The 55,403-nt window shown below is 71.2% G+C and carries 54 protein-coding genes, 1 tRNA gene and 1 pseudogene (2 of these 56 only partly in view); 28 read left to right on the top strand and 28 right to left on the bottom strand.

Translation table 11 applies throughout. The annotated features are described in order from the left end of the window. The 3 genes from mshA to AC068B_RS18610 form a co-directional block, all read left to right on the top strand. A protein-coding gene (gene mshA, locus AC068B_RS18620) for a D-inositol-3-phosphate glycosyltransferase (protein ID WP_478672740.1) crosses the window boundary here: on the top strand, positions 1–634 show its 3' portion. The gene continues 731 nt to the left of window position 1, outside the view; the window shows 634 of its 1,365 coding nt (coding positions 732–1,365); its start codon lies off the left edge, out of view; its stop codon occupies positions 632–634. Beyond that, on the top strand, positions 627–1,178 hold the full coding sequence (locus AC068B_RS18615; protein ID WP_478672626.1) for a type III secretion system chaperone family protein: 552 nt from the start codon (positions 627–629) through the stop codon (positions 1,176–1,178). Before mshA ends, AC068B_RS18615 begins: the two co-directional genes overlap by 8 nt. A gap of 161 nt (positions 1,179–1,339) precedes the next feature. Further along, complete coding sequence (locus AC068B_RS18610) at positions 1,340–3,103, top strand: glycosyl hydrolase family 28-related protein (protein WP_478672624.1); 1,764 nt, start codon at positions 1,340–1,342, stop codon at positions 3,101–3,103. Here AC068B_RS18610 and AC068B_RS18605 read toward each other — a convergent pair. Beyond that, on the bottom strand, positions 3,045–4,361 hold the full coding sequence (locus AC068B_RS18605; RefSeq protein WP_478672623.1) for an MDR family MFS transporter: 1,317 nt from the start codon (positions 4,359–4,361) through the stop codon (positions 3,045–3,047). The two genes, AC068B_RS18610 and AC068B_RS18605, sit on opposite strands and share 59 nt — an antisense overlap. 175 nt (positions 4,362–4,536) lie before the next feature. Between AC068B_RS18605 and AC068B_RS18600 the strand changes: the two genes are divergently transcribed. Beyond that, complete coding sequence (locus tag AC068B_RS18600; protein ID WP_478672622.1) at positions 4,537–5,298, top strand: phosphoglyceromutase; 762 nt, start codon at positions 4,537–4,539, stop codon at positions 5,296–5,298. A 103-nt stretch (positions 5,299–5,401) separates the two neighbouring features. Here the strand turns inward: AC068B_RS18600 and AC068B_RS18595 are convergent. Further along, positions 5,402–5,730: pseudogene (locus tag AC068B_RS18595) on the bottom strand (ATP-binding protein). 146 nt (positions 5,731–5,876) lie between these two features. Between AC068B_RS18595 and AC068B_RS18590 the strand changes: the two are divergent. Further along, complete coding sequence (locus tag AC068B_RS18590; RefSeq protein ID WP_478672621.1) at positions 5,877–6,635, top strand: GntR family transcriptional regulator; 759 nt, start codon at positions 5,877–5,879, stop codon at positions 6,633–6,635. Between the two features lie 40 nt (positions 6,636–6,675). Here the strand turns inward: AC068B_RS18590 and AC068B_RS18585 are convergent, their stop codons facing one another. From AC068B_RS18585 to phoU, 3 genes are all read right to left on the bottom strand, one after another. Beyond that, positions 6,676–6,891, bottom strand: a complete 216-nt coding sequence (locus tag AC068B_RS18585) for a hypothetical protein (RefSeq protein WP_478672620.1) — start codon at positions 6,889–6,891, stop codon at positions 6,676–6,678. A gap of 193 nt (positions 6,892–7,084) precedes the next feature. Next, positions 7,085–8,140, bottom strand: a complete 1,056-nt coding sequence (locus AC068B_RS18580) for an HNH endonuclease signature motif containing protein (protein ID WP_478672619.1) — start codon at positions 8,138–8,140, stop codon at positions 7,085–7,087. Positions 8,141–8,492: 352 nt separating this feature from the next. Then, positions 8,493–9,176, bottom strand: a complete 684-nt coding sequence (gene phoU, locus AC068B_RS18575; RefSeq protein WP_471297765.1) for a phosphate signaling complex protein PhoU — start codon at positions 9,174–9,176, stop codon at positions 8,493–8,495. Between the two features lie 273 nt (positions 9,177–9,449). Between phoU and phoR the strand changes: the two genes are divergently transcribed. Both phoR and phoP read left to right on the top strand, forming a co-directional pair. Beyond that, the gene (gene phoR, locus AC068B_RS18570) at positions 9,450–10,712 is read left to right on the top strand and encodes a two-component system sensor histidine kinase PhoR (RefSeq protein ID WP_356266758.1); all 1,263 of its coding nucleotides are present in this window, start codon (positions 9,450–9,452) and stop codon (positions 10,710–10,712) included. 5 nt (positions 10,713–10,717) lie between these two features. Then, the gene (gene phoP, locus AC068B_RS18565) at positions 10,718–11,389 is read left to right on the top strand and encodes a two-component system response regulator PhoP (RefSeq protein ID WP_466139850.1); all 672 of its coding nucleotides are present in this window, start codon (positions 10,718–10,720) and stop codon (positions 11,387–11,389) included. A gap of 69 nt (positions 11,390–11,458) precedes the next feature. On the opposite strand, the gene AC068B_RS18560 is transcribed toward phoP, so the two are convergent. Next, complete coding sequence (locus AC068B_RS18560) at positions 11,459–12,205, bottom strand: copper chaperone PCu(A)C domain-containing protein (RefSeq protein ID WP_478672617.1); 747 nt, start codon at positions 12,203–12,205, stop codon at positions 11,459–11,461. 671 nt (positions 12,206–12,876) lie between these two features. Here AC068B_RS18560 and AC068B_RS18555 point away from each other — a divergent pair. The 7 genes from AC068B_RS18555 to AC068B_RS18525 all read left to right on the top strand — a co-directional run bounded on the left by AC068B_RS18555 (position 12,877) and on the right by AC068B_RS18525 (position 19,698). Further along, positions 12,877–13,359, top strand: a complete 483-nt coding sequence (locus AC068B_RS18555; RefSeq protein WP_003953493.1) for a CarD family transcriptional regulator — start codon at positions 12,877–12,879, stop codon at positions 13,357–13,359. Positions 13,360–13,670: 311 nt separating this feature from the next. Beyond that, positions 13,671–14,402, top strand: a complete 732-nt coding sequence (ispD, locus tag AC068B_RS18550) for a 2-C-methyl-D-erythritol 4-phosphate cytidylyltransferase (protein ID WP_468564053.1) — start codon at positions 13,671–13,673, stop codon at positions 14,400–14,402. Further along, on the top strand, positions 14,392–14,901 hold the full coding sequence (gene ispF, locus AC068B_RS18545; protein ID WP_478672615.1) for a 2-C-methyl-D-erythritol 2,4-cyclodiphosphate synthase: 510 nt from the start codon (positions 14,392–14,394) through the stop codon (positions 14,899–14,901). Before ispD ends, ispF begins: the two co-directional genes overlap by 11 nt. Positions 14,902–14,976: 75 nt before the next feature. After that, positions 14,977–15,381 carry a PPOX class F420-dependent oxidoreductase gene (locus AC068B_RS18540; RefSeq protein ID WP_478672614.1) on the top strand — a complete coding sequence of 135 codons (405 nt, stop codon included), beginning with the start codon at positions 14,977–14,979 and terminating at the stop codon, positions 15,379–15,381. Positions 15,382–15,474: 93 nt separating this feature from the next. Then, on the top strand, positions 15,475–16,878 hold the full coding sequence (gene cysS / locus AC068B_RS18535) for a cysteine--tRNA ligase (protein WP_478672612.1): 1,404 nt from the start codon (positions 15,475–15,477) through the stop codon (positions 16,876–16,878). 106 nt (positions 16,879–16,984) lie between these two features. Beyond that, a complete protein-coding gene (gene rlmB / locus AC068B_RS18530) occupies positions 16,985–17,941 on the top strand; it encodes a 23S rRNA (guanosine(2251)-2'-O)-methyltransferase RlmB (protein WP_356266746.1) in 957 nt (318 codons plus the stop codon). A 113-nt stretch (positions 17,942–18,054) separates the two neighbouring features. Further along, positions 18,055–19,698, top strand: coding sequence for a DoxX family membrane protein (locus tag AC068B_RS18525; RefSeq protein WP_478672738.1), 1,644 nt, complete (start codon positions 18,055–18,057; stop codon positions 19,696–19,698). Positions 19,699–19,801: 103 nt separating this feature from the next. Here AC068B_RS18525 and AC068B_RS18520 read toward each other — a convergent pair whose 3' ends face one another. From AC068B_RS18520 to AC068B_RS18510, 3 genes are all read right to left on the bottom strand, one after another. Further along, on the bottom strand, positions 19,802–20,521 hold the full coding sequence (locus AC068B_RS18520) for a nucleotidyltransferase family protein (protein ID WP_356266742.1): 720 nt from the start codon (positions 20,519–20,521) through the stop codon (positions 19,802–19,804). A gap of 36 nt (positions 20,522–20,557) precedes the next feature. After that, entirely contained in the window at positions 20,558–21,019 is a 462-nt protein-coding gene (locus AC068B_RS18515; RefSeq protein WP_468564041.1) for a hypothetical protein, read from the bottom strand. Positions 21,020–21,265: 246 nt separating this feature from the next. Continuing rightward, positions 21,266–22,402, bottom strand: a complete 1,137-nt coding sequence (locus AC068B_RS18510; RefSeq protein ID WP_478672611.1) for an ABC transporter ATP-binding protein — start codon at positions 22,400–22,402, stop codon at positions 21,266–21,268. A 211-nt stretch (positions 22,403–22,613) separates the two neighbouring features. On the opposite strand from AC068B_RS18510, the gene AC068B_RS18505 reads away from it, so the two are divergent. Next, positions 22,614–22,687: transfer RNA gene (locus tag AC068B_RS18505), tRNA-Thr, on the top strand. Positions 22,688–22,749: 62 nt separating this feature from the next. Here the strand turns inward: AC068B_RS18505 and AC068B_RS18500 are convergent. Then, positions 22,750–26,037 (bottom strand): Tat pathway signal protein, encoded by a 3,288-nt coding sequence (locus tag AC068B_RS18500; protein ID WP_478672609.1) that lies wholly within the window; start codon positions 26,035–26,037, stop codon positions 22,750–22,752. A gap of 85 nt (positions 26,038–26,122) precedes the next feature. Next, on the bottom strand, positions 26,123–27,544 hold the full coding sequence (locus tag AC068B_RS18495) for an NAD(P)/FAD-dependent oxidoreductase (RefSeq protein WP_356266707.1): 1,422 nt from the start codon (positions 27,542–27,544) through the stop codon (positions 26,123–26,125). 163 nt (positions 27,545–27,707) lie between these two features. Between AC068B_RS18495 and AC068B_RS18490 the strand changes: the two genes are divergently transcribed. From AC068B_RS18490 to AC068B_RS18480, 3 genes are all read left to right on the top strand, one after another. Beyond that, on the top strand, positions 27,708–28,520 hold the full coding sequence (locus AC068B_RS18490) for a DsbA family protein (protein WP_478672607.1): 813 nt from the start codon (positions 27,708–27,710) through the stop codon (positions 28,518–28,520). Positions 28,521–28,635: 115 nt separating this feature from the next. After that, positions 28,636–29,523 (top strand): aminoglycoside phosphotransferase family protein, encoded by an 888-nt coding sequence (locus tag AC068B_RS18485; protein WP_478672605.1) that lies wholly within the window; start codon positions 28,636–28,638, stop codon positions 29,521–29,523. 42 nt (positions 29,524–29,565) lie between these two features. Beyond that, the gene (locus tag AC068B_RS18480) at positions 29,566–30,039 is read left to right on the top strand and encodes an N-acetyltransferase family protein (RefSeq protein ID WP_478672604.1); all 474 of its coding nucleotides are present in this window, start codon (positions 29,566–29,568) and stop codon (positions 30,037–30,039) included. A 25-nt stretch (positions 30,040–30,064) separates the two neighbouring features. Here AC068B_RS18480 and AC068B_RS18475 read toward each other — a convergent pair whose 3' ends face one another. The 3 genes from AC068B_RS18475 to AC068B_RS18465 all read right to left on the bottom strand — a co-directional run bounded on the left by AC068B_RS18475 (position 30,065) and on the right by AC068B_RS18465 (position 33,768). Next, positions 30,065–31,303, bottom strand: a complete 1,239-nt coding sequence (locus tag AC068B_RS18475; RefSeq protein ID WP_478672603.1) for a GNAT family N-acetyltransferase — start codon at positions 31,301–31,303, stop codon at positions 30,065–30,067. A gap of 111 nt (positions 31,304–31,414) precedes the next feature. Continuing rightward, positions 31,415–32,440: a zinc-binding dehydrogenase gene (locus AC068B_RS18470; RefSeq protein WP_478672737.1), complete on the bottom strand. Its 1,026-nt coding sequence runs from the start codon at positions 32,438–32,440 to the stop codon at positions 31,415–31,417. A gap of 140 nt (positions 32,441–32,580) precedes the next feature. Next, positions 32,581–33,768: an NAD(P)-binding protein gene (locus AC068B_RS18465; RefSeq protein ID WP_478672601.1), complete on the bottom strand. Its 1,188-nt coding sequence runs from the start codon at positions 33,766–33,768 to the stop codon at positions 32,581–32,583. A gap of 126 nt (positions 33,769–33,894) precedes the next feature. Between AC068B_RS18465 and AC068B_RS18460 the strand changes: the two genes are divergently transcribed. Beyond that, positions 33,895–34,581, top strand: coding sequence for a pentapeptide repeat-containing protein (locus AC068B_RS18460; RefSeq protein ID WP_478672599.1), 687 nt, complete (start codon positions 33,895–33,897; stop codon positions 34,579–34,581). 19 nt (positions 34,582–34,600) lie between these two features. Here AC068B_RS18460 and AC068B_RS18455 read toward each other — a convergent pair whose 3' ends face one another. Beyond that, positions 34,601–35,101, bottom strand: a complete 501-nt coding sequence (locus tag AC068B_RS18455; protein WP_478672597.1) for a hypothetical protein — start codon at positions 35,099–35,101, stop codon at positions 34,601–34,603. Positions 35,102–35,257: 156 nt separating this feature from the next. On the opposite strand from AC068B_RS18455, the gene AC068B_RS18450 reads away from it, so the two are divergent. After that, entirely contained in the window at positions 35,258–35,881 is a 624-nt protein-coding gene (locus tag AC068B_RS18450; protein WP_478672596.1) for a Uma2 family endonuclease, read from the top strand. A gap of 45 nt (positions 35,882–35,926) precedes the next feature. Here AC068B_RS18450 and AC068B_RS18445 read toward each other — a convergent pair whose 3' ends face one another. Both AC068B_RS18445 and AC068B_RS18440 read right to left on the bottom strand, forming a co-directional pair. Beyond that, a complete protein-coding gene (locus AC068B_RS18445) occupies positions 35,927–36,565 on the bottom strand; it encodes a response regulator (protein WP_478672595.1) in 639 nt (212 codons plus the stop codon). Beyond that, positions 36,562–37,848: a sensor histidine kinase gene (locus tag AC068B_RS18440; RefSeq protein WP_478672594.1), complete on the bottom strand. Its 1,287-nt coding sequence runs from the start codon at positions 37,846–37,848 to the stop codon at positions 36,562–36,564. The genes AC068B_RS18445 and AC068B_RS18440 overlap by 4 nt, the downstream gene beginning before the upstream one ends. Before the next feature lie 214 nt (positions 37,849–38,062). Between AC068B_RS18440 and AC068B_RS18435 the strand changes: the two genes are divergently transcribed. The 4 genes from AC068B_RS18435 (at position 38,063) to AC068B_RS18420 (ending at position 42,003) form a co-directional block, all read left to right on the top strand. Further along, the gene (locus AC068B_RS18435; RefSeq protein ID WP_478672592.1) at positions 38,063–38,620 is read left to right on the top strand and encodes a GlcG/HbpS family heme-binding protein; all 558 of its coding nucleotides are present in this window, start codon (positions 38,063–38,065) and stop codon (positions 38,618–38,620) included. A 106-nt stretch (positions 38,621–38,726) separates the two neighbouring features. After that, entirely contained in the window at positions 38,727–39,329 is a 603-nt protein-coding gene (locus AC068B_RS18430; RefSeq protein ID WP_478672591.1) for an ankyrin repeat domain-containing protein, read from the top strand. Continuing rightward, complete coding sequence (locus tag AC068B_RS18425) at positions 39,326–40,462, top strand: YncE family protein (RefSeq protein ID WP_478672590.1); 1,137 nt, start codon at positions 39,326–39,328, stop codon at positions 40,460–40,462. The genes AC068B_RS18430 and AC068B_RS18425 overlap by 4 nt, the downstream gene beginning before the upstream one ends. 107 nt (positions 40,463–40,569) lie before the next feature. After that, a complete protein-coding gene (locus AC068B_RS18420; RefSeq protein ID WP_478672588.1) occupies positions 40,570–42,003 on the top strand; it encodes a M1 family metallopeptidase in 1,434 nt (477 codons plus the stop codon). A 13-nt stretch (positions 42,004–42,016) separates the two neighbouring features. On the opposite strand, the gene AC068B_RS18415 is transcribed toward AC068B_RS18420, so the two are convergent. The 5 genes from AC068B_RS18415 to AC068B_RS18395 all read right to left on the bottom strand — a co-directional run bounded on the left by AC068B_RS18415 (position 42,017) and on the right by AC068B_RS18395 (position 45,183). Next, positions 42,017–42,529: a GNAT family N-acetyltransferase gene (locus AC068B_RS18415; protein ID WP_356266684.1), complete on the bottom strand. Its 513-nt coding sequence runs from the start codon at positions 42,527–42,529 to the stop codon at positions 42,017–42,019. A 10-nt stretch (positions 42,530–42,539) separates the two neighbouring features. Further along, the gene (locus AC068B_RS18410) at positions 42,540–43,610 is read right to left on the bottom strand and encodes a hypothetical protein (protein ID WP_478672587.1); all 1,071 of its coding nucleotides are present in this window, start codon (positions 43,608–43,610) and stop codon (positions 42,540–42,542) included. Beyond that, positions 43,588–43,944: a PadR family transcriptional regulator gene (locus AC068B_RS18405; protein ID WP_478672585.1), complete on the bottom strand. Its 357-nt coding sequence runs from the start codon at positions 43,942–43,944 to the stop codon at positions 43,588–43,590. Before AC068B_RS18405 ends, AC068B_RS18410 begins: the two co-directional genes overlap by 23 nt. Positions 43,945–44,078: 134 nt before the next feature. Further along, the gene (locus AC068B_RS18400) at positions 44,079–44,456 is read right to left on the bottom strand and encodes a VOC family protein (protein WP_478672583.1); all 378 of its coding nucleotides are present in this window, start codon (positions 44,454–44,456) and stop codon (positions 44,079–44,081) included. A gap of 151 nt (positions 44,457–44,607) precedes the next feature. After that, entirely contained in the window at positions 44,608–45,183 is a 576-nt protein-coding gene (locus AC068B_RS18395) for a TerD family protein (protein WP_055567315.1), read from the bottom strand. Positions 45,184–45,354: 171 nt separating this feature from the next. On the opposite strand from AC068B_RS18395, the gene arfB reads away from it, so the two are divergent. Continuing rightward, entirely contained in the window at positions 45,355–45,783 is a 429-nt protein-coding gene (arfB, locus tag AC068B_RS18390; RefSeq protein ID WP_478672582.1) for an alternative ribosome rescue aminoacyl-tRNA hydrolase ArfB, read from the top strand. A gap of 21 nt (positions 45,784–45,804) precedes the next feature. Here the strand turns inward: arfB and AC068B_RS18385 are convergent, their stop codons facing one another. After that, positions 45,805–46,296, bottom strand: a complete 492-nt coding sequence (locus AC068B_RS18385; RefSeq protein WP_478672735.1) for a flavin reductase family protein — start codon at positions 46,294–46,296, stop codon at positions 45,805–45,807. A 515-nt stretch (positions 46,297–46,811) separates the two neighbouring features. Here AC068B_RS18385 and cdgB point away from each other — a divergent pair. Then, positions 46,812–48,449: a diguanylate cyclase CdgB gene (gene cdgB / locus AC068B_RS18380; RefSeq protein ID WP_478672581.1), complete on the top strand. Its 1,638-nt coding sequence runs from the start codon at positions 46,812–46,814 to the stop codon at positions 48,447–48,449. A gap of 87 nt (positions 48,450–48,536) precedes the next feature. After that, positions 48,537–49,514 carry a carbohydrate-binding protein gene (locus tag AC068B_RS18375; protein WP_478672580.1) on the top strand — a complete coding sequence of 326 codons (978 nt, stop codon included), beginning with the start codon at positions 48,537–48,539 and terminating at the stop codon, positions 49,512–49,514. A gap of 21 nt (positions 49,515–49,535) precedes the next feature. Here the strand turns inward: AC068B_RS18375 and AC068B_RS18370 are convergent, their stop codons facing one another. The 5 genes from AC068B_RS18370 to AC068B_RS18350 all read right to left on the bottom strand — a co-directional run bounded on the left by AC068B_RS18370 (position 49,536) and on the right by AC068B_RS18350 (position 54,711). Then, positions 49,536–50,384, bottom strand: coding sequence for a class II fructose-bisphosphate aldolase (locus tag AC068B_RS18370; protein ID WP_478672579.1), 849 nt, complete (start codon positions 50,382–50,384; stop codon positions 49,536–49,538). A 34-nt stretch (positions 50,385–50,418) separates the two neighbouring features. Further along, positions 50,419–51,354 (bottom strand): 1-phosphofructokinase family hexose kinase, encoded by a 936-nt coding sequence (locus AC068B_RS18365; protein ID WP_478672578.1) that lies wholly within the window; start codon positions 51,352–51,354, stop codon positions 50,419–50,421. 125 nt (positions 51,355–51,479) lie between these two features. Further along, positions 51,480–52,658, bottom strand: a complete 1,179-nt coding sequence (gene nagA / locus AC068B_RS18360) for an N-acetylglucosamine-6-phosphate deacetylase (protein WP_478672577.1) — start codon at positions 52,656–52,658, stop codon at positions 51,480–51,482. Next, positions 52,658–53,650, bottom strand: a complete 993-nt coding sequence (locus AC068B_RS18355; RefSeq protein WP_478672575.1) for an ROK family protein — start codon at positions 53,648–53,650, stop codon at positions 52,658–52,660. Before AC068B_RS18355 ends, nagA begins: the two co-directional genes overlap by 1 nt. 167 nt (positions 53,651–53,817) lie before the next feature. Beyond that, positions 53,818–54,711, bottom strand: a complete 894-nt coding sequence (locus AC068B_RS18350; protein WP_356266664.1) for an SIS domain-containing protein — start codon at positions 54,709–54,711, stop codon at positions 53,818–53,820. A gap of 314 nt (positions 54,712–55,025) precedes the next feature. Here AC068B_RS18350 and AC068B_RS18345 point away from each other — a divergent pair, with 314 nt between their 5' ends. Continuing rightward, positions 55,026–55,403, top strand: partial view of an ABC transporter substrate-binding protein gene (locus AC068B_RS18345; protein WP_478672574.1) — the beginning only. Its footprint extends 888 nt past the window's final position; only the first 378 of its 1,266 coding nucleotides appear in the window; it begins with the start codon at positions 55,026–55,028; the stop codon falls past the right edge of the window.

The raw sequence follows: 55,403 nt of genomic DNA, 5'->3' as shown, positions 1-55,403 counted from the left end.
GCACCGCCTCGGCCTGCCGCAGGACGCCCTCGTGCCGCTCTTCGCGGGCCGCATCCAGCCCCTGAAGGCCCCTGACCTGCTGCTCCGCGCCGTCGCCGTCCTGCTGGACGAGCGTCCCGCGCTGCGCTCGAACATCGTCGTCCCCATAGTCGGCGGCCCGAGCGGCAGCGGCCTCGCGAAGCCCGAAGGGCTGCAGAAGCTGGCCGCGAAGCTGGGGATCGCGGACGTCGTCCGCTTCCAGCCGCCGGTCGGCCAGGAGCAGCTGGCGGACTGGTTCAGGGCGGCTTCGGTCCTGGTGATGCCCTCCTACAGCGAGTCCTTCGGCCTCGTCGCCATCGAGGCGCAGGCCGCGGGCACGCCGGTCCTGGCCGCCGCGGTGGGCGGCCTGCCCGTCGCGGTGCGCGACGAGGTCACCGGATTCCTGATCCCTGGCCACGAACCGGCCCACTACGCGCGCGTGCTGCGCGATTTCGCCGATCATCCACAGCTTGTGGACCGCATGGGGGCGGCCGCCGCCCGGCACGCGCAGTCCTTCGGCTGGGACACGGCGGCGTCCGCCACGGCCGACGTCTACACCGCGGCGATGCACGACTTCCGCGCTTCTCGCCGTCACGTACGCTCGCACCATGGTTGAGCGGGCTGAGCAGACGGGGACGACGGATACGGATCTGAATACGGATGCGGATACGGATACGGATGCCGCGTCGGTCATCGAAGGGACGCTGGACGACGCCGAGCTCGAATGGGAGACCCCCGAGCCCGGTTCGTACGTGGTGAAGCTGCCGGGCACCCGGAAGCTCTCCACGACGCTCTCGCTGCGCGTCGGCAACCACTCCCTCTCCCTGAACGCCTTCGTGATCCGCCACCCCGACGAGAACCACGAGGCGGTGCACCGCTGGCTCCTGGAGCGGAACCTCCGCCTCTACGGCGTGAGTTACGCGATCGACTCGCTCGGCGACGTCTACCTCGCGGGCAAGCTGCCGCTCTCCGCGGTCACCCCCGCCGAACTGGACCGCCTCCTCGGCTCGGTCCTCTCCGCCTCGGACGACTCCTTCAACACGCTCCTGGAGCTGGGCTTCGCGTCGGCGATCCGCAAGGAGTACGAGTGGCGGCTCTCCCGGGGCGAGTCGACGCGGAACCTTGATGCGTTCACGCACCTGACTCAGCCACGCGGCTGAGCACACGCACCTCGGCCCTCTTCTTCCACTCCTCTCACTCCTCCCACCCCTTTCTTTCCTTGCCGCCGCCCCTTCCGCCCGGGGCGGCTTCGTGGCATGCTCCCCGCCATCTCAGACATGAACTCCTTTCATATCCATGAACGATGGAGGGTGGCGGGCGCATGGAGCACGAGTCCGGGTACGGGCATGCACACGGGTACGGGTACGAGCTCGCGCACCCCACCCGGCGAGGCCTGCTGGGCGGCGCGATAGCCGTCGCGGCGGCAGCAGCCACCGCGGCCACCGCCGCCACCGGGGGCGGCACGGCACATGCGACCCCCGCCCGACATGGCCAAACCCCGCCCATCTGGCCGGAGTTCACGGCCGCCCCGTACACCCACCCCCAGATCCCCTACATCGGCCGAGCCGGATTCCGTACGGGACGACACCCGCTCCCTACCCGCCGCCCCGTCGACGCCCGCCCCGTCGACGCCCGCCCCATTGACGCCCGCCACTTCGGCGCCCACCCGGACGGCACGTCGGACGCCGCCCCCGCGATCAACCGCGCCCTCGCGGAGGCCGGTCGACGAGGAGGCGGCACCGTGGTGCTCCGCCCCGGCACCTACCGGCTCGACGGCCTCATCCACATCGCCCACGACAACGTCACCCTCCGCGGCGCGGGCAGCACCCGCACCACCCTCCTCGCCACGAAGAGCCTCACCGAGCTGATCGGCCCCTACGGCTCCCGCTACGGCGGCGACAAGTCCAGCTGGTCCTGGGCGGGCGGCCTCATCTGGCTCTGCCCGCAGTCCCGTTGGGCGTCCCTCACCGACGCCATCAAGGCCAAGAAGTGGCCCTTCGAAGGCTGGACCGGCAACGAGCGCGGCACATGGCAAACCCTCACCACTGTCCGCCCCGCCCACCGCGGATCCTGGTCCGTGACCGTCGCCGACGCCTCCTGCGTCCACAAGGGCGACCTCGTGCTCCTCCGCCTCTCGGACGACCCCGACCACACCCTCCTGGAGCACATGGCGGGCGGCGGCTCGGGCCCCGAGACGTACACCTGGGACGACAAGACGAAGCTCACCTCGTACGTCCCCTACGAGTGGCCCGTACGGATCGCCGCCGTCGACCCCGGAAAGCGCCGGGTCACCTTCGAGCGGCCGCTCCCCCTCGACGTACGCCCTGAGTGGGATCCCCGTCTGACCACCCACGTCACGGCGCTGACCGGCTCCGGTGTCGAGGGCCTCACCCTGGAGGCCGTCGAGACGGCGCAGTCCCCGCACCTCCTCGACAAGGGCTACAACGGCGTCACGTTCCAGTGCGCGTACGACTGTTGGGCCGACGACGTCGTCGTGCGCCACGTCGACAACGGCTTCGGGCTCGTCGCCGCCTCCGCCTGCACCCTGCGCCGCACGCGCGTGGCGGGCCGCGGGTCCCACCACCCGTACTTCTGCCGCGAGGGTTCGCACGACAACCTCATCGACGACTTCCGCATCGACGCCCGTACGGTCCCCGCGCCGCCCGGCACCCAACTGCACGGCATCAACGTCGAGGGGCTGTCCTCCTACAACGTCTGGTCGCGCGGCCACATGGAGATGGGCACGTTCGACAGCCACCGCGGGATGCCCTTCGCGAACGTACGTACGGACATCACCGTCGAGAACAACGGCAGGCACGGCGGCGACGCGAGCGCGGGCCCCCTCTTCGGAGCCCGCTTCACGCACTGGAACATCCGCGTCACCAACGACCGCGCGGGCCTGATGAAGATCGACGGACTCGCGCCCTACAGTGCGACGGTCGGCCTCAACACGGTCCGCGAGTTCGACCAGACCGACGTCCCGGACTTCACCGGCGACCTGCACACGCGCCTGGAGCTGTACGGCACTACGGGAGAGGTGCGGCCACGGAATCTGTACGAGGCGCAACGGGCGCTGCGGCGCTGACCTCGACGACGGCGCCGACCTCCCCGGACGCCTCCCCGGACGCCTCCGCGGACGCCTCCGCGGGCAGCCCCCGCATCAGCCCCCAGTACCCGAGCGCAGCCACCGTCCCGAGCACCGCGCACGTCCCCCACAGCCACTCCGCCCCGAACCGGTCGATCATGAAGCCGGACATCAGCGGGGCGACCAGCGCGGCCACGGACCAGGACATCGTGTACATGCCCTGGTACCGCCCGCGTCCATGAACAGGGGACAGGCGTACGACGAGACCCGTCTGGGTCGGCGCGTTGACGATCTCGGCGAGCGTCCACACGCACACCGTCAGCGCGAAGATCCCGATCGACCCGGCGAACGCGGTGAGCCCGAAGCCGTACCCGGCGACGACCGAGGAGATCACGAGCAGCCGCCGCGGGTCGCGGTGCTCGATGAAGCGGGTGACGGGGATCTGCATGACGACGATGAGCACGCCGTTCACGGCGATGGCGAGCCCGTAGTCGGCCGGTGTGAACCCCGCCTCGCCCATCGCGACGGGGAGCCCCACGGACCCTTGCATGAAGATCAGCGCGACGAGGAAGGAGAGCCCGACGACACCCATGAACCGCCCGTCCCGCAGCACGGTCCCGAGCCCCACCTCCGGCTCGGCGGCCTTCTCCACCTCCGTCCGCACGGGCCGCGACTCCGGCAGCTTCGCGAAGACGACGATCGCGCAGACCATCGTCATGGCGGCCTCGATGAGGAACCCGGCCCGATAGCTGTACGAGGCGATGAACCCGGCACCCGCGGACGAGATCGCGAACCCGAGATTGATCGCCCAGTAGTTCAGCGAGAAGGCGCGCACCCGGTCCTCGGGGCGCACGATGTCGGCCATCATCGCCTGCACGGCGGGCCGGGACGCGTTGCTCGCCATGCCGACCACGAAGGCGACGCCCGCGATGGCGACGGGGTGCTCCATGAACCCGAGGACCGCCACCGACACGGCTGTCGAGGCCTGCGCGATCAGCAGCGTCGGCCGCCGCCCGAGCCGGTCGGTCATCACGCCCGCACCGAGCGAAGAGACGACCCCGCCGAGCCCGTGCAGCGCGGCCACCAGCCCCGCGTACGAGGCCGAATAGCCCCGCTCCAGCGTCAGGTACAGCGCCATGAAGGTGGCGACGAAGGCCCCGAGCCGGTTGACCAGGGTGCTCGTCCACAGCCACCAGAAGGCACGGGGCAGACCGGAGACGCTCTCGCTCACGGCGCGTCTCATGGCGGTGTACGGCATGACGGTCCCCCGGATGTGTAAGTGGCTGGTGCGGCAGGCACAAATTACGAGCCCCGGCTCCGGAACCGCCACTCAATTGACGACGCCCGTCAACTGTCCGCCCCTTCGCCCGCCCTTTTGTCCGCCCCTTGTCCGCGCGCGCGGGGCGCCCTGAGGTTCGATTACGCTCAGAGGCATGGCCGACGCACCGTACAAGCTGATCCTCCTCCGCCACGGCGAGAGCGAATGGAACGCGAAGAACCTGTTCACCGGCTGGGTGGACGTCAACCTCAACGAGAAGGGCGAGAAGGAGGCGGTCCGCGGCGGTGAGCTGCTCAAGGACGCCGGTCTGCTCCCCGACGTGGTCCACACGTCGCTCCAGAAGCGCGCGATCCGCACCGCCCAGCTCGCCCTGGAGTCCGCCGACCGCCACTGGATCCCGGTCCACCGCTCCTGGCGCCTGAACGAGCGCCACTACGGCGCCCTCCAGGGCAAGGACAAGGCCCAGACGCTCGCCGAGTTCGGCGAGGAGCAGTTCATGCTGTGGCGCCGCTCGTACGACACCCCGCCCCCGGCGCTCGACCGCGACGCGGAGTACTCCCAGTTCTCCGACCCGCGCTACGCCACGCTCCCCCCGGAGCTGCGCCCCCAGACGGAGTGCCTGAAGGACGTCGTCGTCCGCATGCTCCCGTACTGGTTCGACGGCATCGTCCCCGACCTCCTGACCGGCAGGACGGTCCTGGTCGCGGCCCACGGCAACTCGCTCCGCGCCCTGGTCAAGCACCTCGACGGCATCTCGGACGAGGACATCGCGGGCCTGAACATCCCGACGGGCATCCCGCTCTCGTACGAGCTGGACGCCGCCTTCAAGCCCCTGAACCCGGGCGGCACCTACCTCGACCCGGACGCCGCGAAGGCAGCGATCGAGGCGGTCAAGAACCAGGGCAAGAAGAAGTAGCCCTGACGCGTTAAGCCCCCTGCCTTTGCTCTGTCTCTAGGCCGGGGGCTTACGTATGGGCGCTGGCCGCCCTATGGGCCGTAGCTCCCGGATCAGTGCGTGCTCAGGACGGCCAGGCGTCGGCCATCCGGAAGGAGACCACGGTTCCGCCGAAGCGGCTGGGTCCGGCGTGCCATGAGTCGGCGACGGAGTCGACGACCACTCCATCCGTACGACCCAGGGCTCGTCCGACCTGCCGTGGATCACGGCGTTGGTCACAAGCTCCGAGATCATCAGGACGCAGTCGTCGATGGAGCAGGCGGGGTCGTACGGAGTGATGAACCTCCGGAACCAGCGCCGCGCCCGAGGTACGGACTCCGCGACGGGGTGCAAGGTCATCGCACCGAGACGCGGCGACTCTTCGCAGGGATTGCGGTCGAACGTGCAGGTCATCGGCGTCCTGCACCTCTCGCTCCCGAGGCCCCGGTCTCGACCTCTCTATACATCTCACTCTGGCTGTCCCGGTGACCACTCGCAGCGAACGAACGTCCAACCTGCGGCCTAAGGTGTCTAGAGATGAGCGGAAGGAGCCCTACGGGATGGCCCACACCGAAGACGGCCCTCGGCCCAAGTACCAGCGAATCGCCGACACTTTGCGCGAGGCGATCCAGGCGGGCCAGTACGGTCCTGGTGATCGGCTGCCGGGGGAGAACGACCTCATGGCCACGCACGGCGTTGCCCGCATGACGGCACGCCAGGCCCTGGGCGTCCTTCGGGACGAGGGCCTCGCTGAAGCCCGCAAGGGCGCCGGTGTGTTCGTCCGCACCTTTCGCCCGCTGCGGCGTCGAGGCATCCAGCGGCTGGCCGAGCAGCAGTGGGGCAACGGCCGCTCCATCTGGTCGGCGGACATCGAGAACCGCTCCCTTGAAGTGGACCAGGTCACCGTGTCCGAGGAGACCGCACCCGAACGCATCGGTGAGGTCTTGGAGTTGGCCGCCGAAGAGCCGGTGTGCGTGAGGCGTCGGCGTTTTGTCCTGGACGGCAAGCCTGTCCTGCTCGCGACGAGCTACCTGCCCATGCCCCTGGTCGCCGGATCCGCGATCACCCAAGAGGACACCGGGGAGGGCGGAACGTACGCCAGGCTCGCCGACCTCGGCCACAAACCGGTGCACTTCCGCGAAGAGATTCGCTCACGCATGCCGTCGAAGGATGAGGGGGCGCGCTTGAGCATGTCGGAGGGCACCCCTGTCATCCTCATCTGCCGCACGGCCTTCACGGCCGAAGGCCGCCCCGTCGAGTTCAACGAAATGACGCTGGACGCCGCCTCGTACGTCTTGGAGTACGACTTCGACGCCTAACCGCCCGCTCTCGCCCGCCCCCTCATGGCGGGCCCGGATCTCACGGCGTCCCCGAGTCCGTGATGCCCTGTGCCAGGTCGCCGACCGTTTCGGCGATCCACTGGCCGAAACCGGTCGGGGCGATCAGGACGCCGAAGACCAGCACGATGGCCACCGTCAGCTGTTCGTCGTTGCGGCTACGGGCTTGGGTGCGCCGTCGTAGACGTATGACGATGATGACGGCCAGGAGAACCGCAACGTTGATCGTCAGCACCATCGGCCAGGCCCCCTGCACGTGAGTAGCGTCCCGGCCTTCCTGTGTAACGCGAACTCCAGGCCGTGGCCGCCCGATTACCTGTAGTTGGCAGCAATGGAACCCCCTCGGGGCCGAATCGATGCGCAGTTCAAGCGATTCGCAGGTCGGACTGGGGCGAGCCTCGATCGGCGCGTTGGCCGTCAGGTGTCGTCGGTCAGGGGACCGGCCAGGTTCCCGTCCACGGGTGGTCCGGCGGCAGTGGGCCCGTCTCACCCTTGCGCTTCGCCAGGCGGCGCCTCGCGATGTGGTACGCCCACGCGTGCGTGGCGACCTTCTTCTCCACGCCGAAGTGCCTGCCCGTCGCCGCCTCCAGGACCTGGTGGTACTCCTGAAGGAGGTCCCAGGACATGTTCTCGAAGTCCGCGTCGGCCCAGCCGTACAGGTGCTGGAGCTCGAACCGTACGGCGGCCATGAACTCCGTCTCGCCGCGGTCCTTCGGCTCCGTTCTGCCGCCGTGCGCGCGCACCCACTCCTTGACCTCGGGCGCCGCCCCGTTCCACTTGCTGCCCGCGTCCCTGATCTCCGCGTAGTCCACCCAGGCCCAGAAGGCCTCCGCGTCGGCTATGTCGGGCGCCTGGCGGTGGTGGTCCGAGCAGAGCAGGGCGAAGTTGCGGACGTCCATCGAGCCGCCGAGCGACGTGGGGACTGCGTGTGCACGGTCCACGGGGGTGGCCCAGCAGATCAGGCACGCCGGGTCCATCCCCAGGTAGTCGGCTATCGCCGCGAGCTTCGGCGCCGTCTTCCGCGCGTTCTCCGTCGTCCCGCGCGGGCGCAGGGGGAGCAGGGTCACGTCGTACCAGAAGCCCGCATCCACCCCCGGTTCCTCGGGGTACGTGATCTGCAGTTCGTCCGGTACGTCGTTCCGCTGTCCGTCAGGGTTCACCAGTCTGTGGAACGGCGTCGTCAGCTCCGTCAGGTACGGGAGCAGGTACTCCATGGCGAAGTTCTGGATGATCTCGATGGCGTCGCGGTCGTAGCCGCCCGCGTCGTTGCGGTGGCCCTGCACCCTCAGGAAGAGGTGACGGGGCTTGCCGGGCATCCGGCTCTCCGCGCTCCGGAGGACCTCGAAGAGGCGTCGGGCGCAGCGTTCGAAGTTCTCGTACACCGCCATGTCGTGGTAGATCAGGACGGCCTTCTCGCGAGCGGTGGCAGGGCGTCTGCCGCCGCTCACCTTCTGGCTCTTCCTGCTCCGCTGCTTCTTCTTGGGCATGGGTGGATGTTCGCCTGTGCCGACCGTGTCGCACGCCGGTTCGGAGAAACAGCCCGCGCGCGTGTGCGCCGTTGATGCGCCCCGTCCCCATGGGCATGCAATGGGCATCAGGCAGTACGTCGTACGCCTACGAGGAGGAGACCATGGCCGAGTCCCCCACGCGCGAATACGTTCCCGAAGTCCCGCTCGGCGCCTGTGGATGCGGCCCGGGGTGCAGCTGCGGCTGCCAGTCGGGCGGTTCCTGCCAGTGCGGCGGCGGTTGCGGCTGACCTGCCAGACCCGCTGAGCCGAAAAAGCTGTGCCCCGCGTGACAACCTGACGTCACGCGGGGCACACACGGCAGACAAAGGGCCTACGCGCCCTCCACCGGCGCCTGCCCCGTCGGCTGGATCTCGTCCGCGTGCTCGCCCGTGACCAGGTACACGACCCGCTTGGCCACCGACACCGCGTGGTCCGCGAACCGCTCGTAGTAGCGGCCGAGGAGCGTCACGTCGACGGCCGTCTCGATGCCGTGCTTCCAGCGGTCGTCCATCAGGTGCTGGAAGAGCGTGCGGTGCAGCTGGTCCATCTCGTCGTCGTCCTGCTCCAGCTGGAGCGCCAGGTCGACGTCCTTGGTGATGATGACCTCCGCCGCCTTCGCCATCAGGCGCTGCGCGAGCTGGCCCATCTCCAGGATCGTGGCGTGCAGATCCCGCGGCACCGCGGAATCCGGGAAGCGGAGCCTGGCCAGCTTCGCGACGTGCTGGGCGAGGTCGCCCGAGCGCTCCAGATCGGCGCTCATGCGCAGCGAGGTGACCACGATGCGCAGATCGGTGGCGACCGGCTGCTGGCGCGCCAGCAGGGCTATCGCGCGTGCCTCCAGGTCGTGCTGCAGATCGTCGACCTTCTGGTCGGCGGCGATCACGCTCTCGGCCATCTTCAGGTCGGCGTCGAGCATGGCCGTCGTGGCGCGCCCGATCGCGGACCCGACGAGGCGGGCCATCTCGACCAGGCTGTCGCCGATCGAGTCAAGTTCCTCGTGGTACGCGTCCCGCATGTGGCTGTCCCTCTCTAGTACGTCTCAGGGGGCTGGCCCCTACGCTCCCACGGTGCGGGCCCGACGCGTCCGTTTCCGGCACCCCACATGAATCACCACCGTCATCAAGGTGAACTGTGGGCGACGCGGGACCACATCCTTGATCACCCGGGGCCCGTACCGCCCGGGGGAAGTGAACCAGCACCGTCCCCACGGTGAACTCTGGGCGACGAGTGTTCGAGCCGGCACCCGTACGGCTGTGACCGGCGCTTACTCGGCGCATAACCTTGAGGCATGGACGTGAACGCGGCGGTCGCCGCAGCGGCAGCGATCGCCGGGGTGTGCACCGGTGTCATCGCCATGCTGGCGTTCCGATGGAGCGAGCGCGACCAGAAACGCCCCACCCGGACCTCCCTGCACACCGACCCCGTACTGCCACCGGGCGTGGACACGGTGCTCTCCGTGCTCCGCTCCTCCGCGGTCGTCCTCGACGAGGCCGACAGCGTGGTCAAGGCCAGCTCGGCGGCGTACGCACTTGGACTCGTCCGAGGCGGCAAGCTCGCCGTCGAGCCGATGCTGCAGATGGCCCGCGACACCCGCCGCGACGGGGAGATACGCCAGGTCGAGCTGGACCTGCCGCGACGCGGCACCGGCCGCGGAGAGGCCCTGGCCGTCTCCGCGCGCGTGGCCCCGCTCGGCTCCCGGCTCGTCCTGCTCCTCGTGGAGGACCTCACCGAGGCCCGCCGCATCGAGGCCGTACGACGCGACTTCGTGGCGAACGTGAGCCACGAGCTGAAGACCCCCGTGGGGGCGCTCTCGCTCCTCTCCGAAGCCGTCATGGACGCCTCGGACGACCCGGAGGCCGTGGAGCGCTTCGCGGGCCGCATGCAGATCGAGGCGACCCGTCTGACCAGCCTCGTCCAGGAACTCATCGACCTCTCCCGGGTGCAGAACGACGACCCCTTGGAGGACGCCGAACCCGTCCGTGTCGATGAACTGGTGGCGGAGGCGATCGACCGCAGCCGCCACCAGGCCTCCCACAAGCAGATCACCATGGCCGCGGGCGGCACCGCCGACCTGCAGATATGGGGCAACCGCGGCCAGCTCGCGGCGGCGCTCGGCAATCTCGTGGAGAACGCCGTGAACTACTCGCCCGCCAGGACCCGCGTGGGCATCGCCGCCCGCCGGGTCTCCGCTCCCGGTGGGGACCTCATCGAGGTCGCGGTCACCGACCAGGGCATCGGCATCTCGGACAAGGACAAGGAGCGCATCTTCGAGCGTTTCTACCGCGTCGACCCGGCCCGCTCCCGGGCCACCGGCGGCACCGGTCTCGGTCTCGCCATCGTCAAACACGTGGCCGCCTCGCACGGCGGGGAGGTCACCGTGTGGAGCTCGGAGGGTCAGGGCTCCACGTTCACCCTGCGGCTGCCCGAGGCGGCCGCCCACCGCGACCGCGGACCGGGTCACGGCGGCGGACTCGACGACGGGGCCATCCCCGACGAAACCGCCGCGACCACCACGTACGAACCCATTCCTGCCCCGGAGGTCCTTCCGTGACCCGAGTGCTCGTCGTCGAGGACGAGGAATCCTTCAGCGACGTTCTGTCCTACATGCTCCGCAAGGAGGGCTTCGAAGTCGCCATCGCGGCAACGGGCCCGGACGGACTCGACGAATTCGAGCGCAACGGCGCCGACCTCGTCCTGCTGGACCTCATGCTGCCGGGCCTGCCCGGCACCGAGGTCTGCCGCCAGCTGCGCAGCCGCTCCAACGTCCCGGTGATCATGGTCACCGCCAAGGACAGCGAGATCGACAAGGTCGTCGGCCTGGAGATAGGAGCCGATGACTACGTCACCAAGCCCTTCTCCTCGCGCGAGCTGGTCGCCCGCATCCGTGCGGTGCTGCGCCGCCGCGGGGAGCCGGAGGAGGTCACCCCGCAGGCACTGGAGGCCGGTCCGGTCCGGATGGACGTGGACCGCCACGTGGTCACGGTCTCCGGCTCCAAGGTCGACCTGCCCCTGAAGGAGTTCGACCTGCTGGAGATGCTGCTGCGCAACGCGGGCCGCGTCCTGACCCGCATGCAGCTCATCGACCGTGTCTGGGGCGCGGACTACGTGGGGGACACCAAGACCCTCGACGTCCACGTGAAGCGCCTGCGCGCCAAGATCGAGCCGGACCCGGGGGCCCCGCGCTACCTGGTGACGGTCCGTGGCCTGGGCTACAAGTTCGAGCCGTAAACAGCAGTGCTCACGATGAAGGGCGGGACCCCGGTGGGGTCCCGCCCTTCATCGTGGTTTCTACGCCGATCAGTGCCGGACGCCGGTCCCGGCGTCCGCGGAGTCCGACGGGTCGGCGGCGATGCCCGAGTTCTCGTCCGCGTCGCCGGACGGCTTTCCTGAGGGGTTCCCGGAGGGCTTGCCAGAGGGGTTGCCCGACGGCTTGCCGGAGGTGCCCGTGCCGGGCTCCTGCGGCTTTCCGGACTTGCCCGGCTTGGACGGCTTCCCGTCCGGGGACTCCGGCAGCTGGCTCGGGCCCCACTTGGAGAAGTAGCTGCCTGCCGGTACGACGAACGCTTCCATCTTCACGTCGCCGGTCCTGCTGAAGGCGAAGGTGACGGGCTGCGCGTTGCCGTCCTTGACCGCCTCGCGGCTGCCGGAGAGGACCGCCGAGGCGTTGTCCTTGCCACCGATGACGATGGAGCCGCCGGCCGGAATGGTCAGCGGACCGTTCGGCTTGGAGTCCTTGTCGTCCTTGCCGCGCGTGAGCTTGGCCTTCTTGTCGGTGCCGTCGACCGTGATGGAGTTCAGGGTCTGGGCCTTGTCACCGGAGTTGAAGATCGTCGCGGCGACCACGGCCGGGCCCGTCGACTCCAGGTCCGGCTGCGTGATGACCATGGCGTTCTGGATCTTGATGTCGCCGACGGAGGTCGCGGCGTTGTCCGGCTTGACCTCCATCGTCTGTGCGTTGTTGCCTGCGGCGCACGCAGTGAGCGAGGCAAGCGAGAACGCGAGGGCGGTGGCGGCGAGGGCGCCGCGTCGAAGGCTGCGGCTCACGGCGGCGGCATCTCCTTGAACGTGGGCGGTACAGGACGGGCGGGCGGCCGTAAGGCCGTCCTAAGGATGTGTCAGCACGCTTACATTACCGAGCCGTTCCCACGCCGCCGCACCCGACCCGCCCCTTAGCGCACGGGACAGCACAGGCGACCGCGCACGCACCGGCGGACCCGGCGGTGAACCCGGCACGCCCCGCGCCCCGCGAGCCTCGCCGACGGCTCTCGGGCCCATCCGCCTCATTGCCCCCTCGGCCACCTTTCGCAAAAGCGTCGTCAAGAGCCCGGGTGTCACGCCTTGCGGATTTCCCGTAAGGAATGCATGGGGGTCCGGAGAATTGATCATCGCGCCGCTTGATCAATTCGGGAATCGCGCCGGACGCCACTTGGCACACCTCTTCGGTCACCGAACGGAGTATCGAAAGTTCACCGCTTGGAACCGCGCAAACCGGGACGTTCAGCCGCTCGGAGCGCTCTCGGGGGGCGTGTGACGGGGGCGTTTCCGGCTCCCCGAAGAGCCGCTCCGACCTGCGAATACCCCGTTCCGCAGGCCCTCCGCAGCACGTTCTTGTTGCTGTTGTCAAGCCCCGAGATATGCCCTGACCTGCGAAAACGCCATTCAGAAGAGGCGATTCTCGTGTTAGGATGGATAGCCACGGAAGGGGTACCTGTCACATGACGTTCAAGGTTGGCGACACCGTGGTCTATCCCCATCACGGGGCCGCGCTGATCGAGGCCATCGAAACTCGCCAGATCAAAGGCGTGGACAAGACCTACTTGGTGCTGAAGGTCGCCCAGGGCGACCTGACGGTGCGTGTGCCAGCGGACAATGCGGAGTTCGTCGGCGTGCGTGATGTGGTCGGGCAGGACGGCCTCGACCGGGTCTTCGAAGTACTGCGCGCGCCGTACGCCGAAGAGCCCACGAACTGGTCGCGCCGCTACAAGGCAAACCTCGAGAAGCTCGCCTCCGGCGATGTCATCAAGGTCGCGGAAGTCGTCCGTGACCTGTGGCGTCGGGAGCGCGAGCGTGGACTGTCGGCCGGCGAGAAGCGCATGCTCGCCAAGGCCCGCCAGATCCTGGTGAGCGAGCTCGCCCTCGCGGAGAACACGAACGAGGACAAGGCCGAGGCCCTGCTGGACGAGGTCCTCGCGTCCTGACGCGGACGGTTCGAGGCGCATGGACGCTCTCGGCTCTCCCGCGTCGACCAGGCGCAGCAATGCCGCGGTGCCCGCTGACCCTTAATGGAGTCGCCGGGCGCTGCGGCATGTTCGTACCCGGAACCTTTCGGAACCTCGCGCGCAGCACCCCGCACCCGTGGGACGACCCCGAAGGGCCATGCTCTGGCGTGCCGGGCTCTTGCGGCTGACTCGACCGAATGTCACGGAAGGGTCCGGTCAAGGCGTCCGTCCCGCCCGGCACGGTGTGGCCATACCCACGTCGGCCGAGCACACAAACCTGAACGGAACCGATGTCTAGCGAATCCCGTACCGCGGTGGTCATTCCCGCGGCTGGGCGGGGCGTGCGCCTCGGCCCTGGCGCCCCCAAGGCGCTCCGTGCGCTGAACGGCACCCCGATGCTGATTCACGCCGTGCGCGCCATGGCGGAGTCCCGTGCCGTCTCCCTCGTCGTCGTGGTGGCACCGCCGGACGGCGCCCCCGGGGTCAAGACCCTCCTCGACGACCACGCGCTGCCCGAGCGGACCGACTTCCTCGTCGTGCCCGGCGGGGAGAGCCGCCAGGAGTCCGTGCGGGCCGGTCTCGACGCGCTGCCGCCCGGCTTCGACATCGTGCTCGTGCACGACGCGGCGCGCCCGCTGGTGCCCGTCGACACGGTCGACGGCGTCATCGAGGCCGTACGTGAAGGGGCGCCCGCCGTGGTCCCCGCGCTGCCCCTGGCCGACACCGTCAAGGAGGTCGAGCCCGCGGCGGAGCCGGGCGGCCCCGAGCCCGTCGTCGCCACGCCCGAGCGCGCGCGGTTGCGTGCGGTGCAGACCCCGCAGGGATTCGACCGCGCGACGCTCGTACGCGCCCACGAGACCGTCACGGGACCGGTGACGGACGACGCGGGCATGGTCGAGCAGCTGGGGCTGCCCGTCGTGTGCGTGCCGGGCCACGAGGAGGCCTTCAAGGTGACGCGCCCCCTCGACCTCGTGCTCGCCGAGGCCGTACTCGCCCGCAGGAGGGCCAACGATGGCTTCTGAGACCCCCCAGGCCCCGGTCGTGCTCCCGCAGGTCGGCATCGGCACGGACATCCACGCCTTCGAAGAGGGCCGCGAGCTGTGGTGCGCGGGCCTGAAGTGGGAGGACCAGGGGCCCGGACTCGCCGGGCACTCCGACGCCGACGTCGTCGCGCACGCCGCGTGCAACGCGCTGTTCTCCGCGGCGGGCCTCGGCGACCTCGGCGCCCACTTCGGCACCGGCCGGCCGGAGTGGTCGGGCGCCTCCGGGCTGACGCTGCTCACCGAGGCGGCCCGCATCGTCCGGGACGCGGGCTTCACCATCGGCAACGTAGCCGTCCAGATCATCGGCGACCGCCCGAAGATCGGCAAGCGCAGGGACGAGGCGCAGAAGGTGCTCTCGGAGGCCGCGGGCGCGCCCGTCTCCGTCTCCGGGGCCACCACGGACGGCCTCGGATTCCCTGGCCGCGGCGACGGGCTCGCGGCGATCGCCACCGCGTTGGTCGTACGTTCGTCGTCGTGAGGCGTTCGACGGGGTAGTCGTATGCCTCGTACAGGCGAAAGCGCCGTACGTCCGGCCCACGAAGGAGTGACCCACATGTCCGCCGCACTGTCCGACGACCTCAAGGCCCTGCTCGACACCCCTGTCTTCATCACCGTGGCGACCATCCAGCCCGACGGCAGCCCCCAGGTCTCCCCGGTCTGGGTGAAGCGGGACGGCGACGACGTGCTGTTCTCGACCACGGTCGACCGCCGCAAGGAGAAGAACCTGCGGCGCGATCCGCGGGTGACGGTGCTGGTGCAGCCCTTCGACGCGCCGTACACGTACGCGGAGATCCGCGGCACCGCGGAGATGACCACGGAGGGCGGCCAGGAGCTCATCGACGAGCTGTCGATGAAGTACACCGGTAAGAAGTACGCGGACTTCAATCCGGGCTCCAAGAACGACAGCCAGCGGGTCGTCGTCCGGGTGAGCGCCCGCAAGGTCGTCGGCAGCATCTGACGGGGGATCCCAGGGCGCGCCTCACGTCACAGTTCCGTGTGCGGTGGGCCAAGGGGGCGTAGGGCACTGTCCTGCGCCCACTACCCTGGAGTGGTGACGATTCGCCTGTACGACACCAGCGCCCGGCAGATCCGTGACTTCAGCCCGCTCAACAGCGGCTGCGTCTCGATCTACCTCTGTGGTGCCACGGTGCAGGCGGCCCCGCACATCGGGCACATCAGGTCGGGCCTGAACTTCGACATCATGCGCCGCTGGTTCGCCTACCGCGGCTACGACGTGACGTTCGTGCGCAACGTGACCGACATCGACGACAAGATCATCCGGAAGTCGGCGGAGCAGGGTCGGCCCTGGTGGGCCATCGGGTACGAGAACGAGCGCGCGTTCAACAGCGGATACGACGCGCTCGGCTGCCTGCCGCCCACCTACGAGCCGCGCGCCACCGGCCACATCACCGAGATGGTCGAGATGATGCGCGGCCTGATCGAGCGCGGCCACGCCTACGAGTCCGACGGCAACGTCTACTTCGACGTGCGGTCCTTCCCCGGCTACCTGGAGCTCTCCAACCAGGAGCTCGACAATCTGCTCCAGCCCGAGGGCGAGGGCGAGACCGGGAAGCGTGACCCGCGGGACTTCGCCATGTGGAAGGCGGCGAAGGAGGGGGAGCCCAGCTGGGAGACCCCGTGGGGGCGCGGTCGGCCCGGGTGGCACCTGGAGTGCTCGGCGATGGCCCACAAGTACCTGGGCACCGAGTTCGACATCCACGGGGGCGGGATCGATCTGATCTTCCCGCACCACGAGAACGAGATCGCGCAGGCCAAGGCCTTCGGCGACACGTTCGCGCGCTACTGGGTGCACAACGGCTGGGTCACCATGAGCGGCGAGAAGATGTCGAAGTCCCTCGGGAACTCGGTCCTCGTCAGCGAGATGGTCAAGCAGTGGCGCCCGATCGTCCTGCGCTACTACCTGGGCACCCCGCACTACCGCTCGATGATCGAGTACAGCGAGGAAGCCCTGCGCGAGGCCGAGTCCGCGTTCGCCCGCATCGAGGGCTTCGTGCAGCGCGTGGTGGAGAAGGCCGGGGGCGTCGTCGAGCCCGCCGCCCAGGTCCCGCCCGCGTTCGCCGACGCCATGGACGACGACATGGGCGTCCCGCAGGCGCTCGCCATCGTGCACACCACGGTCCGGCAGGGGAACTCCGCGCTGGCCGCCGACGACAAGGAAGCCGCCGTGGCGCGCCTCGCCGAGGTGCGGGCCATGCTCGGCGTCCTCGGCCTCGACCCGCTCGACCCGCACTGGGCCGGTGGCGAGAGCGACCGCGGCGAGGATCTGCACGGCGTCGTGGACACCCTCGTCCGGCTGGTCCTGGACCAGCGGGAGGCCGCCCGCGGCCGCAAGGACTGGGGCACCGCCGACGCCATCCGTGACTCGCTCAACCAGTCGGGCCTCGTCATCGAGGACAGCCCGAGCGGCCCGCGCTGGACGCTCGGCCCGCGCTAGGCACCCGCTGATGTGCCGCCCGGCGCTTCGGGCGGCACACTTCATAGACGTACACCCGTGCGCGTACCTTCGTACGCGCCCACGCATCACGACAGACAGGTAGGTCATGGCCGCTAACAACCGCCGCATGTCCGGCAAGAAGGGCGCGCAGGTCGGCAGCGGCGGCAATCGGCGCCGCGGCCTCGAGGGCAAGGGCCCGACGCCGCCCGCCGAGGCGCGCAAGGGGCATGTGAAGAACCGCATCGCCAACGCCAAGGCCAAGAAGGCCGCCGGTGCTCCGGGCGGCCGCCGCCCCGCGCCGAAGGGGCGCGGCGGCAAGGGGACCTCAGAGATGGTCGTCGGCCGCAACCCGGTCTTCGAGGCGCTGCGCGACGGCGTGCCCGCCTCCATGCTCTACGTCCAGCAGTTCATCGACAACGACGAGCGGGTGCGCGAGGCGCTGCAGCTCGCGGCCGAGCGCGGCGGCATCCACCTGATGGAGGCGCCGCGCCCCGAGCTGGACCGCATGACGAACGGCCTCAACCACCAGGGCCTCGTGCTCCAGGTGCCGCCGTACGAGTACGCGCACCCGGAGGACCTCGTCGCCGCCGCGTTCGACGAGGGCAAGGACCCGCTGATCGTCGCCCTCGACGGCGTGACGGACCCGCGCAACCTCGGTGCCGTCGTCCGTTCCGTCTGCGCGTTCGGCGGGCACGGCGTGCTCGTGCCCGAGCGCCGCGCCGCCGGTATGACGGCCGGTGCCTGGAAGACGTCGGCCGGTACCGCCGCGCGCACGCCGGTCGCCCGCGCCACGAACCTGACGCGCGCCCTTGAGCAGTACAAGAAGGCGGGCGTCGCCGTGGTCGGCCTGGCCGCCGACGGCGAGCACGAGGTCGGTGACCTGGAGGCGCTCGGCGGCCCGGTCGTCATCGTCGTCGGCAGCGAGGGCAAGGGCCTCTCGCGGCTCGTCGGCGAGACCTGCGACTACCGCGTGCGGATTCCGATGCCCGGTGGCGCGGAGTCCCTGAACGCGGGCGTCGCCGCGGGCGTCGTGCTGTACGAGGCGGCGCGGCGCCGCGCCTAGCAGGCGCTCGGTACCCCGTAGATGTCCGGGCCGCGGTGATCTCTTGACGCGGTCCGGACATTTCTCCATGGTCAAGGCAGTGTCCTAAACACACATCACTCGGTTAGATGAGTGTGGACACCAGAACACCCCGCACTCCCACTGGGGGAAGCTCGTCAGGTTTCGACGATGCTCCCGCGCTGAGCATGGTGAAGGTGCCGAGCGACCCGGCGCAGGTCATCGTCAATCACGCGAGTTTCCGCGTGCAGCTTCCCGCCGCTGGGCGCACTCAATCCCCGCGTATCTCCCGGCACTTGGGCATGCCCGAAGCGGCGGTGCGCGTCCCCGCCGGCGGCGCGACGGCCAAGCGCCGCGCTCCCGTCGTCTGGAGCGGGAAGTCCGATCCGGACGACACGGGCGCCATCAGACTGCTGCAGGCCGTGCGCGGCGGCGGCGTGCGCCGTTCGGCCGAAGAGGCCGGGCCCTACGACGACAGCGGCGCCACCCAGGTCATCCCGCGCGTCGACATCGACGACGGCCCCGCGACCGTCGAGACGCCCGCCGTGATCGGCCCGCGCGCCCCCGAATCCCAGACCCGGATGCTGCCGCAGATGCGGTTGCCCGGCAGTGACTACGACGAGCGGTTCGAGCAGGAGTACGCCGACCGCGACGATTCCGACGACTCCGACGGCTACGAGGACGGCGGCGGGGAGAGAGCGCGCAGGCACGGCTCGGACCCGGTCCGGCACGCCTACTACCCGGGCCGCCGCATGAACCTCGGCGTCGTCCTGCTCCCGATGCGCGTCTTCCTCGGGTTCATCTCCATCTACGCAGGCATGGGCAAGCTCTGCGACCCCGTCTACTTCGACGGCGGCGAACGCGGCTCCATGGTCAAGTGGCTGAACTCGCTGCACCCCTGGGCGCTCGCCGAGCCACTGCGCGACTTCGCCCTCCAGCACCCCGTGGGCGCCGGGCTGTGCATCGCCTTCCTCCAGGTCGTCGTCGGCGTCCTGACGGTGCTCGGGCTCTGGCAGCGGGTCGCCGCGTCGATCGGCGTGCTGCTTTCGGCGGCGCTCATCGTCACCGTGAGCTGGAAGACCGTGCCCGCCTACGACGCGCCCGACATCATCTACCTGGCCGCCTGGTCGCCGCTGATCATCGCGGGCGCGCCCGTCTACTCCATCGACGGACGGCTCGCCGGTGAGGCGTGGCGCACGCTCGGCCCGCGCTCCGACATCTGGGACCTGCGGCGGCGCGTGCTGCGGCGGGGCGGCATGATCGGGTCGGTCGTGGTCGGCCTCACGCTGCTCATCGGCTCGATGCTGGGCGGCGCGGTGCGCGACGCGGACCGGGTCACCGTGCCGGGACCCGGCGAGGCGCCCCGCAACGAACTGCCGGGCTCCGCGCTTCCCCAGGACCCCGCGAAGAAGCGGCAGGGTCGGCAGTCGCAGAGCCCGTCCGCCTCGTCGAGTTCGCCGACGCAGGGCAGCCGCGGCTCCGCGAGCCCCACGCAGGGCGCCACGGCGCCGGACGCGGCCCGTGAGACGGGCACGGCGGGTTCGGGACAGCCCAGCCAGACGCAGGGCAGCAGCACGGCGGGGCAGGCCCCGCCGCAGCAGTCGGCGCCGCAGCAGCAGCCGGCCGCGGGAACCACCGCGGGGCCCTCGTCCAGCGGTGGCTCGGGCGGCGGTTCGGGCGGTGCCGGTTCGTCCGGCGGCTCGGGCGGCACCGGCGGCGAGGAGCCCGGCGGTCTGCTGGGCGGTGTGCTCGGCCGCTGAGGACCTCGTGACCCCACTGCCCCGGGTACGCCGATGGGGCCCCGCACACGCTCTGTGCGGGGCCCCATCGGCGTACGTACGAAAGGAACGTCGGCGCGGGCGGTCAACGGCCCTGTGCGGCGAGCTCCTTGGCGGCCTCGGTGAGGTCCTTCGCGGTGTCGATCGCGCGCCAGTAGGCGCCCTGCGGCAGCGGGAAGCCCGCCAGGCGCTTCTCACGGGCCAGCCGGGGGAACGTGGTGCGCTCGTGGTCGCCGAGGTCCGGCAGGAGCGCGGTGAAGGAGGCCGAGAAGACGTACACGCCCGCGTTGATGAGGTACGGGGACGGCGGGGCCTCGATGAAGTCCGTGATGTGGCCGAACGCGTCCGTCTCGACGGCGCCCCACGGGATGCGGGGGCGGGCCAGGGCGAGGGTCGCGGTGGCGTCGCGCTCGGCGTGGAAGGCCGCCATGTCGCGCAGCGAGAAGCGGGTCCAGATGTCGCCGTTCGTCGCGTACCAGGGCCGGTCCGCGTGCGGCAGGTGCCGGGCGGCGTACTTGAGGCCGCCGCCGCGGCCCAGGGGCTCCTTCTCGACGACCGTGCTGACGTTCAGCGGCAGGTCGGCGGAGTCCAGCCACTCCTGGAGTACCTCGGCGAGGTGCCCGCAGGAGACGACGGCGTCCGTCACGCCTTCCTCGGCGAGCCAGGCCAGTTGATGGCCGATGATCGGGGTCCCCGTGCCGGGGATCTCGACCATCGGCTTGGGCCGGTCGTCGGTGTACGGGCGGAGCCGGGAGCCCTGGCCACCGGCCAGGACGACAGCCTGCGTGGGCTTCAGCGTGGTCATGCCGGAAACCCTACGCGGCGCTGCGCGGCGGTCCGCTCAGCCCTTCTGATGGGCCGCGGCCACGCCCGTGGCGAAGGAGGTGTCGCAGACGGGCCTGGCATACGACTGGGCGCGCGACGGGCCGTAGACCCGGACGGCGGCGCGGCCGAGCGCACGGGCCAGCGCGACACAGTGCCGGGCGAGCGAAGGATGACGGTTCACCTCCTGCTGGAGGTGCGTGAGCGCCACGCCCGGGTTCTTCTCCTGGAGTTCCAGGAGGAGCCGGTCGCGCAGGACGTCGTGCGGGGCGCGGGACTTGGCGGGCTTGGAGAGGTTGTCGGCGGATGCGGTGAGCATCGAGTCCGAGGCGTTTCCCGACCAGTTGACGCTGGTGACCGCGAGGGTCCCGGAGAGCACCAGCATCACGGGCAGGACGAGGGCAAGCGTGCGGCCGATGCGGCGGGCGGGGCCCCGGTGCGCTCGGCGCGGCTTCTGGGTGTAGTTGGCGGAGTGCGTCACGCGAGGAGCGTAGCGCTAGGTGATGATTTGGCGACATTTAGTCACTCGGTCGAGCTACAGAGAAGAAGGTTTCTCTGGAGCGGTGTTGACGCCGCCGCGGCGAAATGACCGATGTGCCGGGGTATTTGTCGACAACGGGGTGGTGGGTGCGGGTGGGCGGTCGGGCGTACGCGAAGGGCCCCGCACCAGCCAGGGTGCGGGGCCCTTCGGAGACTTGGCGGCGTCATGGGCCGCGTTCAGCGGACGTCAGTCGCTGAGGCGCTCACCCGTAGAGGTGGAGAACACGTGGGTCTCACCCGGACGGGGCACGACGTGCAGCTGCGCGCCCTTGGCCGGGACCTGGCGGCCGTTGACTCGGACGACGAGGTCCTTCGGCTCGCCGTTGACCTCGGCGGTGCCGTAGACGTAGCCGTCGGCGCCGAGCTCCTCGACGACGTTCACGGAGACGGCGAGGCCCGCCGGGGCGTCCTCGGTCTCCTTGGAGAGGCTCTTCGCGGCGGCGCCGTCCTGCTCGACGACGTCGAAGTGCTCCGGGCGGACGCCGACGGTGACCGTGCGGTCGCCGCGGTCGGCGGCGGCGGTCAGCGCCTCGCGGTTCACCGGCACGACCGAGTTGCCGAACTTCACGCCGCCGTCGGTGATCGGGACCTCGACGAGGTTCATGGCGGGGGAGCCGATGAAGCCCGCGACGAAGAGGTTCGCCGGGCGGTCGTACATGTTGCGCGGCGAGTCCACCTGCTGGAGGAGCCCGTCCTTGAGGACGGCCACGCGGTCGCCCATGGTCATGGCCTCGACCTGGTCGTGGGTGACGTACACGGTGGTGATGCCGAGGCGGCGCTGGAGGCTCGCGATCTGCGTACGCGTGGACACGCGCAGCTTGGCGTCGAGGTTCGACAGCGGCTCGTCCATGAGGAAGACCTGCGGCTCACGGACGATCGCGCGGCCCATCGCCACACGCTGGCGCTGACCACCGGAGAGCGCCTTGGGCTTGCGGCCCAGGTACTCGGTGAGGTCCAGGATCTTCGCCGCGTCTTCGACCTTCTGGCGGATCTCGGCCTTGTTGACCCCGGCGATCTTGAGCGCGAAGCCCATGTTGTCGGCGACGGTCATGTGCGGGTAGAGCGCGTAGTTCTGGAACACCATGGCGATGTCCCGGTCCTTCGGCGGCAGGTGCGTGACGTCGCGGTCACCGATGCGGATGGCGCCGGCGTTCACGTCCTCAAGCCCCGCGAGCATGCGGAGCGAGGTGGACTTGCCGCAGCCGGACGGGCCGACGAGTACGAGGAACTCGCCGTCCTCGATCTCGATGTCGAGACCGTCCACGGCGGGCTTGTCGCCACCCGGGTAGATGCGGGTCGCCTTGTCGAACGAAACAGTGGCCATGGTGAGGGCCCCCTTCACCGGCAGGAACGTGCCGGACGATCCGAGTAGAGGGAGTGGTGTAGTCCACCTGAGTGAACTGCTCGTGACCGTACCCCGGGGGTCAGCGGTCTGTCAGTAGTCGGAGTGCTGTGACCTTCGAGGAAATTTTCGATGGGGGTACGGGCGGTGTTGGTTACACTGCTCGGGCACGTCCGGCGCTCGCGGGGCGTTTGCCTCCTTAGCTCAGATGGCCAGAGCAACGCACTTGTAATGCGTAGGTCGTCGGTTCGAATCCGACAGGGGGCTCCGGTAGGCGAAGGCCCAGGTCACCTTGGTGGTGGCCTGGGCCTTTGTGGTTTTGCCGGGGGTCAGGTGATCTTTGGGGTGGGCTTTGTTGTTGATGTTCCGTCGTGGTGGCCCGTGCGGTGGGTTGTCAGCTTGAGCGTGATCTTTTTGCCGCGGTGGGCGGATTTCAGGGGGAGGGACGACTTGGTTGCGCCGGTGATCTTCGTTCCGTTGGCGTACCACTGGTAGGAGTACGAGGTCGGGGTGGGCGACCAGGTGCCCTTGGTGGATTTGAGGGTCTTGCCGACCTTGGTGGTGCCGGTGATCGTGGGTTTGGTTGTTGCCTTGGGGGCTGTGCCCTTGGCCACCGTCACCGGGGCGGAGCTCGCGGACGCGTCGCGGTGGCCCGGTTTGTGGGCTGTGACGGTGACGGTCAGCTTCTTGTTCAGGTGTGCTGCCGGGATCTTGTACGTCGAGGCGGTGGCGCCGGTGATCGTCTCGCCGTTCGCCTTCCACTGGTAGGTGTACGAGGAGGGCGTTGGCGACCAACTCCCGGTTGTCGCGGTGAGCTTGGCGCCTACGGCCGCCGTGCCCTTTGCCTCGGGGGCGGTGGTGTTGCTCAGCAGCGGGGCGGTGACGGTGAAGGTGCCCTGCGAGAACTCCCAGCCGCCCGCGATGACGCTGACGTGCCAGGTGCCCGCGGGGACGTCCGTCAGGTCGAGCGTGGCCTTGAGGGTGCGGTTGTCGGCCGACACCGAGTCCGTCTTCGCCGTGAGGGTCCTGCCCGCCTGGTACAGCCGGACCGTGGCGTTCGCGGGGAGGGCCGTGCCCGTCGCCGTGAGCGTGGGCTTGGTGCCGCCGGGCGCCGTCGTGGGTGTCAAGCCGGTGACGGTGGTCGTCTCGTCGCCGCAGGGGCCGGAACGGCACTTCAGGGTGGCGCTGTAGGACGTGGCGGAGGCCTTGTCCGGGAGGCCGAGGACGAGCACGGAGGGGGTCTTGGGGGCCGCCTCCGGGTCGTTCACGTTGCAGAGGTAGTCCATCGGCACGGCCCGGGAGCAGCCGTTCTTCCAGGAGCTGTTGTAGAGCGCGGGGACCGCTTCCTCGGCGGCTCCGGTGGTGTCGGTGATCTCGGCTTCGAACCGGTCGTCGAGGGCGGTGGGCAGGGTGGCGCAGGTGGCCGTGTGCGTCTCGTCGAGGGTGCCGGTGACCGGGCCGTAGCCGAAGGCGACCGACGGGACCTTGGCGCACTCGACCGCGGGGCCGTCCGCCGTGGCGATGCGCAGGGCGTCGAGGCGGTACTGGGGCGCCGCCTCGCGGTTCGACGGCGTCTGCACGAGGACCTGGTGGGTGGTGCTGCCGGTGGCGGCGCAGGCCTGGGCGCGGAGTTCGCACTCGCTCTTGCCGTTGCCGTCCAGGACGTACATGTCGGCGGTGGCCAGCGCGTCCCGCACGTTGAGGTGCACGACGTCGGTGGCGGCGGGCGTGGTGACCTGGTGGCAGCGCAGGGAGCCGGGGGAGTCGTACGTGCCCTTCGTCGACGGGCCGCCCACCTTGCCCGCCGCTACCTTCGCGCAGCCCGCGGACGACGCCGTCGACGTGACGTCGCGCCGCGTCAGGGTGTACTCGGCGGCCTGGTCGCGGCCCGTGATCAGGACGGTGTGGGCCTTGCCGGGGGTCAGGGCGCAGAGCGTCCAGCCGTTGGTGGTGGCGTAGCGGTCGCAGACGCGCTTGCCGGTGGAGTCGAGCACGGAGAACTTGGCGGGCACGTCACCAGAGGTGGCGACCAGCTGCAGCGCCTCGGCCGCCGTGTGGGCGTCCGCCGGGATGGTCAGGCAGCGCGAGAAGACGCCGTCGCCGGTGGCGAAGGAGGCCTTGGCGCCGTCGGCTGCGAAGCTGCCCGCGGGCAGGACGGGGCAGTCGTTCGCGGCGTCCGTGCGGTGCACGGCGACCGTGTACGGGCCGGTGCGGGGGCTGCCGTCGGCGTGGACGAGGGCGCGGTAGGGCGCGGGGCCGGTGAGCGCGCAGTCGCCCGCGGCCAGCTGCTCCGCCTCGCACTGCGCGGTGCCTTCGCTGTCGAGGACCTCCACGTCGGCGTCGACGCCGGAGGCGTTCAGCGGGGTGAGCGCCGCGATCCGGGCGTCCTTGGGCGCGGGGAGGTTCAGGCAGTCGTACTGTCCCGCCGTGCTGAGCTCGCCCTTGTGGGTGCCGAGGTCGCTCTTCAGACAGCCGCGGTCGGCGGCCCGGTCGAGGACGATCAGGCCGCGCGGGGTGTCGTGGAAGGGGTACGAGCCGTCGAGGTAGGCGGTGTACGTGCCCGCGGAGGGCAGTCGGCAGGGCTGCTCGGTGTTGCGGCAGACGGTCTTGCCGGAGCGGTCGTGCACGCGGGCCGAGCCGGTGGCGCCGTCCTTGTCGAGGGAGTCGATGCGGTACGTGCCCGCCTTCTCCGCGGCGACCGTGAAGCAGGGAATCGTCGTCAAGTCCTGTGCGGTCAGCGGGCCGTAGGGCCGGATCGGGGAGGACGGGCAGCCCTGCGGGTCGTTCAGACGGCGTGCCGTGACCGCGTACTCGGCGGGGAAGCCCCGCTCCGCGTACGTGACGCGGGACAGGGCGCGGTAGGGGCCCTTGCCGGGCAGGACGCAGCTGTCCTCGTCGTCCTCGGGGAAGCGGGTGCAGATCCGGGCGCCGGTGGCGTCGGTGATCCAGGAGATCGACTCGCCGTAGGCCTTGGTGCCGCGGGTAAGCCGGATGCGGTCGCCGGGCTCGGCCTCGAAGGGCTGGCAGTCGATCTCGACGGGGCTCGTGGACGTACGCGTCGGCGTCGGCTGGTCCCAGTTGCTGCCGGTCTTCGGGGCGCAGCCGCGGTCGCTGCCGAGCGGGACGACGGTGACCGCGGTCTCGGCGTCCTCCCAGCCGCTGTTGACGACCTTCAGGGTGTAGGTGGTCGCCGCGGCGAGCTTGCACCAGCCGTCGACCCGGTACTCGGTGTCGTAACAGTCGACTTCGGCGTCGCCCTGGTGGACCTCGACGCCCGCCTCGTTGCTGGAGTCGTCGAAGGAGACCAGGTGGAGACCGGCCTCGGCGGTGGTGAAGGTGTAGCAAGTCGTCGCGTCGGGCGCGACGGTGGCCTTGCCGACCGCCGTGCCCGGATCGCCGAACGGCGCGAGGGCCAGCGGCGCGCACTCCGGCCCGGCGGCGTGGGCGGCCGTCGCGGGCAGGGCGGACGGTACGAGCAGGGCGAGGAGTGCGGCCAGGGCGAGGAAGAGCGCGGCGGATGCCGCGGGTCTCGCGGGTCTCGCGCGTCTCGCCGGTCTTGCGGATGCCGCGGGTCTCGCGCGTCTCGCGGGTCTCGCAGAAGGACGTGGTTCAGGCATGGAGCCCCCCCAGGCTGTGTGGATGATCGGGTGATCGTGGCACAAGGGTGTGACACCCAGTCCCGGAGGGGCTGCTGCTTTCGCGTCAGTGGCGTCCCGCCACCTTGTCCGCCCACTGGGCAAGGCGGGACGAGTTCGCCGTGTGGGTGGTCAGTTCGCGGTGGTCGGCCGCGTTGTACGTGGCGTACATCGCGTGGACGCCGAGCCAGCGGAACGGCTCCGGCTCCCAGCGGCGGACCTTGTGGTTGACCCAGGGCAGCGTCGTGAGGTCCGTGGGACCGGCCTGGCCCGAGTCCTGCTGGACCAGGTCGCGCAGGGTGCGGGCGGCGAGGTTGGTGGTGGCGACGCCCGAGCCGACGTAGCCGCCTGCCCAGCCGAGGCCCGTGGCGCGGTCCAGGGTGACCGTGGCGCACCAGTCGCGCGGGACGCCGAGGACACCGGACCAGGCGTGGGCGATGCCGACGCCCGCGAGCTGCGGGAAGAAGCGGACGAGGACGGCCCGCAGCGCGTCGATCGTGGCGGGCTGGGTGCGGCCGTCGTTGTCCGTCTTCGAGCCGTAGCGGTACGGGACGCCGCGGCCGCCGAGCGCGATGCGGCCGTCGGCGGTGCGCTGGGCGTACATGTACGCGTGCGCCATGTCGCCGAGCGTCTCGCGGCCCTCCCAGCCGATGGACTCCCACTGCTCGTCGGTGAGCGGATCGGTGGCGATCATCGAGGAGTTCATGGGGAGCCAGGTGCGGCGCTGGCCCTTCAGGGCTGCCGTGAAGCCCTCGGTGCAGCGCAGGACGTAGGGGGCGCGCACGGTCCCGTACGGGGTGATCGCGTGCTTCGGCTTGATCTCCGTGACCGGCGTCGACTCGTGGATGGTGACGCCGAGGGCCTCCACGGTGGCGGCCAGGCCCTGGACCAGTTTGACCGGGTGCAGACGGGCGCCGTGCGGGGTCCACGTCGAGCCGACGGCTCCGGCCACGCGCACCCGCTCGGCCGTCTCGCGGGCGCCGTGCAGGGTGCGGTCCTTCTCGCCGTACGCGAGTTCCGCCTCGTGGAACGCCTTGAGGCGGGCCAACTGGGCCGGGGTGTTGGCCACTTCGAGTACGCCGCCGTGGTGGATGTCCGCGTCGATGGACTCCTCGGCCGCGGCGCGGATCACTTCGTCGACGGTGTCGTTCATCGCCCGCTGGAGGCGGACCGCCGCTTCGTGGCCGTGCAGTTTCGCGTAGCGGTCGCGGCCCGCGATGCCGTTGTAGAGCCAGCCGCCGTTGCGGCCGGAGGCGCCGTATCCGCAGAACTTCTGCTCCAGGACGGTGACGCGGAGGAAGGGGGCGGCCTTCTTCAGGTAGTACGCGGTCCACAGGCCGGTGTAGCCGCCGCCGACGATGCAGACGTCCGCGGTCGCGTCGGAGGTGAGGGGCTCGCGGGCGGTGGGCAGCCCTTCGTCCGCGTACCAGAACGATATGCCGCCGTTGACCGTGCCGGGCCCGTGGTGCGTGTTGCTCGCGCTGCTCATGGGCGGACGTTACTGCGCAGGTGGGGGCCGTGGGCAGGGGTCGGGGCCCAAGGGTCGTGCGCAGGGCCGTAAGTCCCGAGGGGCGGGTCGTTCGGCGGTCGGGGCGCGGGGTAGATTCCGATACTTTGAGCGGTACGTGTCGAAATCCTGGAGGGCTCAACTCATGGCCGTACACAAGGCCGGACGCAAGGCCGGACGCGTCGCCACCGCGGTGGCAGCGGCGGCGCTGATCGGGGTGGCCGCGTCCGCCTGTGGTCCCGACGACGACAACGGCAAGGGCGGCAACGTCAGCGAGAAGCCCGCGTCTTCGTCCGAGGCGAAGTCCCCCGAGTCCGACGCCCCCGAGGCCGACGACCCCAAGTCCGATGCCCCCGAGGCGAAGGCGCCCCCGGCGGCCGGTGCGCAGCTCGCGGACGTGCCCGCCTCGGTGAAGGGCGGCGAGATCACCGTCGGTGACCCGAAGGCCAAGCATACGGTCAAGGTCTACGAGGACCCGCGCTGCCCGTTCTGCAAGAAGTTCGAGGACGGCGGGGCGCAGGCGCTGGTCAAGCCGGTGGCCGACGGCAAGGTCAAGGTCGAGTACACGATCGCCTCGTTCCTCGACGGCAATCTCGGCGGCAGCGGCTCGGTGAACGCGGCGAACGCGCTGCGGGCCTCCGTGGAGGCGGGCAAGTTCCCGCAGTTCCACGCCGCCGTCTTCGCCAACCAGGCGGAGGAGGAGTCGGACGACGCCTACACCCCGGCGTTCCTGCTGAAGATCGCCGACAAGGTCGAGGGGCTGCGCGGCGGCGCCTTCGACAAGGCGGTCACCAACGGGACGTACAAGAAGTGGGTCGGCCAGGCGATGGAGTCCTTCAGCGCCGACGGCATCAAGGGCACGCCGACCGTCTTCATCGACGGCAAGAAGTCCGAGGACGGCGCTCTGTACGAGCAGGCGGCGTTCGTCAAGGAGCTGAAGGCGGCCGGGATTTCCTGACCCGAGGGGCCGGGAGGCGTACCGGTGCGCCTCCCGGTGCGTCTCCCGGTTCGTCGCCCGCAAGGCCCGGAAAATCCCCGTGCGGTGGTGTGGTCGCGCCGGTAACGTCCCCGGTGTGATCGACATTCGCATTCCGGACGAGCTGGTCGAGTCGCAGCACCTGTACGCGGGAGAGCCGGGGCGCGCCTTCATCGCCGCGCTCCCCGCGCGCGTACGGGAGTTCGTCGACCGGTGGGACCTGACCCTCGACGGCGATCCGATGCACGGCATGGCGGCGCTCGTGCTGCCCGTGCGGCGTGCCGACGGCACGCCCGCCGCCGTCAAGTTCCAGCTCCTGGACGAGGAGACCGAGGGCGAGCCGGTCGCGCTGCGCGTGTGGGACGGCGACGGGGCCGTGCGCCTCCTCGACCACGACGCCGACACGGGCACGATGCTGCTCGAACGCCTCGACTCCACGCGGATGCTGTCGACGATGGCCGACACCCGCAAGGCCGTCCTCGTCCTCGCCGAACTCCTCGCCCGGCTCACCGCGACGCCCGCGCCCGAAGGCATGCGCGGGCTCGGCGACATCGCGGCCGAGATGGTCGACGACCTGCCGGGGGCGCTGAAGGCGATCGCCGACCCGGCCGAGCGGGCGATCGTCGAGCGGTGCGGGGGCGCGGTGCGCGAGGTCATGGGGGAGCCCGGCGACCGGATGCTGCACTGGGACCTGCACTTCGAGAACGTGCTGGCCAGCGACCGCGAGCCGTGGCTCGCCATCGACCCGAAACCGCTCGCGGGGGACCCCGGCTTCGACCTGTGGCCCGCCATCGACAACAAGTTCGACGCGGAGGACGTGCTGTGGCGGTTCGACGCGATGACGGAGGTACTCGGCCTCGACCGTGAGCGGGCGCGCGCCTGGACGCTCGGCCGGGTCCTGCAGAACGCGCTGTGGGAGGTCGAGGACGGGCGGCCGCTGGAGCCCGACGACATGGAGATCGCGCGGCGGCTGCTCGGCCGGTGAGACGCCGTTGACTGCGCGCGGTACGCATGGCTTGCTGCCCTCATGATTCGTACCGCCACGCCTGCCGACGTCCCCGTCATCCACACCCTGGTCCGTGACCTCGCCGCGTACGAGAAGGTGCCCGACGAGGCGAAGGCCACCGAGGAGCAGCTGCGCGAGGCGCTCTTCGGGGAGCGCCCCGCCGCCTTCGCCCACATCGCTGAGGACGACGCGTCCGGCGAGGTGGTCGGCTTCGCGCTGTGGTTCCTCAACTTCTCGACGTGGCGCGGTGCGCACGGGATCTACCTGGAGGACCTGTACGTACGCCCCGAGGCGCGCGGCGGCGGGCACGGCAAGGCGCTCCTCACCGAGCTCGCGCGGATCTGCGTGCGGCACGGCTACGAGCGCCTCGAATGGTCCGTCCTCGACTGGAACGAGCCGTCGATCAACTTCTACCGGTCGCTGGGGGCGCTGCCCCAGGACGAGTGGACCGTGTACCGGCTGACCGACGACGCGCTCGCGCGGCTCGGAGCGTAGGGGGCCCTGGAACGGGGACGGGGTCCTAGAACTCGTCCACGGTGTGCGGCAGCAGCGGCGTGTGCAGTGCCGCGTCCAGTGCCGCCGCCGTGCCCGCCGTGTGCTCCGTGGCCAGGCCCGCCCGGATCAGGGCGTCGGTCTTCGTGCCGCCCAGATAGCAGGCCGCCAGGTCGCGCACGTCGAGGGTGAGGTCCGCGGGGTCCTCCGTCCTCTCGTACGTACACCCCTCGGGGGACGCCGTCAGGCGGTGGCGGCCCTCGTTGGCCGGGAGGCGGTCGTCGCGCACGTCCAGGACGACGTCCACCGGGGCGGCCCAGGAGCGAGCCTCCAACGCCCCGCGCACGTCGACGAGGCGGACCCACAGCGCCGGGAACTGGCCCGTGACGCGCACCTGGTCGCGGTCGGCGGCGAACAGGTGCAGCGGGTCGTCCACAGGGCGTCCCCAGGCGCGGATCAGGCCCGTCAGGTCGATCGACGCGAGATAGCGCCAGAGCGCGGCCGCGACGGCGGGCGTGTCCGCCTCCAGCTCGTCGAGCCGGACCAGGCCGGGGGCGTCGTCACGGGTCCTGGTGCGGTAGATCGCATAACCGGCGACCGGGCCACCGGGGTCGCCGACGACGACCACGCGGGGCGGCGACAGCTCGTCGTCCTCCTCGTCCTCCTCCACCAGCCACTCCTCGCGCCACCAGGACTCGGGGCGGGCGATGCGGCCCGCGCGCTCGGCGCGCGTGCGGTCGTAATACCCCCCGAGCAGGTCGGGCGCCTCGGACGGGTCGACCAGGCGGAGCGGGCGGTCGTCCGGGGTGATGCGCAGGGCGAGCGGGCGCCGGGAGTCGATCTCCACGGTGTGGCCGTGGGTGGCGGGGCCGAAGCCGAACCTGCCGTAGATCGCGTCCTCCGAGGCCCACAGGGACGCGATCGGGGCGCCGTCCGCCGCCGTGCGCGCGAAGAGCTCCGCGAGCATGCCGGAGAGCACGCCGCGGCGCCGGTGCGTCGGGGCCACGGACACGAACGTCAGGCAGGGGCAGGGCAGTTCGCCGCCGGGCACGGAGACGGTGAAGGGGAACGCCGCGACGAGGCCGACGAGTTCGCCGTTTTCGTACGCACCGATGCGGGTGCAGCCGCGCAGCAGGTCGTGGTGGTGCTTGCGCTTCTCGTCCTCCGGGTTCTCGTGGAAGACGAGGTAGGAGAGGGAGAGCGCGCGGTCGATCCCCGCCTCGGGGATGTCGCGGAACTGGACGGATTGGACGGATTCCATACCCATATAACGGACGGTAGTTCCCGGATGCCGTGCGGGCATCCGGATTTCGGGGCGGCGCCCGGTCCTGGCCTTCTCACTGTCCTGCGGCCCTCAGGGGATCAGGGGATCAGGGGATCAGGGGATCAGGACGACCTTGCCCATCGTGGCGCGGGATTCCAGGGCGCGGTGTGCCGCGGCCGCCTCCGCGAGGGGGAAGCGCTGCACGGCCGGGGTGAAGTGGCCCAGCGACGCGGCGGTGAGGGAGGCCAGCTCCAGGGTGCGGACCGGGTTGCCGCCGCCCGCCTTCCGCATCATCGCCGGGCCGAGAACGTTGAGCTGCGTGATGCCGCGCTCGGCCAGCTCCTCCTCGGTGAACCTCAGCTCCGCCCCGCCGTCGTCGGCCCCCGGCCCCTTGCCGGACCAGCCGAAGACGACGTGGGTGCCGCCGGGGCCGAGCAGGTCCACCGCGGCAAGGCCCGCCTCGCCGCCCACGCCGTCGAAGACGACGGTGGCCGCGCGTCCTTCGAGCTGCTCCGTGAGGTACGTGCGGACCTCCTCGGGCCACTTCGGGTCGGTGTAGTCCACGGCCAGGTCGGCGCCGTTCGCACGGACGCGGTCCGTCTTCTCCGGGCCGCCCGCCAGGCCGATCACGGTGGCGCCGCGGTGCTTGGCGTACTTCGTGAGGAGCGTGCCGATGCCGCCCGCGGCGGCGGGGACGACGGCCACGGAGTCGGCCGTCAACTTCGTGAACTGCAGGATTCCCATCGCCGTACGCCCCGTGCCGATCAGGGCGACCGCCTCCGCGGAGTCCAGCCCCTGGGGCACCTCGTGCAGACGGGACGCCTCGGTGACGACGCGCTCGGCGTAGCCACCGGGGGCGAAGCCGATGTGGGTGACGACGCGCTTGCCCAGCCAGTGCGCGGGGACGCCCTCGCCGAGTGCGTCGACGATGCCCGCGACCTCCCGGCCGGGGACGGTGGGCAGGGCGGGGAGTTCGGGCAGGGGGCCCTGTATGCCCTCGCGGATCGAGGTGTCCAGGAGGTGCACGCCCGCCGCCGACACGGTGATGCGGACCTGGCCCCTTGCCGGGTCGGGGGTCGCGATCTCCTCCAGGACGAGGTTCTCGGCGGGGCCGAAGGCGTGGAGGCGGATGGCGCGCATGGTCCGCGTGGCTTGCATGGCTTGCGTGGCCTGCATGGGGGCTCCTTGGTGGTGTTCCGATATGCCCCCCACCCTTCAACCTGAAGCGCACTTGAGGTCAAGAGCGGGCCTGAGCAGGTCTCTTGAGGTCAGGAGCAGCCTCACCTCGTCCTGAGGCCGAGCGTCGACCTCGTCAGCGCCAGCGACACCGCCTCCACCGCGCTGTTGAACGACACCTCGGACAGCAGCCCCGGGGCCGCCACCTGGTCGCCCACCAGGTAGACGCCGTCGCCGCGGTCGATCGCGGGGCGGTCCCGCCAGGTCGTGCCGGGGCGGTCCACCGCGCCCGTACGGCCGTTGGCGACCGAGGCGCGGTGCCAGGTCAGGCGCTCGCGCCAGCCGGGGTAGCCGAGGTCGAGCAGGTGCTCGGCGTGGGCCACGCCGTCCGCCTTGGTCTCGTCAGGGGAGAGGGGGACCTGCGCCTGCACGAGCTGCTCCCCGGCGGGGGCGAGCGTGCGGTCCTGGGCGGTGAAACGCTCGACCCAGCCCGTCCTGTCCAGGTCGGAGACGGCGAAGAGGTCGCCCCGCCGGGAGCGGAACGCCACGTCGACGAGCGTGGTGCGGCCGCTCTGCCAGTGCAGGGACTCGTCGCCGAGGAGCCGCCGGGCCGCGTCGAGGGACGTCGCGACGATGACCGGGCCGTCCTGGGGGAGGTCGGAGAGGGCGTCGACGCGGTCCAGGGTCTCCGTGCGTACGCCCATGTTCCAGGCGAGCGCGGCCATGCGGTCGACGACCGAGCCCCAGCCGCCGCGCGGATAGTGCGCCTGAGGGGGCAGCTTGGTGGTGCGGCGCAGGCGCTCGTGCACGAAGCGAGCGGACAGCGAGCCGGGGTCGTGGTGGAAGGTGGCGACGGCGACGTAGTGCGCGGCGGCGCGTGCGCCCTCCTCGCCGACCTCCTCCGTGGCCCACGCCATGAAGTCGCGGTCGATCGGGGCCTGTTCCGTCCTGCGGCGCAGCAGCTTGAGCATGGCGAGGGGCGGGGTGCGGCGCAGCACGCCACCGTGGAGCAGGCGCAGGCGGGCGCCTTCGAGGGGCGGGATCGGGGCGAGCGGGCCGATCAGGTCGCGCTGCTTGAGCCAGGTCCATTGGGGGCCGCCGCTGTAGAGGGCGTGCGGGCCCTCGTTCGTCTTGTACGTGCCTTCGGAGGTGCGGGCGCGGCCGCCGAGGGTGTGGTGGGCCTCCCGGAGGGTCACGCGGGCGCCGGCCTCGGCGGCGCTGATGGCGGCGGTGAGACCGGCGAGGCCGCCGCCGATGACGGTGAGTTTGAGGCTTGGCCTGGTGGTGGGCATGGAGGTGGGCTCCCTCGGGGCGGATGCTTGGGCCTGTTCGGGCTTCACCTCTTGGACGGATCGGGGTGGGCCGGATGTGACATCGGGGCGGCGGGCGTTGTCAGTGCGGGGGTGCACGATGGGGGGATGGCTCAGAGGACGAAACCGGTGCGGGTGGTCGAGGCGGCGCGGCGGGCAGCGGTGCGGTTGCCTCCGCTCCGGCCCTTCGAGGGCGGGGAGTTGCGGCCCGACGGGGATTACGACGGGGTGGAGTTCCGTGAGCTCGACCTGGGCGGGCAGGACGGTGGCGGCGCCCTGATCATGGACTGCGCGGTGACGGGGTGCGCGGTCGACGAGACGCGGCTGGTCAGGGCGCGGTTCGTGGACTCCGTGCTGACGGAGCTGCGGGGGGTGGGGACCGACCTCGCCGAGGCGTCGTTGCGGGACGTGGAGGTCGTCGACGCGCGGCTCGGGGGCGTGCAGTTGCACGGGGGCGTGCTGGAGCGGGTCGTGGTGCGCGGCGGAAAGATCGACTACCTGAACCTGCGGAAGGCGCGCCTGCGGGACGTCGTGTTCGAGGGGTGCGTGCTGGTGGAGCCGGACTTCGGGCAGGCGTCGCTGGAGCGGGTGGAGTTCCCGGGCTGTGTGGTGCGGGGGGCCGATCTCACGGGGGTGCGGATGACGGACGTGGATCTGCGGGACGCGGGGGAGCTGGACATCGCGCGGGGGATCGAGCGGCTGGCCGGAGCGGTGATCAGCCCGACGCAGCTGATGGAGCTGGCACCGGCGTTCGCGGCGCAGGCGGGGGTCCGGGTGGCGGCACCCGGGGCGTAGCCAGGCCCCCCTCCGGGCTCTAGTCGGTGCGGGGGAAGCGGGACAGGAGGGACCAGATCGCGGGGTTGTCCGCCAGGGTGTCGTGGAGGTCGGTGAGGTCGGCCACCAGGTCGTGGAGGAAGTCCCGGGCCTCGCGGCGGAGCGCCGTGTGGGAGAAGGTCAGCGGCGCGTCGTCCGGGTCCATCCAGTCCGCCTCGATGTCCACCCAGCCGAAGCGGCGGGCGAACAGCATGCGGTCCGTCGACTCGGTGAAGTCGAGCTCCGCGTACTGGGGGCGGGACGCCCGGCTGCCCATCGGATCCTGGTCGAGCGCCTCCACGATGTCGCACAGCGCCCACGCGAAGTCCAGCACGGGAACCCATCCCCAGGCTGTGGACAGTTCCCGGTCCGCCTTGGTGTCCGCCAGATACACGTCCCCGCAGAACAGGTCGTGGCGCAGGGTGTGGACGTCCGCGCGGCTGTAGTCCAGCTGGGCGGGGTCAGGGAAGCGGCGGGAGAGCGCGTAGCCGATGTCGAGCACGGGGTCGATGGTGTCATGGTCCGGGCGGGTGGGTGGGTGTCACGCCTCTGACCTGCAGAAACGATGCCGCTTGCGCGTTCGAGTGACGGTTTCCGGTTCCGTCGGAGCGATGAGCCCTAGGCTGACACTGTCGCGCTGAGCGAAGGAGGTTCCGTCATGGCAGCACTGCCACTTCCGGAGTACGAGCCCTGCCAGGAGTTCGACCCCCGGTCTCTGGTGAGTCTGGTCGAGGACCGGATGCCCGCCATGCCGGTGGAGGAAGCCTTCGTCATGTTCAGCGCGGTTGCCCCCAAGGGGTGGCGCGTGGAGTTGATCGAAGGGGAGATCCACGTGACGCCTCCGGCCAATGGGGAACACGAAGAGATCGTGTCGGAAATTACCGGGCAGGTGCGGGACCACCGGAAGGATCTGGGGCGCTACACGGGGATCGGGCTGTACGTGCCGGGGGCCTCGGTGAGCGGTCAGGTCGAGCCGGATCTGGTGCTCGCTCCCAAGGGGAGCTTCGACAACGAGGAGAAGTACCACGACGCCTCGTCCGTCCTCCTCGTGGCCGAAGTCACCTCCAGATCCACCGGCGACAACGACCGCCACAAGAAGATCCTCGGCTACGCCCGCGCCGGTATCCCCGTCTACCTGCTCATCGACCGTGAGGCGGGAAACGCCGTGCTGTACACGGAGCCCGCGGGCGAAGAGTACGAGCGCCAGGGGATCTTCAAGCTCTCCAAGGTCGTCCCCCTCCCGGAGCCTCTCGGCTTCGAACTCGACACCGGCGAGTTCTGAACCGGCACGTTCCGACCGGCGGGTCTTGAACCCCGGTACGGGGCCTCATGGCAGGAGGCGTTGTTCCTTTGCTACCGAGACCGCGCCCGCTCGGGTGTCCACGCCGAGCTTGTCGTAGATGCGGCCCAGGTGGGTTTTCACCGTGGCCTCGCTGATGAACAGGGCGCGGGCGATGTCGCGGTTGCCGAGGCCCTGGGAGAGCTGGCCGAGGATGTCGCGTTCGCGGTCGGTGAGGGTGGGGTGGGGGGCGCGCATGCGGGCCATGACGCGGGAGGCGACCGGGGGTGAGAGCGCGGTGCGGCCCTGGGAGGCGGCCTGGATCGCGGAGAAGAGTTCCTCGGGGCGCTCCGCCTTGAGGAGGTAGCCCGTCGCGCCCGCCTCGATGGCGCGGGTGATGTCCGCGTCCGTGTCGTAGGTGGTGAGGACCAGGACGTGGGGGGTGGGGGCCGGGGCCGACGTGATGCGGCGGGTGGCCTCCACGCCGTCGATGCCCTCGCCCAGCTGCAGGTCCATCAGGACCACGTCCGGCGTCAGTTTCGCGGCGAGGGCGACCGCCTCCTCGCCGGTGCCCGCCTCGCCGACCACCTCGATGCCGGGTGCGCTGCCGAGCAGGGCGAGGAGTCCGGCGCGCACGACGACGTGGTCGTCGCAGACCAGCAGGCGGACGGGTGCGGTGTCGGTCACTGTGCCTCCAGCGGGGTCGATACGGTCGGGATCGATACGGAAAGGACCGCGCCTTCGCCGGGCGCCGACTCGATGGTCAGTGTGCCGCCGAGCTGGTGGGCCCGGGCGCGGATCGCGGGGAGGCCGTGTCCGCGTACACCCGCGGCGAGGCCCGTGGTGGGCGGTGGGGTGAAGCCGCGGCCGTTGTCCGCGATGTCCAGGACCACCTGGTCGTCGAGGAGGGTGAGGGTGAGCGCCGCCGTGGTCGCGTCCGCGTGTTCGCGTACGTTCGCCAGCGCGCCCTGCGCGATCCGCAGGAGCGCCGAGCTGACCCGGTCGGGCAGCGGCGCCGGGCCGCCCTCCGCGTGGAACCGGACGGTGAGTCCCGCGCCGGACTCCCGCTCCGCGAGGGACCGCAGCGCCTGGGCGAGGCCGCCGCCGTCGGCGAGGTCGGCGGGCGCCAGGTCGTGCACGAAGCGGCGGGCCTCGGTGAGGCCGAGTTCGGTGATCGACTCGGCGGTGCGGACGTGGGTGCGGGCCTTGGCCGGGTCGGTGTCCCAGACGCGGTCGGCGGCCTGGAGCAGCATCTGCTGGCTGGACAGGCCCTGCGCGAGGGTGTCGTGGATCTCCATGGAGAGGCGCTGGCGTTCGGCGAGGGTGCCTTCGCGGCGCTCGGTGGCGGCCAGTTCGCGGCGGGTGCGGATGAGGTCGTCGATCAGTTCGCGCTGGCGGGCGGCCTGGCGCTGCATGTACAGGAAGACGGCGGCCGCGACGGCTGCCCAGGCGGGCGGCGCGAACAGCAGTATCGGGTCGAAGCCGCCCGCTAGTTCCAGCTGTGCGACGACCACGAACGCGGTCAGGACGGCCACCAGGAACAGGGCCGCGCGCGGCGGCAGCGTACGCAGCCCGGTGTAGAAGAGCGGCACCGCGCACCACGCGAAGCTCGGCGCGAGTATGACGATCACGACCCAGACGGCCACGACGAGGCTCAGCCAGATCAGGCGGCGCGGCGCGGTGGGGCGGGCGCCCACGGTCGGCCCGAGCACGTAGAGCAGCGCGAGGGAGACCGAGAGCGCGATGATCCACGGGGTGCGGGGCTCGCCGGGGTGCCGCATCAGGAAGCGGGCCAGCGAGGACCCCAGGAGCAGGAAGAACGCGGTGTGCATGACGGCCGCGAGCCAGCGGGCGTCGGGGTCGGGCGTGCGGGGGTCGAGGCCCGGAGTGCGGGGGGCCGGACCGGGCGTGCGGGGGGCGGGGCCGGGCGTGCGCTGTCCCACGGCGGCGCCTCCTTCTCGTACTGCCATCTCGTACAGCCATCCTGAACTGGGCAAACACCCTCATTGTGGCCCGCCTGGACCCCGAGGGGGTCAACCGATCGGTTGACCCGGGTGTCGGCCGAGTCGCGCGCGGCGTCGAGCCGGTACGTCGAGGGGTGGGCCCCGGGTGCGGCCACAGGATGGAGAGCAGAGGCAAGAACCCCTCGAACGCCGCACGAGACCATCACCCCAGGAGCCCCCGATGCAGAAGCTCTCCCGCCGCACCCGCGTCCTCACCGTCGCCGCCACCGCCGCCGTCCTCGGCGCCGGTACCTTCGGCGCCGTCTCCGCCACCGCCGGTACCCCCGACGCCGCGACCAAGGCCGCCGTCACCGCCGACGCGGGCAACAAGAACCTCACGCAGTCGACGCACCTGACCGTCGCCGCCGCCACCAAGGCCGCGCAGGCCACCCTCGACGCCGCGAAGAAGGAGAACCAGCGCGTCTCCGTCGCCGTCGTCGACCGCAACGGCAACACCATCGTCGAGCTCCGCGGCGACGGCGCGGGCCCGCAGTCCCCCGAGTCGGCCGTGAAGAAGGCGTACACCGCCGTCTCCTGGAACGCGCCCACCTCCGAGCTGACCAAGCGCCTGGAGCAGGCCCCGACCCTGAAGGACATCCCCGGCACCCTGTTCCTCGCCGGTGGCGCGCCGGTCACCGCCAAGGGCGCGCCGGTCGCGGGCATCGGTGTCGCGGGCGCCCCGAGCGGCGACCTGGACGAGAAGTTCGCGAAGGCGGGCGTGGCGGCGCTCAACCGCTGAGACGATCCCGAACGCTGAATCGCGCTCGCCGAGCCCCATGCCGCACAGGCTGTTCCCGGCCCCCGCGCCCGTCCGCGCGGGGGCCCGCACGACGAGGAGATCCGCCATGAACACCACCGCTGCCGACCGGCGGCTGCTCGACGCCGCCCGGTCGGGGAACGCCGCCGAAGTGACCGCAGCCCTCGACGCGGGCGCCCGCGTCGAGGCGCGTGACACCGAGCTGCGCAGCCCGCTGCTGCTCGCCGCCACCGGCGACCACGTCGAGGCCGCCCGGGTGCTCGTCGCCGCGGGCGCCGACGTCGACGCGCAGGACCACCGGTCCGACAGCCCCTGGCTGGTCACCGGCGTGACGGGCAGCGTCGCCATGCTGCATGTGCTGCTGCCCGCGGGGCCCGACCTGAAGCTGCGCAACCGCTTCGGCGGGATCTCCGTGATCCCCGCATCGGAGCGCGGCCATGTCGCGTACGTACGGGAAGTGCTGCGCGTCACCGACATCGACGTCGACCACGTCAACGACCTCGGCTGGACCGCCCTCCTGGAGGCCGTGATCCTCGGCGACGGCGGCCGCGCGCACCAGGAGATCGTCGAGCTGCTCCTCGCCGCGGGCGCCACGCCGGACCTCGCCGACCGGGACGGCGTCACCCCGCTCGCGCACGCGGAGCGGCGCGGCTTCGACCGCATGGCGGAGCTGCTGCGGAGCGCGTCGTGAAGGCGCCCCGGCGGGCGCTGGCCGCCGGGACCGCCGTGCTGGCCGCCGCCGTCCTCGCGGGCTGCGGCACCGGCGGTACCGGCGGCACCGGCGAGGCATACGCCCAGGAGGCCCCCGAGCCCGCCCGCGCCACCGCAACCCTCCCCGCCGCGACGAAGACCCCCGAAGGCACCCTCCTGGTGGCCGACTTCGGCTCCGACACGGTGACCTTCGTGGACCCCGAGAAGGGCCCCATCGACTCGGTGCAGGTCGGGAAGGCCCCCTACGGGCTGACGGTCGGCGAGGACGGCCGCGCCTGGGTGGCGACGGCCGAGGGCGTCGCCGTCGTCGACATCGCCGCCCGCAAGAGAGTCGACCGCATCCCGTACGAGACGGAGACCGGCCCCGTCACGACGGGCGAGTACCGCGGCGGCGGCATGGGCATCGCCCTCGCGCCCGACGGCGAGCACGTCTACGTGGGCGTCAACGTGCCCGACGGGAACGGGGTCCTGGAGATCATCGACACGGGCGAGCGCGAGGTCACCGACACCGTGCCCGTGGGGCGGCGGCCCTTCGACGTCGACGTGTCGAAGGACGGCCGCGAGGTCTACGCCACCGACCACGACTCCTTCGACGTGACCGCCGTACGCGCCGACTCGTTGAAGCCGCGCCGCATCGAAGTCGCCCCCTACGGCACCGAGGGCGGCCTCGGCTCCTGGCTGAAGCCGCACTACACCGCCGTACGGCCGTCGGACGGCAAGCTCCTGCTGCCTTTCGAGGGCGAGAAGCTCGTCGTGCTCGACCCGCGCACCGGCGAGTACGACGTCGAGAAGGTGACCGCCAACACGCACCAGCACGGCGCGACGGTCACCGACGACGGCACGCTGTACGCGGTCGGCACCGGGCCCATCGACCCGGACGCCGACGAGGGGCCCTCCCTGACCGTGCGGACGAAGGACGGCAAGGAGCGGGTGATCCCGCTGGACGGACCGCACGAGGACGTCGCCGTGTCCGCCGACGGCCGCACCGCGTACGTCACGGGCGGCTTCACGCGCGACGGCTACTGGAACGGGATCTCGGTCGTCGACACGGAGGACGGGTCCGTACGCCGACTCCCCGCGGGCGAGCGGCCGTTGGGTATCGCGGTGCTCTGAGCAGTGCTCTGAGCAGTGCGCTGAGCGGTGCGCGCGCGGCCGCGGGCTCCCGCGTACGAGGGCCTGATACCGCCCTGCTCCGAACATTTGCCGCATAAGATCACCGCGTGGAACTGCGATCCCCGGCCGTCCGAGCCGCCACCGTCACCTGCGCCCTCGCCCTGCTCGCCACCGTCAGCGCCTGCAGCGGCGCGGGCGTCGACGGCACCCCCGGCGCGGACGGCGTGCGCGACCCGTACTTCCCCAAGCAGGGCAACGGCGGCTACGACGTGGCGCACTACGGCCTGACCCTCGGCTACGACCCCGAGGCCCGGCACCTCACAGGGACCGCCGACATCACCGCCCGCGCCACCAAGAACCTCAGCTCCTTCAACCTCGACCTCAAGGGCCTCGACGTCTCCGGCATCACCGTCGAGGGCAAGGCCGCCCGGTTCCAGCGCGCGGGCCAGGAGCTGAGGGTCCGCCCGGCCGACGACCTCGACCGGGGCGAAACGTTCCGCGCGACCGTCCGCTACTCCGGTACTCCGGAGACCATCACGGACGAGGACGGCTCCAAGGAGGGCTGGCTCAAGACGGCGGACGGCGCGGTCGCGCTCGGCGAGCCGAACGGCTCGATGAGCTGGTTCCCCGGCAACCACCACCCGAGCGACAAGGCCTCGTACGACATACAGGTCACCGTCCCCAAGGGCCTCAAGGCCGTCTCCAACGGCGAGTTGACCCGCGAGTCGACCAAGAACGGCCGCACCACCTTCGCCTGGCACAGCGCCGAACCGATGGCGAGCTACCTGGCGACCGTGGCCATCGGCGACTACGAGATGAAGACCTCCACGACGGATTCGGGGCTGCCCGTCGTCAACGCGGTCGCCCCGGACGAGGCCAAGGCGAGCAAGAAGGTCCTCGCGAAGATCCCGGACATCATCGAGTGGGAGGAGTACAACTTCGGCCCGTACCCCTTCTCCTCGACCGGCGCCACCGTCCTCCGCAAGGATGAGGCGGAGTACGCCCTGGAGACGCAGAACCGCCCCACCTACCCCGGCGCCCCCGAAACCGGTCTCGTCGTCCACGAGATGGCCCACCAGTGGTTCGGCAACTCCGTCACGCCCAAGACGTGGCGGGACATGTGGCTCAACGAGGGCTTCGCGACGTACGCGGAGTGGCTGTACGAGGAGGACCACGGGGGCGACAGCGCGCAGGAGACCTTCGACGCGCTCTACGAAGACGACTACTTCGAGGACGACGAGGACAACGAGGCCGTCTGGGCCTTCCCGCCCGCCAAGCCGACGAGCGCCGAGCACATCTCCGACTCGCCCGTCTACGAACGCGGCGGAATGATCATCCACAAGATCCGCAAGGCCGTGGGCGACGACACGTTCTACGACATCGTGCAGGGCTGGACGAAGACGTACCGGCACAAGAACGCGGACACCGAGGACTTCACGGAGTACGTCGAGGAGCACGCGGGCGGCGAAGGGGCGCGCAAGAAGGTCGCCGCGATCTGGGGCGACTGGCTGTACGGGGAAGGCAAGCCGGACAAGCCGTAGCGCGGCCAGGGCCCTAGGCGAGCGCCTTGCGCAGGACCGCGCACGGCCGGTGCAGGGCGCGGTCTTCGCGGTGCCCGATGACGAGATAGCCGAGCGCGGTCCAGAAGCGCAGCGCCTTGGGGTTGTTCTCCAGGACGGCGAGGCGCACGGCGTCGTGCCCCGCGGCACGGAACCGCTCCTCGACGAGTGCCGTCAACTCCCGCCCCACGCCCGTGCGGTGCAGGCCCGCGTCGACCATGAGCAGCCCGATCCAGGGGTCGGGGTCGGTGGGGTCCGGGTGGCGGGCGAGGGTGATCGCGACGCCCGCGAGCCGTCCCCGCGAGCGCACGAGCAGCACCTCGGCGTCCGGGTGCGCGAGCTCGTCCGCGAGGGCCTTGGCGACCTGCTCGACGCGGATGTCGTCGGGGTCGGGGAAGTCGCCGCTGAGCGCGAAGAACTCACGGTTCGACGCGTACAGCCCGGTCACCTCGGTGAGGAGGTGGCCGGGCAGGGCGCCGTCGACGGCGACGAGTGGTTCGAGGATCATGCGGGGCAGGCTATGGCCTGGGCGCTTCCAGGGCCGCGCGCTGCTTGCGCAGGGTGCGCCATTCGCTCACCGCACCCCAGGCCGAGCAACCGAACGCGCCCACGAAGCAGGCGACCCAGCCGGAGGAGCGCCCCTGCGGGTCGAGCATCCTGTCGACGGTGAGGACACCGAAGAGCACGGCCGAGGCCAAGGCGCCGTAGAACTTCTGGCGCGTGATGCGCTCTTGCCTGCGCGGGCCCTCGGAGAGCCGCAGGGCGTAGATCTCGACGTCACCGAAGGCGTCCTCGGCGCGCCCGCTCCCGGGGGCCGCGGCGAGGTGCTGGCGCACTTCCTTCACGTGGGCGCGGGCCTCGGCGGCCTTCATGCCGTGCCGCCCGCGCAGCAGGCCCTCCAGACGGGTCAGCCACCGCTCGTCGTCGGGGCCGCCGTCCGGGCGGGCCGGGGTGAACCAGCGGTCGATCGTGGCTTCGGGGAGCCGGAACGCGGCGACGCACAGCAGGGCGCCGCACACCATGAGGACCGGGGCGGGCACGCGGAACAGCCGCTCGTCGGGGAGCACTTCGATGAGGGCGATCGCGCCCGCCAGGGCGACGGCCGCGCCCGCCAGGAACCACCACATGCCACGGAACAGCCCGGCGGCGCGCGCGACGAAGGCGACGCACCCCGCCGAGACGCCCACCGCGATCCCCGTGAAGCCCGCGACCGCGGACCAGCTCACGCCGACCCACAGGCCGTCCTGGATCCAGGCCAGGCCGAAGAGGGCGAACAGGAGGAACCCGAGGGAGCCGAGCGAGGCGGCGATCCGCTCCCCGGGGCGCAGCCCCCGCGTGTCGATCCCGGCCCGGTACCGCTCGCTGACCCGCTCGGCGGCGGCCGTACGGGCGTACGCGGCGGGGTCGCCGAACACTTCCCGGGCGGGCTGCCCGGCTTCCTCGACGAGCTGATGGGCCTCGGCGAGGATCTCGTCGGCGAATCCGACGGGCGCGTCCTCGTCGAACGCGAGCCGCACCTGGACGGCGTCGGCCCAGTCCTGGTCCTCCTTGCGCGCCCAGCTGAGCTCAGGCGCAGGTGTCTTGCTCATGTGCATCCCCCTTGGCGGGCAGGAGCGAGTCGACGGTCCGGGAGAAGTCCCCCCACGCGGCCTGGTCACGCCGCAGCCTCGCTCGCCCCTCCTCGGTGATCCGGTAGTACTTCCGCCCGGGGCCGCCGTCACCGGCGCCCCACTCGACCTCGACGGCGCCTTCCTCTTCGAGGCGCGCGAGTGCGGGGTAGAGGGTCGCGGCCTTCACCCCGTCAAGCCCGGCGTCGCCGAGCCTGCTGAGCAGGGCGTACCCGTAGCTCTTCGGCTCGCCGTCGAGGATTCCGAGCAGGCAGAGGGGGAGCGCGGCGCGGGTCCAGGCGGTGGGTGCGGCCACGGGGTCCTCCTTTTCGACGGGTTCGGCGCTTCCGACGGGTGCTCTAGTCGGCGTCTCTGACTATTACAGTATCCAGAATAGTCGGGCTCCTGTAAATCCCGGGGGACGGTCCGGGGGTGGGCCGAGGGGCGGGATCAGTGGCGGACCAGGCAGAACGGGTGGCCCGCCGGGTCCGCGTAGACGTGCCAGGAGGTGCCGCCCGTGTGCTCGTCGAGCAGGACCGCGCCTGCCGCGATGAGCTGCTCACGGGGGGCGTGCAGGTCGGACACCTGGAGGTCCAGGTGGAACTGCTGGGGGGACGTCGGGTCCTGCCAGCGGGGCGGGACGTGGTCCAGGGCGCGCTGGAAGGCCAGGACCTGGCCCGTGGGGGTGTGCAGGGTCGCCCATTCGGCGTCGGTGGACCAGCGGGGGTCCGGTTGGTTCACGGTGCCGCCCAGGACCGTGCGGTAGAACTCCGCCAGGGCCGTGGGGTCGGGACAGTCGAGGACCACGCATTGCAGTTCGGCGATCATGGCGGAGAGCGTAGGGGAGGGAAGGGGCGGAAGCGGCGGAAGAGGTGGAAAGGGGCGGGCGCAGGAACGCCGAAGGGCCCCGGCGGCACTGCCACCGGGGCCCCTCGAACTTCCGGCCGATCTCAGCCGGTCACGTCCCGCGGACGCTCGCTCAGACGTTCACGCCGAAGTCCTGGGCGATGCCGACCAGGCCCGAGGCGTAGCCCTGACCGACCGCGCGGAACTTCCACTCCGCGCCGTTGCGGTACAGCTCGCCGAAGACCATGGCGGTCTCGGTGGCGGCGTCCTCGGAGAGGTCGTAACGCGCGATCTCCGTGCCACCGGCCTGGTTGATGATGCGGATGAAGGCGTTCCGCACCTGGCCGAAGTTCTGCGAGCGGTTCTCGGCGTCGTAGATCGAGACCGGGAAGACGATCTTCTCGATGTCGGCCGGGAGGCCCGCGAGGTTCACGTTGATCTGCTCGTCGTCGCCCTCGCCCTGGCCCGTGACGTTGTCACCGGTGTGGACGATGGTCTGGTCCGGCGTCGCCTTGTTGTTGAAGAAGACGAAGTGACCGTCCGAGTAGACCTTGCCCTCGGTGTTCACCGCGATCGCGGAGGCGTCCAGGTCGAAGTCGGTGCCAGTGGTGGTGCGGACGTCCCAGCCGAGGCCCACGGTGACGGCGGTCAGGCCCGGAGCCTCCTTGGTGAGCGAGACGTTGCCACCCTTGGACAGGCTTACTGCCATTGTTGGGAGTCCCTTCCCTCGTTGCATTCGTACGGGCTTCGTACTGGGGACGAAGCTACCGTCACCCCTAACAACGCGGACCAGGGTCCCCAGGGTTCCACATCGCTTTACTTTCTTTACTCGCGGGAAAAGAGCGTGACGTGAGCCCGACAGACGCGGGACCATAGGGGCATGTCCGGTCCCCATGTCATCCGCGGCTCCGTCTCCCTGCCCGAGGCCGAGCTCATGTGGCGTTTCTCGCGGTCGTCAGGGCCGGGCGGGCAGCACGTGAACACCACCGACTCCCAGGTCGAGCTGCGGTTCGACCTCGCCGCCACCGACGCGCTCCCCGAGGTGTGGAAGCAGCGGGCCCTGGAGCGGCTCGAGTCCCGGCTCGTCGACGGCGTCGTCAGCGTGCGGGCGAGCGAGCACCGCTCCCAGTGGCGGAACAGGGAGATGGCAGCCACCCGGCTCGCGTCCCTGCTCGCCGAGGCCACCGCCCCGCCGCCCAGGCCGCGCCGCGCCACGAAGGTCCCTCGCGGCATCAACGAACGCCGTTTGCGCAACAAGAAGCAGCGCGGTGACACCAAGCGGGGCCGCTCGGGCAAGGGCTGGGGCTAGCGCCCCTGACAGGGCGGGGCTTCAGTCCAGCTGGCGGTAGCGGCCCCGGAAGTACGTGAGGGGCCCACCCTCACCGCTCGGCAGCGACGCGGTCAGCACGCGGCCGATCACCAGCGTGTGGTCGCCCGCCGGAACCGTCTGCTCCGTGCGGCACTCCAGCGTCGACAGCGCGCCGCCCATCAGCGGGGCGCCCGACGCCGCACCCCGTACGTACGGGATGTCCTCGAAGAGCAGCCGGTCGCTGATCCGGCCCTTCATCGCGAAGCGGCCCGCGATGTGGCGCTGGCTTTCAGAGAGCACCGACACCGCCCACAGCGGCTGCTCGGCCAGCAGGTCGTCCATCCGGGAGCCCTCGCGCAGGCTCACCATGACCAGGGGCGGGTCGAGGGAGACCGACAGGAAGGCCGTGGCCGTCATGCCCACGTCCTCGCCCGCAGGGGCGGTCGGGTCGTCCGGGTCCAGGCCGGGCTCGCGCGCCGTCACCAGGACCACACCCGCGGCCAGGCGGGACATCGCCGCGCGGAACTCGTCGTTGCTCACCCCATCAGCATGCCCATCCGATGACGGGAGGCGTGGGGAAGGCGGGGCCGGGAGAGTCTTCAGTACGTGAGCCACATCGTCGAAGCTAGCCGGTGCGTGCCCCCTGAAACATCGGGCTGTGGGCCCAGAGGAGTCCTAGGACCGACGGCGGACACGAGCGCTTGCGCGGGCCGGGTTGCGCGGACCGGGTAAAGACTTCAGCGGACTCGGCAAAGTTGGCACGCAGTGCCGCGCGATGCGGTGGACTAGTCCAAGGGACTGGACCAACGGCGGCTTCTCACCTGTGACTTGAGTCACAGGACCCATATTTTGTTGACCCTGTGTACCGGGTGGGCAGCTCGCTGTGATTCAGTGACGGTGGCAATAAGACACTGAGGGCACAAAGGCGCAAGGTCATCGAAGACCATCGCCGACAGAGGTCCACACCGAAGAACACTGCGGGCGCTGCGCATCCTGGAGTTGCTGTCGAGGTCTCGGGGAGAACGAGCATGGAGACCGAGTCGGAGCCGTACGTCCGTCTTGCGACCCTGCGGCAGCTGCACCAGGTGGTAGCGGAGCTGAACACGGCCCGGAGCCTGGCGGACACGCTGCAGACCGTCGCCGACGGCGTCGTCAACGGCCTTGGCTACGAGCTGGCCTGCGTCAATCTCGTGCGCCCCGACGGCGACCTGGTCGTCGCCGCCTTCGCCGGCAACCCCTCCGCAGAGGCCCTCATCACCGGACGCGTCGGCTCCCGCGACGCCTGGGAGCGCCGCCTCGCCATGGGCGAGGCCTGGGGGGCCCTGCGCTTCATCTCGTACACCGAGGGCTGGGTCCTCGACGACGACGACGTCCCGCAGTGGTACACGGAAGGGCCCGAGCCCCGCTTCGAGGACGAGTGGCACCCCTCGGACCGCCTCTTCGCCCCCATGTACGCGACCGGGGCAGCCGGTGGCGAGCTGCTCGGCGTGATCTCCGTGGACCGGCCGCGCAACGGCCGCAGGCCCGGCGCCTGGGGCCGCGAGGCCCTGCAGATGTACGCCTTCCAGGCCGCCATCGCGATCAGCAACGCCCGCCTGCGGGCCAACATGCAGCGCGCCCTGGTCCGCTTGGAGCGCGAACAGCAGGCACTGCGGGCCAGCGAGGAGAGCTTCCGGCAGGCCTTCGAGTACGCGCCGTCCGGCATGGCCATCGCCGAGATGGGCGGCGACCAGCACGGGCGGATCCTGCGCACGAACGACGCGCTCTGTCGCCTGCTGGGAAGGCCCGCGTCGGCCATGCGGCGCTACTCGTTCTCCGACCTCGTGCACCCCGAGGACATCGGCACGCTCCTGCGCACCTCCGCCGAGGGCGGCCGCGCCGAACTGCGGCTCGCGCGGCGCGACGGGACGTACGTATGGGTGTCGCTGCGCAACTCCGTCGTCGCGGACGCCGCCGACGGGCCCCGCTTCCTCCTCACGCACGTCGAGGACATCGAGGACCGCAAGCGCCGCGAGCTGCAGCTCGCCCACCGGGCCAGCCACGACTCCCTCACCGGACTGCCCAACTCCGCCGAGCTCCGCGCCCGCCTCAGCGCCCGCCTCTGTCGCAGGCCCCACGCGGGCCAGCCCAGCGCGGTGGACTCCCTGGACGCCGCCTACGAACACGGCTTCGACTTCGGGCACTCCTCGCACCAGCAGGAAGAGGGCTTCGACCACCACGTGCACACCGTCGCCCCCGAGGGCGGGGACGACGACGTGGACGACGGCACGAAGGGCCTCGCGGTCCTCTTCTGCGACCTCGACGGCTTCAAGTCCATCAACGACCGGTTCGGCCACCACACCGGCGACGCCGTCCTCATCGAGGTCGCGAGGCGCCTGACCAGCGGGGTCCGGGACGGGGACACGGTGGCGCGGCTCGGCGGCGACGAGTTCGTGGTCCTGGCCGACGGACTCGGCCGCGCCGACGCGCAGGACCTCGCCGTCCGGCTGCGGAACGCGATCATCCCGCCGATCCGGGTCGACGGAAGGGCCGTGCGCGTAGGGGCCAGTTTCGGCATCGGATGGGCCCACTGCGGGATGTCCGCCGACGAAGTGTTGCACTCCGCTGACCAGCGGATGTACGTGGAGAAACGGTCACGTGCCAAGCAGCACAGGCGGGCCGGATAACGACCTGGATGAGGTCAACGCCACCCCTTGGCCGTACTGGGACCGGGTAGGCTCCCCGCGTCAGCGATGTGAGGGAGTGACCAGGGAATGACGCCCGGCAATAACGGCGAGAACACGCCGAGCGCGCCGCAGGGCGACGACGATCCGTTCGGCTACCTGTACGAGGACGGACAGGCCGCCGGCGCGACCCCGCCCAGCGGTGGGGGCGGCTACGGGTACCCGGGTCCCCGGTCCTCGTACAACCAGGTCAGAGCGGTCGGCGACCGGCGCCCGGCGTACGGCCAGCAGACCTACGGCGGCCAGCAGGTCCCGCAGCAGACCCAGCAGCAGGCCTACGGCCAGCCCAACGCCCACTACACCGCCCCCGAGGCGCAGCCCGGCGGTGCGCCCGTCGGGTCGCCCCAGTACGCGCCCGCGGACGGCGGCCGCGGCAGGGGCCCCAACACCAAGGGGCTGCTGATCGCCGCCATCGCCGTGGTGGCGGTCGTCGCCATCGGCATCGGCGCCGCGATGATCTTCGGAGGCGGGGACAAGAAGGACGAGGGCGCGGACGCGGGCGGCAAGCCGTCGCAGGCCGAGTCCGTGCAGCCCAGCGAGAAGCCGGAGAAGAAGCCCGACAAGAAGGTCAAGCTGCCCAAGACGGACGCGAAGGCCCTGAAGCTGGAGGGCGGCACGAGCACGGCCTCCGACATCGAAGGCGCCAAGGCCGCCGGCGGGGTCTACGTGGCCGGGTTCGACAAGGTCGGCGCCCAGGTGACGTGGACCGTCAACGGCATCCCCAAGGCCGGGGCGTACAGCCTCCGCGTGAACTACGGAGTCCCGGGCAAGGACTCCAACGCCACCATCCTCGTCAACGGCAAGAAGCAGACTCGTCCCCTGAACATGAAGAACTTCGCGCACGGGGAAGAGGGGAACTGGGAGAAGGGCTGGACCAACACCTGGGCGGTGGTCCAGCTCACCAAGGGCACCAACACCGTCACGCTCACCTGCGCCCAGAGCGACCTGTGCGGGACGACCGGGGCGAACATCGACCAGATGTGGCTCGTAGAGGGCAGCAACGGCTGACTACTGGTCACCCGGTAACGGCTACTTCAGCAGCCCCAGGAACCCCGCCACCGTCCCGGCCATCGCCTCGCGAGCCGGGGCGAGGTATTTCCGGGGGTCGACGCCCGTCTCGTGGGCGCCGAGGTAGGCGCGCACCTCGCCCGTGAACGCGGTGTTGAGGGCCGTGCCCACGTTGATCTTCACCATGCCGGACGTGATGGCCTGCCGGATCTCGTCGTCCGGCACGCCGCTCGAACCGTGCAGCACCAGGGGCACGGGCACGGCCGCCGTGAGGGAGCCGATCAGCTCGTGGTCCAGGGCCGCCGTGCGCTCCGTCATGGCGTGCGAGGAGCCCACCGCCACCGCGAGGGCGTCCACGCCCGTCTCCGCGACGTACGCGGCCGCCTCCGCCGGATCGGTGCGCACCCCCGGCGCGTGCGCGTCCAGCGGGGCCTCACCCTCCTTGCCGCCCACCTTGCCGAGCTCCGCCTCGATCCAGATGCCGCGCTCGTGGCCCCAACGGACGGCGTCCGCCGTCGCCTTCACGTTCTCGCCGTACGACAGCTTCGACGCGTCGAACATCACCGAGCTGAAGCCCTCGGGGTGCGCGGCCCGCAGCAGCTCGACGTCCATCACGTGGTCCAGGTGGAGCGCGAGGCGGGCCGATGAGGCGCGGGCCACCGCCGACGTCGCCGCCGCTATGGCGGACAGGCGGCCGCCGTGGAACTTCACCGCGTTCTCGGATATCTGCAGGATCGCGGGGGCCCCGGCCCGCTCCGCGCCCAGCGCGACCGCCTCCGCGTGCTCCAGGGTGATGACGTTGAACGCGGCGACGCCGTGACCCGCGGCGCGGGCCTCCGCGACGAGTTCGCCGGTGCTGACCAGTGGCACGGTGCTCCCCAATTGCTGTAGGCGGTGCGGTGGTTCAGGCCGCGGTGACCTGCCCGGTCACCGCGACACGAGGCAGCAGATCTCTGTACGTCGAGGGGTCGAACTCACCCGCCACCGGCGCCACCACCGTCGCGGCCGACAGGGCCACGGCGCGGGCCAGGCGGTCCGGCCACGGGAGGCGCTCGGCCAGGCCGGAGAGCAGCCCCGCGACCGCCGAGTCGCCCGCGCCGGTCGGATTGCCGCGCACCCGCTTCGGGGGCCGCGCCCGCCAGCCGCCGTCCGCGGTCACCGCGAGGAGGCCGTCGGCGCCGAGCGAGGCGACCACGGCGTGTGCGCCCCTGCGGCGGGCGTCGCGGGTGGCCTGTGCGGGCTCGTGGGAGCCGGTGAGCTCGGCGAGCTCGTCCGCGTTGGGCTTGACGATGTCAGGGCGGGCGGCGACGCCGCGGCGCAGCGGCTCCCCGCTCGTGTCGAGCAGGACGGGGACACGGGCGGTCCGTGCGGACCGTATGAGGCTGGCGTACGCGCCTACGGGGACGCCGGGGGGCAGGCTGCCGCACAGGGCGACCGCGGTCAGGCCCTTGCGGTGCACCAACTCCTCGTAGGAGTCCAGGAAGGCGGTCCACTCGGCGGGGGTGACGGCCGGGCCCGGCTCGTTGAGCTGGGTGGTGTCGCCGGTCGCCGCGTCGACCACGGCGAGGGTGCGGCGGGTGGCGCCCGCGACCGGGGCGAGGGCGTCCGTGAGGTGCGGTTCGGCGGCGAGGCGCTCGCGCAGGGTGCGGCCGGTGTCGCCGCCCGCGAAGCCGGTGATGGTCACGTCGTGGCCGAGGGCGGCGAGCACGCGGGCGACGTTCAGGCCCTTGCCGCCGGGGCGTTCGGTCACCTCGGTGACGCGGTGCGAGGCGTGCGGGGTGAGGGCGGGGACGCGGTAGGTGATGTCGAGGGCCGCGTTCAACGTGACGGTGAGGATCACTCGTACCACCCCCGAAGTACCTGTACGTGCGGCGTTTTCAGGGTTCTGATCATGCCAAACAGAAGGCGGTTGGCCCAGAGGTGAGGGCCAACCGCCTTGAGTTCAGGAGGGGTTATCAGAAGGGGTTAAACGGGCTCAACCACCCATTCGCCCTTGCGCATCACGCCCTTGATGTCGAAGGACGCGTCCAGGACCACCAGGTCCGCGTCCTTGCCGGGCTCAAGGGAGCCCACCGTGTCGTACTGACCGAGGAGCTTCGCCGGGTTGGCGGAGATGGCGCGGACGGTGTCCTCGACGGACAGCCCGTCCACGGTCACCGAGCGCTTGAACGCGCGGTCCAGGGTGAGGGTGGAGCCCGCGATCGAGCCGCCCTCGACGAGCCGCGCCACGCTGTCCTTCACCTCCACCTCCAGCGGGCCGAGCATGTAGCGGCCGTCGCCGAAGCCCGCCGCGTCCATCGCGTCGGTGATCAGCGCGACGCGGGAGGCGCCCGCGTGGTGGAAGGCCAGCTCGAAGGAGGCCGGGTGGAGGTGGGTGCCGTCGTTGATCAGCTCGACGGTGATCCGCTCGTCCTCCAGGAGGGCGGCGATCGGTCCTGGGACGCGGTGGCCGAGGCCCGGCATGGCGTTGAAGAGGTGCGTCGCGACGGTGGCGCCCGCGTCGATCGCCTCGACGGTCTGCTCGTACGTGGCGTCCGTGTGGCCGATGGCCGCGATCACGCCGTGCTCGGCGAGCAGCCGCACGGAGTCCAGGCCGCCCGGGAGTTCGGTGGCGAGCGTGACCATCTTGGCGTGGCCGCGGGCCGCGTCGACGAGCTTGCGCACGTCGGCGGGGTCGGGGTCGCGGAGCAGCGTCTCGTCGTGGGCGCCCTTGCGGCACGGGGAGATGAACGGGCCCTCGAAGTGGATGCCCGCGAGGTCGCCCTGCTCGGCGAGCTCGGAGAGCAGCCCGGCCCGCTGGATCAGGAAGTCCATCTCGCCGGTGACGAAGGACGCGACGACGGTGGTCGTGCCGTGCAGGCGGTGGGTGTGGATGCCCTTCAGCACGTCCTCGACGGTGCCGGAGGTGAAAGAGGCGCCGCCGCCGCCGTGGTTGTGGATGTCGACGAAGCCGGGGACCACCCAGTGGCCGGTGAGGTCGAGGGTCTCGGCATCGGCGGGAGCTCCCCCAAGCTCTCGGCTGCGCTCGAGCAGGGAGGTACCCCCATCGCCGATACGCGAGCCCTCCACGATGACTCGGCCGTTCGTGAGGGTCCCGGTGGGCAGTACCACCTGTGCACCGGCGAGAACCTTGCTAGTGGCCATCAGGTGGATACCTCCGTGGGGTCCGTGTCAGTGGGGGTGGGTGCGGTGTCGGCGGGGGTGGTGGCGGTCTTCCGGTCTACGAGGTCCCAGGCCAGCAGGCCCGCGCCCAGGCAGCCCGCGGTGTCGCCGAGGGCCGCGGGGACGATCTCAGGGAGCGTCTGGAACTGGACGATGCGTGCCGCGACGGCGGCCCGCAGCGGCGTGAACAACGTTTCCCCGGCCTCGGCCAGACCGCCACCGATGATCAGCGTGTGCGGGTCCAGCAGAGTGAGGGCGGTGAGCAGACCGTCGGCCAGGGCGTCGACGGCGTTCCGCCAGACCTCCTCGGCCCGCGGGTCGCCGGACTCCACGGCCTTCGCGCAGTCCGCGGCGTCCGCCTCCGGGTCGCCGCTCGCCTCGGCCCACGCCTTGCTGACCGCGGACGCGGAGGCGAGGCGCTCCAGGCAGCCGTGCTGGCCGCAGCCGCAGGGCGGGCCGCCGGGGCGCACGACGATGTGGCCGATCTCGCCTGCCGAGCCGTGGGCGCCGGGTTCGATGGCGCCGCCGATGCCGATGGCGCCCGCGATGCCGGTGCCCAGGGGGACGAACAGGAACCGGTCTGCGCCCTTGCCCGCGCCGATGCGGCCCTCGGCGAGGCCGCCCGTGCGGACGTCGTGGCCGAGGGCCACGGGGACGCCTTCCAGACGGGCGCTGAGGAGGTCCCGCAGGGGGACGTCGCTCCAGCCGAGGTTGGCCGCGTAGACGGCTGTGCCGCGCTCGGCGTCGACGATGCCGGGGACGGCCACTCCTGCCGCGGCTGCGGGCTCGCCGAAGTGGGCGATGCCGTGGGCGCGGAGGGCCGCGGCGAAGTCGAGGATGCTCTCGACGACTGCGTCGGCGCCGCGGTCGCGTCCTGTCGGGCGGCGCGCCTCGTGCAGCAGCGTGCCGTCCGCCCCTACCAGGGCGGCCTTCATTCCGGTGCCGCCCACATCGAGGGCGATGACGTGTCTCACGGGGGACAGTCTCGCGCGTCACCCGTGAGAGGTCTAGTCCACTTCGGGTACCCGTGTCGGGTCCAAGGTCCTTTTCGGGTGACCTGTCCGCTTGTGGTCTGCCCCGGAGAGGGGCGCGACGGGGGCGCCGGTCACGTCTTCCGCCGTTCCGGGCGCCCCCGCCAGAATCAGCTGAGGATCACGCTCCGCGTCAGGTTGCGCGGGTGGTCCGGGTCGTAGCCGCGGGATTCCGCGAGGGCCACGGCGAGGCGCTGGGCGCGGATGAGGTCGGCGAGCGGGTCCGACTCCTGGCGGGCCACCAGTTCGCCGCCGACCCGGGACACGTCCGCCGCCAGACCCTCCGGCAGCGTGCCGAACATCCAGGCCACCCGGCCGGGGCCGGTGATGGAGATGGGGCCGTGGCGGTACTCCATCGCCGGGTAGGACTCCGTCCACGCGCCCGCGGCCTCCCGCATCTTCAGCGCCGCTTCGAGCGCGAGGCCGTACGTCCAGCCGCGGCCGAGGAACGTCCACTGTTCCGCTTCGACCACCGACGCGGGCAGCGGCTCGGTCACCGCGAGCTCCGCGTCGACCGCCGCCTCGTCGAGCGTCTTCAGGCCGGGTATGTGGCCGAGCCCGGCCCGCAGGAAGGCGAAGGCCGTCGTCGCGAAGCGGGTCTGGACGACCGACTCCTCGTCCGCCCAGTCCAGGACCGCCACCGCGTCCGCCGCGTCCATGACGGGGGTCTTCGGGTCGGCCGTGAGCGCGAGCGTCGGGACCGTGCCCTTCAGGCGGGTCAGGAGGTCGAGGACCTCCGTCGTCGTGCCGGAGCGGGTGATCGCCACGACGCGGTCGTAGCTGCGGCCCGCCGGGAACTCCGAGGAGGCGAACGCGTCCGTCTCGCCGAGGCCCGCCGCCTCGCGCAGCGTCGCGTAGGCGATGGCCATGAACCAGGACGTCCCGCAGCCGGTGACGGCGACCCGCTCACCGGGCCTGGGCAGATCGTCGAAGGCGGCGGCCGCTTCCACCGCCCGGCGCCAGCATGCGGGCTGGGTGGCTATTTCTTCTGCGGTACGCGACATGCGCCGAGGCTCCTCGTCAGTGCGGTACTGGTGCGGGATTTCCGTTGTGCTGTGCATGAACGTGCTGTGCATGAACGTGTTGGGCATGCACGTGCTGTGCATAGCAGCAGCCAGGGGCGGGCTGCAATGGTCGGCCGCCCGGCGGGAGGCCCGCGGGCGGCGGCGCGGGGGCCGTTGTGGAGGCCGTTGCACAAGTGATACTCGGGTGGTGTAGACCTTGTGTCCGGGCTCGGGGGAAACTCGCAGTTCAGCAGTTCAAGGGCATGGGGGCGCAAAGGCGCCCGGAACGTGGAAGCAATGAGGGTGGGACAGCTGTGCAGCGGCGCGTGACAGGACTGACCGCGGCGGTGGCCGCACTGGGCATGGCGGGCGTACTCGCCGGCTGCGGCGGTCCCGGCGACTCCGGCGACGTCACCCTCAAGCTGGTGGCCGCCGACTACGGCGACTCCGCGGCGAACAGCTCCCAGAAGTACTGGGACAAGGTCGCCAAGGGGTTCGAGGAAGAGAACCCCGGCATCAAGGTCGACGTCACCGTCCACTCCTGGAACGACGTCGACCGCGAGGTCAAGGAGATGGTCAAGAAGGGCGAGGCCCCCGACCTGGCACAGATCGGCGCGTACGCCGACTACGCCGCGCAGGGCAAGCTCTACGAGGCCGACGAGCTCCTCTCCATCGCCACCCAGGCCGACTTC

It is taken from the genome of Streptomyces sp. NPDC042371 (genome assembly GCF_056437465.1).
The sequence above is the reverse complement of the archived record's forward strand: the minus strand, read 5'-3'. Positions and strand labels throughout refer to the sequence as shown.

Bases quoted from the DNA above. Each gene is read 5' to 3' on its own strand.
- AC068B_RS18615 (WP_478672626.1), top strand. From the start codon at position 627: ATGGTTGAGCGGGCTGAGCAGACGGGGACGACGGATACGGATCTGAAT.
- AC068B_RS18610 (WP_478672624.1), top strand. From the start codon at position 1,340: ATGGAGCACGAGTCCGGGTACGGGCATGCACACGGGTACGGGTACGAG.
- AC068B_RS18605 (WP_478672623.1), bottom strand. From the start codon at position 4,361: ATGCCGTACACCGCCATGAGACGCGCCGTGAGCGAGAGCGTCTCCGGT.
- AC068B_RS18600 (WP_478672622.1), top strand. From the start codon at position 4,537: ATGGCCGACGCACCGTACAAGCTGATCCTCCTCCGCCACGGCGAGAGC.
- AC068B_RS18590 (WP_478672621.1), top strand. From the start codon at position 5,877: ATGGCCCACACCGAAGACGGCCCTCGGCCCAAGTACCAGCGAATCGCC.
- AC068B_RS18585 (WP_478672620.1), bottom strand. From the start codon at position 6,891: ATGGTGCTGACGATCAACGTTGCGGTTCTCCTGGCCGTCATCATCGTC.
- AC068B_RS18580 (WP_478672619.1), bottom strand. From the start codon at position 8,140: ATGCCCAAGAAGAAGCAGCGGAGCAGGAAGAGCCAGAAGGTGAGCGGC.
- phoU (WP_471297765.1), bottom strand. From the start codon at position 9,176: ATGCGGGACGCGTACCACGAGGAACTTGACTCGATCGGCGACAGCCTG.
- phoR (WP_356266758.1), top strand. From the start codon at position 9,450: ATGGACGTGAACGCGGCGGTCGCCGCAGCGGCAGCGATCGCCGGGGTG.
- AC068B_RS18555 (WP_003953493.1), top strand. From the start codon at position 12,877: ATGACGTTCAAGGTTGGCGACACCGTGGTCTATCCCCATCACGGGGCC.
- ispD (WP_468564053.1), top strand. From the start codon at position 13,671: ATGTCTAGCGAATCCCGTACCGCGGTGGTCATTCCCGCGGCTGGGCGG.
- ispF (WP_478672615.1), top strand. From the start codon at position 14,392: ATGGCTTCTGAGACCCCCCAGGCCCCGGTCGTGCTCCCGCAGGTCGGC.
- AC068B_RS18540 (WP_478672614.1), top strand. From the start codon at position 14,977: ATGTCCGCCGCACTGTCCGACGACCTCAAGGCCCTGCTCGACACCCCT.
- rlmB (WP_356266746.1), top strand. From the start codon at position 16,985: ATGGCCGCTAACAACCGCCGCATGTCCGGCAAGAAGGGCGCGCAGGTC.
- AC068B_RS18520 (WP_356266742.1), bottom strand. From the start codon at position 20,521: ATGACCACGCTGAAGCCCACGCAGGCTGTCGTCCTGGCCGGTGGCCAG.
- AC068B_RS18510 (WP_478672611.1), bottom strand. From the start codon at position 22,402: ATGGCCACTGTTTCGTTCGACAAGGCGACCCGCATCTACCCGGGTGGC.
- AC068B_RS18500 (WP_478672609.1), bottom strand. From the start codon at position 26,037: ATGCCTGAACCACGTCCTTCTGCGAGACCCGCGAGACGCGCGAGACCC.
- AC068B_RS18495 (WP_356266707.1), bottom strand. From the start codon at position 27,544: ATGAGCAGCGCGAGCAACACGCACCACGGGCCCGGCACGGTCAACGGC.
- AC068B_RS18490 (WP_478672607.1), top strand. From the start codon at position 27,708: ATGGCCGTACACAAGGCCGGACGCAAGGCCGGACGCGTCGCCACCGCG.
- AC068B_RS18480 (WP_478672604.1), top strand. From the start codon at position 29,566: ATGATTCGTACCGCCACGCCTGCCGACGTCCCCGTCATCCACACCCTG.
- AC068B_RS18475 (WP_478672603.1), bottom strand. From the start codon at position 31,303: ATGGGTATGGAATCCGTCCAATCCGTCCAGTTCCGCGACATCCCCGAG.
- AC068B_RS18470 (WP_478672737.1), bottom strand. From the start codon at position 32,440: ATGCGCGCCATCCGCCTCCACGCCTTCGGCCCCGCCGAGAACCTCGTC.
- AC068B_RS18465 (WP_478672601.1), bottom strand. From the start codon at position 33,768: ATGCCCACCACCAGGCCAAGCCTCAAACTCACCGTCATCGGCGGCGGC.
- AC068B_RS18460 (WP_478672599.1), top strand. From the start codon at position 33,895: ATGGCTCAGAGGACGAAACCGGTGCGGGTGGTCGAGGCGGCGCGGCGG.
- AC068B_RS18450 (WP_478672596.1), top strand. From the start codon at position 35,258: ATGGCAGCACTGCCACTTCCGGAGTACGAGCCCTGCCAGGAGTTCGAC.
- AC068B_RS18440 (WP_478672594.1), bottom strand. From the start codon at position 37,848: ATGGCAGTACGAGAAGGAGGCGCCGCCGTGGGACAGCGCACGCCCGGC.
- AC068B_RS18435 (WP_478672592.1), top strand. From the start codon at position 38,063: ATGCAGAAGCTCTCCCGCCGCACCCGCGTCCTCACCGTCGCCGCCACC.
- AC068B_RS18430 (WP_478672591.1), top strand. From the start codon at position 38,727: ATGAACACCACCGCTGCCGACCGGCGGCTGCTCGACGCCGCCCGGTCG.
- AC068B_RS18415 (WP_356266684.1), bottom strand. From the start codon at position 42,529: ATGATCCTCGAACCACTCGTCGCCGTCGACGGCGCCCTGCCCGGCCAC.
- AC068B_RS18410 (WP_478672587.1), bottom strand. From the start codon at position 43,610: ATGAGCAAGACACCTGCGCCTGAGCTCAGCTGGGCGCGCAAGGAGGAC.
- AC068B_RS18400 (WP_478672583.1), bottom strand. From the start codon at position 44,456: ATGATCGCCGAACTGCAATGCGTGGTCCTCGACTGTCCCGACCCCACG.
- AC068B_RS18395 (WP_055567315.1), bottom strand. From the start codon at position 45,183: ATGGCAGTAAGCCTGTCCAAGGGTGGCAACGTCTCGCTCACCAAGGAG.
- arfB (WP_478672582.1), top strand. From the start codon at position 45,355: ATGTCCGGTCCCCATGTCATCCGCGGCTCCGTCTCCCTGCCCGAGGCC.
- AC068B_RS18385 (WP_478672735.1), bottom strand. From the start codon at position 46,296: ATGTCCCGCCTGGCCGCGGGTGTGGTCCTGGTGACGGCGCGCGAGCCC.
- cdgB (WP_478672581.1), top strand. From the start codon at position 46,812: ATGGAGACCGAGTCGGAGCCGTACGTCCGTCTTGCGACCCTGCGGCAG.
- AC068B_RS18375 (WP_478672580.1), top strand. From the start codon at position 48,537: ATGACGCCCGGCAATAACGGCGAGAACACGCCGAGCGCGCCGCAGGGC.
- nagA (WP_478672577.1), bottom strand. From the start codon at position 52,658: ATGGCCACTAGCAAGGTTCTCGCCGGTGCACAGGTGGTACTGCCCACC.
- AC068B_RS18350 (WP_356266664.1), bottom strand. From the start codon at position 54,711: ATGTCGCGTACCGCAGAAGAAATAGCCACCCAGCCCGCATGCTGGCGC.